General features: G+C 60.2%; 53 protein-coding genes (1 of these 53 running past the window's edge). 49 read left to right on the top strand and 4 right to left on the bottom strand.

All coding sequences use genetic code 11. The features are described 5' to 3' along the window. The 12 genes from recG to ffh form a co-directional block, all read left to right on the top strand. Positions 1–1,565: the 3' portion of an ATP-dependent DNA helicase RecG gene (gene recG / locus ACQRAQ_RS02765; RefSeq protein WP_427793800.1), read on the top strand. The gene continues 613 nt to the left of window position 1, outside the view; 1,565 of the gene's 2,178 nt are visible here — the last part of the coding sequence; the start codon falls outside the window, past its left edge; its stop codon occupies positions 1,563–1,565. Then, positions 1,562–2,206 carry a 16S rRNA (guanine(966)-N(2))-methyltransferase RsmD gene (rsmD, locus tag ACQRAQ_RS02760; RefSeq protein ID WP_427793799.1) on the top strand — a complete coding sequence of 215 codons (645 nt, stop codon included), beginning with the start codon at positions 1,562–1,564 and terminating at the stop codon, positions 2,204–2,206. Before recG ends, rsmD begins: the two co-directional genes overlap by 4 nt. Beyond that, entirely contained in the window at positions 2,199–2,696 is a 498-nt protein-coding gene (coaD, locus tag ACQRAQ_RS02755; protein ID WP_154515440.1) for a pantetheine-phosphate adenylyltransferase, read from the top strand. The genes rsmD and coaD overlap by 8 nt, the downstream gene beginning before the upstream one ends. Before the next feature lie 68 nt (positions 2,697–2,764). Continuing rightward, a complete protein-coding gene (locus ACQRAQ_RS02750) occupies positions 2,765–3,262 on the top strand; it encodes an ATPase (protein ID WP_154515443.1) in 498 nt (165 codons plus the stop codon). Beyond that, entirely contained in the window at positions 3,262–3,816 is a 555-nt protein-coding gene (locus tag ACQRAQ_RS02745) for a YceD family protein (protein WP_427793797.1), read from the top strand. Before ACQRAQ_RS02750 ends, ACQRAQ_RS02745 begins: the two co-directional genes overlap by 1 nt. Positions 3,817–3,880: 64 nt before the next feature. After that, the gene (rpmF, locus tag ACQRAQ_RS02740) at positions 3,881–4,060 is read left to right on the top strand and encodes a 50S ribosomal protein L32 (RefSeq protein ID WP_022094017.1); all 180 of its coding nucleotides are present in this window, start codon (positions 3,881–3,883) and stop codon (positions 4,058–4,060) included. A gap of 88 nt (positions 4,061–4,148) precedes the next feature. Beyond that, complete coding sequence (gene plsX, locus ACQRAQ_RS02735) at positions 4,149–5,165, top strand: phosphate acyltransferase PlsX (RefSeq protein ID WP_154515449.1); 1,017 nt, start codon at positions 4,149–4,151, stop codon at positions 5,163–5,165. A 117-nt stretch (positions 5,166–5,282) separates the two neighbouring features. Then, on the top strand, positions 5,283–5,525 hold the full coding sequence (locus tag ACQRAQ_RS02730; RefSeq protein WP_154515452.1) for an acyl carrier protein: 243 nt from the start codon (positions 5,283–5,285) through the stop codon (positions 5,523–5,525). Between the two features lie 3 nt (positions 5,526–5,528). Next, positions 5,529–6,254, top strand: coding sequence for a ribonuclease III (rnc, locus tag ACQRAQ_RS02725; protein WP_154515455.1), 726 nt, complete (start codon positions 5,529–5,531; stop codon positions 6,252–6,254). 10 nt (positions 6,255–6,264) lie between these two features. After that, positions 6,265–9,801 (top strand): chromosome segregation protein SMC, encoded by a 3,537-nt coding sequence (gene smc / locus ACQRAQ_RS02720; RefSeq protein ID WP_427793796.1) that lies wholly within the window; start codon positions 6,265–6,267, stop codon positions 9,799–9,801. Then, on the top strand, positions 9,801–10,718 hold the full coding sequence (gene ftsY, locus ACQRAQ_RS02715; protein WP_271807278.1) for a signal recognition particle-docking protein FtsY: 918 nt from the start codon (positions 9,801–9,803) through the stop codon (positions 10,716–10,718). The genes smc and ftsY overlap by 1 nt, the downstream gene beginning before the upstream one ends. 10 nt (positions 10,719–10,728) lie before the next feature. Further along, positions 10,729–12,213, top strand: a complete 1,485-nt coding sequence (ffh, locus tag ACQRAQ_RS02710) for a signal recognition particle protein (RefSeq protein WP_427793794.1) — start codon at positions 10,729–10,731, stop codon at positions 12,211–12,213. Positions 12,214–12,329: 116 nt separating this feature from the next. On the opposite strand, the gene ACQRAQ_RS02705 is transcribed toward ffh, so the two are convergent. Then, complete coding sequence (locus ACQRAQ_RS02705; protein WP_427793792.1) at positions 12,330–13,094, bottom strand: NifB/NifX family molybdenum-iron cluster-binding protein; 765 nt, start codon at positions 13,092–13,094, stop codon at positions 12,330–12,332. A gap of 216 nt (positions 13,095–13,310) precedes the next feature. On the opposite strand from ACQRAQ_RS02705, the gene thyA reads away from it, so the two are divergent. The 4 genes from thyA to ACQRAQ_RS02685 all read left to right on the top strand — a co-directional run bounded on the left by thyA (position 13,311) and on the right by ACQRAQ_RS02685 (position 17,187). Next, positions 13,311–14,159 carry a thymidylate synthase gene (thyA, locus tag ACQRAQ_RS02700; RefSeq protein WP_154515464.1) on the top strand — a complete coding sequence of 283 codons (849 nt, stop codon included), beginning with the start codon at positions 13,311–13,313 and terminating at the stop codon, positions 14,157–14,159. Between the two features lie 9 nt (positions 14,160–14,168). Beyond that, on the top strand, positions 14,169–14,687 hold the full coding sequence (locus tag ACQRAQ_RS02695) for a dihydrofolate reductase (protein ID WP_427793790.1): 519 nt from the start codon (positions 14,169–14,171) through the stop codon (positions 14,685–14,687). A 109-nt stretch (positions 14,688–14,796) separates the two neighbouring features. Continuing rightward, positions 14,797–15,711: a TrmH family RNA methyltransferase gene (locus ACQRAQ_RS02690; RefSeq protein WP_427793788.1), complete on the top strand. Its 915-nt coding sequence runs from the start codon at positions 14,797–14,799 to the stop codon at positions 15,709–15,711. A gap of 126 nt (positions 15,712–15,837) precedes the next feature. Beyond that, on the top strand, positions 15,838–17,187 hold the full coding sequence (locus tag ACQRAQ_RS02685) for an MATE family efflux transporter (RefSeq protein ID WP_370450570.1): 1,350 nt from the start codon (positions 15,838–15,840) through the stop codon (positions 17,185–17,187). An 85-nt stretch (positions 17,188–17,272) separates the two neighbouring features. On the opposite strand, the gene ACQRAQ_RS02680 is transcribed toward ACQRAQ_RS02685, so the two are convergent. Then, the gene (locus ACQRAQ_RS02680; protein WP_154515476.1) at positions 17,273–17,758 is read right to left on the bottom strand and encodes a cob(I)yrinic acid a,c-diamide adenosyltransferase; all 486 of its coding nucleotides are present in this window, start codon (positions 17,756–17,758) and stop codon (positions 17,273–17,275) included. A 92-nt stretch (positions 17,759–17,850) separates the two neighbouring features. On the opposite strand from ACQRAQ_RS02680, the gene ftsH reads away from it, so the two are divergent. Together ftsH and ACQRAQ_RS02670 are read left to right on the top strand one after the other, a co-directional pair. After that, complete coding sequence (gene ftsH, locus ACQRAQ_RS02675; RefSeq protein ID WP_195838531.1) at positions 17,851–19,743, top strand: ATP-dependent zinc metalloprotease FtsH; 1,893 nt, start codon at positions 17,851–17,853, stop codon at positions 19,741–19,743. A gap of 75 nt (positions 19,744–19,818) precedes the next feature. After that, positions 19,819–20,271, top strand: coding sequence for a DUF523 domain-containing protein (locus ACQRAQ_RS02670; RefSeq protein WP_427793786.1), 453 nt, complete (start codon positions 19,819–19,821; stop codon positions 20,269–20,271). 130 nt (positions 20,272–20,401) lie between these two features. On the opposite strand, the gene ACQRAQ_RS02665 is transcribed toward ACQRAQ_RS02670, so the two are convergent. Then, positions 20,402–21,490: an iron-containing alcohol dehydrogenase family protein gene (locus tag ACQRAQ_RS02665; RefSeq protein ID WP_427793784.1), complete on the bottom strand. Its 1,089-nt coding sequence runs from the start codon at positions 21,488–21,490 to the stop codon at positions 20,402–20,404. Positions 21,491–22,000: 510 nt separating this feature from the next. On the opposite strand from ACQRAQ_RS02665, the gene ileS reads away from it, so the two are divergent. The 25 genes from ileS (at position 22,001) to ACQRAQ_RS02540 (ending at position 47,947) form a co-directional block, all read left to right on the top strand. Next, the gene (gene ileS / locus ACQRAQ_RS02660; protein WP_427793840.1) at positions 22,001–24,778 is read left to right on the top strand and encodes an isoleucine--tRNA ligase; all 2,778 of its coding nucleotides are present in this window, start codon (positions 22,001–22,003) and stop codon (positions 24,776–24,778) included. Between the two features lie 445 nt (positions 24,779–25,223). After that, complete coding sequence (gene lspA / locus ACQRAQ_RS02655) at positions 25,224–25,763, top strand: signal peptidase II (protein ID WP_427747344.1); 540 nt, start codon at positions 25,224–25,226, stop codon at positions 25,761–25,763. After that, the gene (locus tag ACQRAQ_RS02650; RefSeq protein WP_427793782.1) at positions 25,763–26,776 is read left to right on the top strand and encodes an RluA family pseudouridine synthase; all 1,014 of its coding nucleotides are present in this window, start codon (positions 25,763–25,765) and stop codon (positions 26,774–26,776) included. The genes lspA and ACQRAQ_RS02650 overlap by 1 nt, the downstream gene beginning before the upstream one ends. Before the next feature lie 82 nt (positions 26,777–26,858). Beyond that, positions 26,859–28,154 (top strand): glycosyltransferase family 2 protein, encoded by a 1,296-nt coding sequence (locus tag ACQRAQ_RS02645; RefSeq protein ID WP_427793780.1) that lies wholly within the window; start codon positions 26,859–26,861, stop codon positions 28,152–28,154. A gap of 78 nt (positions 28,155–28,232) precedes the next feature. Next, positions 28,233–28,655, top strand: a complete 423-nt coding sequence (locus ACQRAQ_RS02640; RefSeq protein WP_427728148.1) for a prepilin peptidase — start codon at positions 28,233–28,235, stop codon at positions 28,653–28,655. 31 nt (positions 28,656–28,686) lie between these two features. Continuing rightward, complete coding sequence (locus tag ACQRAQ_RS02635; RefSeq protein ID WP_427728150.1) at positions 28,687–29,934, top strand: deoxyguanosinetriphosphate triphosphohydrolase family protein; 1,248 nt, start codon at positions 28,687–28,689, stop codon at positions 29,932–29,934. 60 nt (positions 29,935–29,994) lie between these two features. Beyond that, positions 29,995–31,344, top strand: a complete 1,350-nt coding sequence (locus ACQRAQ_RS02630; RefSeq protein ID WP_427728153.1) for a replication-associated recombination protein A — start codon at positions 29,995–29,997, stop codon at positions 31,342–31,344. 100 nt (positions 31,345–31,444) lie between these two features. Then, positions 31,445–32,035 carry a hypothetical protein gene (locus tag ACQRAQ_RS02625; protein ID WP_427728155.1) on the top strand — a complete coding sequence of 197 codons (591 nt, stop codon included), beginning with the start codon at positions 31,445–31,447 and terminating at the stop codon, positions 32,033–32,035. Continuing rightward, a complete protein-coding gene (locus ACQRAQ_RS02620) occupies positions 32,028–32,405 on the top strand; it encodes an ATP-binding protein (RefSeq protein ID WP_154515503.1) in 378 nt (125 codons plus the stop codon). Before ACQRAQ_RS02625 ends, ACQRAQ_RS02620 begins: the two co-directional genes overlap by 8 nt. A gap of 1 nt (position 32,406) precedes the next feature. Then, a complete protein-coding gene (locus ACQRAQ_RS02615; RefSeq protein ID WP_427717298.1) occupies positions 32,407–33,198 on the top strand; it encodes an RNA polymerase sigma factor SigF in 792 nt (263 codons plus the stop codon). After that, entirely contained in the window at positions 33,195–34,604 is a 1,410-nt protein-coding gene (locus ACQRAQ_RS02610) for an AI-2E family transporter (RefSeq protein ID WP_427728156.1), read from the top strand. The genes ACQRAQ_RS02615 and ACQRAQ_RS02610 overlap by 4 nt, the downstream gene beginning before the upstream one ends. Positions 34,605–34,752: 148 nt before the next feature. Next, positions 34,753–37,410: an alanine--tRNA ligase gene (gene alaS / locus ACQRAQ_RS02605; RefSeq protein ID WP_427793778.1), complete on the top strand. Its 2,658-nt coding sequence runs from the start codon at positions 34,753–34,755 to the stop codon at positions 37,408–37,410. A 17-nt stretch (positions 37,411–37,427) separates the two neighbouring features. Next, positions 37,428–37,856 (top strand): Holliday junction resolvase RuvX, encoded by a 429-nt coding sequence (gene ruvX / locus ACQRAQ_RS02600; RefSeq protein ID WP_427793776.1) that lies wholly within the window; start codon positions 37,428–37,430, stop codon positions 37,854–37,856. Further along, positions 37,849–39,282, top strand: a complete 1,434-nt coding sequence (gene mltG / locus ACQRAQ_RS02595; protein ID WP_427793774.1) for an endolytic transglycosylase MltG — start codon at positions 37,849–37,851, stop codon at positions 39,280–39,282. Before ruvX ends, mltG begins: the two co-directional genes overlap by 8 nt. 2 nt (positions 39,283–39,284) lie before the next feature. After that, positions 39,285–39,782, top strand: a complete 498-nt coding sequence (locus ACQRAQ_RS02590; RefSeq protein ID WP_117646451.1) for a YqeG family HAD IIIA-type phosphatase — start codon at positions 39,285–39,287, stop codon at positions 39,780–39,782. A gap of 8 nt (positions 39,783–39,790) precedes the next feature. Continuing rightward, positions 39,791–40,324, top strand: a complete 534-nt coding sequence (locus ACQRAQ_RS02585) for a shikimate kinase (RefSeq protein ID WP_154515515.1) — start codon at positions 39,791–39,793, stop codon at positions 40,322–40,324. After that, entirely contained in the window at positions 40,321–41,430 is a 1,110-nt protein-coding gene (locus ACQRAQ_RS02580) for a hypothetical protein (RefSeq protein WP_427793772.1), read from the top strand. The genes ACQRAQ_RS02585 and ACQRAQ_RS02580 overlap by 4 nt, the downstream gene beginning before the upstream one ends. A gap of 132 nt (positions 41,431–41,562) precedes the next feature. Further along, positions 41,563–42,693, top strand: coding sequence for a M24 family metallopeptidase (locus ACQRAQ_RS02575; RefSeq protein ID WP_427717316.1), 1,131 nt, complete (start codon positions 41,563–41,565; stop codon positions 42,691–42,693). Positions 42,694–42,852: 159 nt separating this feature from the next. Continuing rightward, a complete protein-coding gene (gene efp, locus ACQRAQ_RS02570) occupies positions 42,853–43,416 on the top strand; it encodes an elongation factor P (RefSeq protein WP_154515524.1) in 564 nt (187 codons plus the stop codon). 24 nt (positions 43,417–43,440) lie between these two features. Further along, positions 43,441–43,803 (top strand): Asp23/Gls24 family envelope stress response protein, encoded by a 363-nt coding sequence (locus tag ACQRAQ_RS02565; RefSeq protein ID WP_427793770.1) that lies wholly within the window; start codon positions 43,441–43,443, stop codon positions 43,801–43,803. Positions 43,804–43,806: 3 nt separating this feature from the next. Then, a complete protein-coding gene (nusB, locus tag ACQRAQ_RS02560; protein WP_427793768.1) occupies positions 43,807–44,391 on the top strand; it encodes a transcription antitermination factor NusB in 585 nt (194 codons plus the stop codon). 2 nt (positions 44,392–44,393) lie between these two features. Continuing rightward, positions 44,394–44,660, top strand: coding sequence for an exodeoxyribonuclease VII small subunit (locus ACQRAQ_RS02555; RefSeq protein ID WP_154515533.1), 267 nt, complete (start codon positions 44,394–44,396; stop codon positions 44,658–44,660). An 8-nt stretch (positions 44,661–44,668) separates the two neighbouring features. After that, positions 44,669–45,472 (top strand): TlyA family RNA methyltransferase, encoded by an 804-nt coding sequence (locus ACQRAQ_RS02550; RefSeq protein WP_427793838.1) that lies wholly within the window; start codon positions 44,669–44,671, stop codon positions 45,470–45,472. Then, entirely contained in the window at positions 45,469–46,329 is an 861-nt protein-coding gene (locus ACQRAQ_RS02545) for an NAD(+)/NADH kinase (RefSeq protein WP_427728169.1), read from the top strand. Before ACQRAQ_RS02550 ends, ACQRAQ_RS02545 begins: the two co-directional genes overlap by 4 nt. Next, complete coding sequence (locus tag ACQRAQ_RS02540) at positions 46,319–47,947, top strand: DNA repair protein RecN (RefSeq protein ID WP_427793766.1); 1,629 nt, start codon at positions 46,319–46,321, stop codon at positions 47,945–47,947. The genes ACQRAQ_RS02545 and ACQRAQ_RS02540 overlap by 11 nt, the downstream gene beginning before the upstream one ends. A gap of 220 nt (positions 47,948–48,167) precedes the next feature. Here the strand turns inward: ACQRAQ_RS02540 and ACQRAQ_RS02535 are convergent, their stop codons facing one another. Continuing rightward, positions 48,168–49,025, bottom strand: a complete 858-nt coding sequence (locus tag ACQRAQ_RS02535) for a MurR/RpiR family transcriptional regulator (protein ID WP_154515542.1) — start codon at positions 49,023–49,025, stop codon at positions 48,168–48,170. 271 nt (positions 49,026–49,296) lie between these two features. Between ACQRAQ_RS02535 and ACQRAQ_RS02530 the strand changes: the two genes are divergently transcribed. The 6 genes from ACQRAQ_RS02530 to ACQRAQ_RS02505 all read left to right on the top strand — a co-directional run bounded on the left by ACQRAQ_RS02530 (position 49,297) and on the right by ACQRAQ_RS02505 (position 57,666). Further along, positions 49,297–51,306 (top strand): fructose-specific PTS transporter subunit EIIC, encoded by a 2,010-nt coding sequence (locus tag ACQRAQ_RS02530; RefSeq protein WP_427728173.1) that lies wholly within the window; start codon positions 49,297–49,299, stop codon positions 51,304–51,306. Positions 51,307–51,811: 505 nt separating this feature from the next. Continuing rightward, positions 51,812–52,075, top strand: coding sequence for an HPr family phosphocarrier protein (locus ACQRAQ_RS02525; protein ID WP_022094575.1), 264 nt, complete (start codon positions 51,812–51,814; stop codon positions 52,073–52,075). Between the two features lie 133 nt (positions 52,076–52,208). After that, a complete protein-coding gene (gene ptsP / locus ACQRAQ_RS02520; protein WP_427793764.1) occupies positions 52,209–53,912 on the top strand; it encodes a phosphoenolpyruvate--protein phosphotransferase in 1,704 nt (567 codons plus the stop codon). 74 nt (positions 53,913–53,986) lie between these two features. Beyond that, on the top strand, positions 53,987–54,919 hold the full coding sequence (locus tag ACQRAQ_RS02515) for a 1-phosphofructokinase family hexose kinase (RefSeq protein ID WP_427793762.1): 933 nt from the start codon (positions 53,987–53,989) through the stop codon (positions 54,917–54,919). A 227-nt stretch (positions 54,920–55,146) separates the two neighbouring features. Next, positions 55,147–56,079, top strand: a complete 933-nt coding sequence (locus tag ACQRAQ_RS02510) for a 1-phosphofructokinase family hexose kinase (protein ID WP_427717343.1) — start codon at positions 55,147–55,149, stop codon at positions 56,077–56,079. A 192-nt stretch (positions 56,080–56,271) separates the two neighbouring features. Next, positions 56,272–57,666: a CCA tRNA nucleotidyltransferase gene (locus ACQRAQ_RS02505; protein WP_427793761.1), complete on the top strand. Its 1,395-nt coding sequence runs from the start codon at positions 56,272–56,274 to the stop codon at positions 57,664–57,666. Positions 57,667–57,671 lie beyond the last annotated feature (5 nt).

The following is a 57,671-nucleotide window of genomic DNA, read 5'->3' as shown; positions in this document are numbered from 1 at the left end:
GCGCCCGTGCGCTGCGTTCGATTCACTTTCCCTCAAGTATGGCCGAGCGCGATATCGCGCGCGCACGGCTTGCCTATGAGGAATGCCTCTATCTTCAGCTGGCGCTTCGTCTGCGCAACGACGGCGGTATGGTCGAGGTGGTTCCCTACACCCATACCGCGGGTGGTCATTTGGCGGCGCTTAGGCGGGCCCTGCCGTTTTCGCTGAGCGACGAGCAGGAGGCCGCGTTCCAAGACATCCTGCATGACATGTGCGATGGCGACCACGTGATGAACCGCTTGCTGCTGGGCGATGTCGGTACCGGCAAGACCGCCGTCGCCGCCTGCGCGCTGGCAGTCGCGGCCGATTCGGGTACCCAGTCCTGTGTCATGGCACCCACGGGCGTGCTGGCGCGTCAATATGCCGATAAGACCGGTCCTTTGCTCTCGCAGGCCGGTATGTCCTGGGCGCTCCTGACGGGTGCTACCCCGGCCGCCGAGCGCGAGCGCATCCATGCACAGCTGCAGTCTGGTGAGCTCGATGTGCTCTTTGGTACCCATGCGGTCCTTTCGGATAACGTAACGTTTAAACATCTTTCACTCGTCGTTATCGACGAGCAGCACCGGTTTGGCGTGGGGCAGCGCAATGCCCTGCGTGCCAAAGGCCCAGGTGCGGACTTACTCGTTATGACGGCCACGCCTATTCCGCGCACACTGGCGCTCTCGGTCTATGGCGACCTGGACACGTCCATCATTCGTCATCGCCCCGTTCCCGGGGCCGGCGTCTCGACGCGCGTGCTCACCGAGTCGAGCCGCGACCTGGCCTACGGTGCCATTCGCGAGGCGCATGCCCAAGGACAGCAGGCTTACGTTATCTGCCCGCTTGTGGAGCCGAGTGACTCCGCGGACGATTTGGAAGACGTTCCCGGCATTGCTCGCGACGATGAAGGTCGCGTGACGGTGCCCGTGCCGTTGCACGACACCGCGACCGAGCTCGACCGCCTGCGTCTGGCATTGCCGGGGCTTTCCGTCGAGCGTCTTCACGGCCGCATGCCGGCGGGGGAGAAGGACCGCGTGATCGACGCCTTTAAGCGCGGCGAGATCGACGTGCTCGTCTCGACTACGGTGGTCGAGGTGGGCGTCGACGTGCCCAACGCCACCGTCATGGTTATCGAGAACGGCGAGCGCTTTGGCTTGGCGGCCCTGCATCAGCTTAGAGGCCGCGTGGGCCGCGGCAGCGTGTCGGGCACGTGCCTGGTCATGACGCATTCCAAGGGCAATGGCGGTGTGTCTGCTGCGCAAGACCGCCTGCGGGCGCTCGAAAAGACCTCTGACGGTTTTGCGCTTGCGCAGATGGACCTGCGTTTGCGCCACGAGGGCGAAATCTTGGGTTATCGCCAACATGGCGGTGTGACCCTGCGTTTTGTGGACCTGGACGCCGACGAGGATCTTATCGAATGGGCCCATTTGGACGCGGTCGAGCTCTTGCGGTATGCTTGCAACCTTGACTCCGTGGCGACGCGTCCCTTGCGCGATGCGGTCGCCACGCGTTATCGACATATCTTCAAGGAGGTCAGCGGAGGATGAGAATCATCGGCGGTGAATGGCGCGGCCGCAAGATCGAAGAGCCGCGTGGGCGCGATGTCACCCGTCCCACGACCGACCGCGTGCGCGAGGCATGTGCGTCCATGGTCATGTCGGCATTCGATTTCGATCTGGACGAGGTCCGCGTGCTGGATGCCTTTGGCGGCTCCGGTGCCCTGGGAATCGAGATGCTCTCGCGCGGCGCTCGCTCGCTCATCACGTTCGAGATCGATCGCAATGCCGCCCGACTGATCACTAAGAATATCGAGTCGCTGTGTCGCGACCGCTCGCGTTGGCGCGTCGTTACCGGCGATGTGTTGGCGAGCGCCTCGCGCGGCCGTGTTCCGGGCGGCCCCTTTGATCTGGTCCTGCTCGATCCACCCTATGCCTTTGGCGCCGCGCCGGTCGAGGAGCTGCTGCGCAATCTTGCCCAGCAGGGCCTGCTGGCACCAGGGGCCTTTGCCCTGTTTGAGCATGCCGCAAGCGACGCGGGCGCTCATCCGGCTGGTTTTGAGACCGTGCGAGAGAAACGCTACGGCATTACCTCGGTTGACTTGCTGCGCTGGGTGGCCGCGGACGAGTGCGACCATGCTAATGACAGCGATATTGACGAGGACGTGCCTTTGGAGGATACCCATGAATGACACTATCAACCGCGTGATCGTTCCGGGTACGTTTGACCCCATCACGTTTGGTCACATCGATGTAATCCGCCGCGCCCGCCGCATTTTTCCCAGCGTGATTGTCGCTGTGGCGGAGTCGCAGGGCAAAAACGGCGTGGGCACCACCTTTATGCTCGATGAGCGCGTGGCGTTGGCCCGCGAGGCCCTGGGCGATATTGACGGTGTCGAGGTACTGCCCTTTACCGGCCTGTTGGTCGATTTTGCCCGTGAGCAGGGTGCGGGTGCTGTGGTCAAGGGCCTGCGCGCCATGACCGACTTTGAGTACGAGCTGCAGCAGGCGGACCTCAACTATCGCCTGGACAACGAGCTTGAGTCCATTTTTGTCATGAGTGCGCCGCAGTACGGCTATATCTCGAGCTCGGTGGTCCGTCAGATCGCATCGCTCGGAAGCGATGTGTCGACGTTTGTGCCGCCCAATGTGGTCGAAGCGCTTAAACATCGCTTTTCGTGACGTTTCATATTGCCTGATGGCATGTGGTAAACTAACACGATGACATGTTACCTATGAAAGGAGACCGGATGCCGGGCGAGAATTTTCCTGGCGACAGGATCGTGAGCCTTGTCGAGGAGCTCGAGGGGCTCATCGAAGAGGCTAAGACGCCGTTCGGCAAGAATGCCCAGATGAAGGTTATCGATGCCGACGTCTTCTTTAACATCCTTGACGAGATCCGTATGAGCTATCCCGAGGAGTGGCAGAAGTCCCGTCGCATCCTCAAGGAGCGCGACGAGCTTATGGCTTCCGCCGCCGCTCAGGCCGATTCCATCATTGCCGATGCTCAGCAGCAGGCACTCACCATTGCCGGTGAGCAGGAGATCGTCCGCTTGGCGCAGCAGCAGGCCGACGATATCCGTGATCGTGCCCAGCAGTACGAGCGCGAGACGCGCTATGCGGCCGAGGATTATGCCGAGCAGGTCTTTACGCACCTCGAGGAGAACCTCAAGAGCCTGACCGGCACCGTTACCCGTTGCCGTCAGCAGCTCAACGAGGGTGCCGCCCAGCAGAACGGTCAGTGGTAATGGCTGAGTTCCCGAGCGTTACCGTCGATCTTTCCGAGCAGCTCGAGTTCCCCGGAGACTCGTATCCGCTGACCGGCAAGGTCGATGTCGCCACCTACACGGTGGGCGAGAAGGAGTACCAGCTGCAGGACGGCATTACTTACGACGTGGTTTTTACCAATGCGGGCACCGGTGTTCTGCTCTCCGGCATGGTTCGAGCGCACGTCACCGGCGAATGCGACCGCTGCCTTGAGCTCGCCTCGTTTGATATCGCCGGCGAGATCGAGGAGTTCTACCTCTTTGAGGAGCCCGAGGATCCCGAGGCCTACGAGGACGGTTACGAGCTTTTGGGCGAGGACCGCATTGTCGATCTGGGGGAGCCCATTAACGACGCCGTTGTCATGGACACGCCGTTTGTGGTGCTCTGCAAGCCCGATTGCCGCGGCCTGTGCCCCACCTGCGGCATCAATCTCAACGTCGAGCAATGTGATTGCGCTGCCCAGGCCGAGGCCGAATGGGCCGCTGCCACGGAAAATCCATTTGCAGCATTGAAGAATCTCAATCTTGATGAGTAAAAATGTGGTAGTATCGCTACTTGCGCGTAATCGCCACACTGGATAGTTCATAAGGAAGGTCACTATGCCCGTACCTAAACAAAAGCAGGGTCGTATCCGTACCCATACCCGTCGTTCCGCCAACATGAAGATCTCGGCTGCGGCTCAGTCCACGTGCCCCCGTTGCGGCGCTGTCAAGCTCCCGCACCACGTGTGCCCCAGCTGCGGTTTCTACAAGGACCGCGAGGTTATCGTTACCGAGTAACTGTATACTCTGGATACGATGCCGTTCCAACTGGAACCACAATGGCCGGCTCAATGAGTCGGCCATTTTTGTATAAGGAGCACTTGAAATGAGTAACGTTCGCGTTTGTGTAGACGTTGTGGGCGGAGACGAGAAGCCCCAAGTTGTCCTCGACGGTATTGAGGCCGCACTTGCCGCCGATCCCGATATCGAGGTCATTGCTGTTGGCCCCGCCGATATCGTCAACCCCTTTGCCGCGGCGCACGCGCGCGTGGAGGCTCTGGAGGCCCCCGATGTCATCGCCATGGACGACGATCCCATCCGCGCCGTGATGACCAAGCGTAAGTCTTCGATCGTGCTTGCCTGCCGTGCTATTAAGAAGGGCAACGCGGACGCGTTTTTCTCCGCGGGGTCGACCGGCGCCATGACGGCTGCCGCCACCGCCTACGTGACGCCGTTTAGATATTTGGTAGAGGGTAAGAAGCAGCCGGTGCGCCCATGCCTCACCAATGCGCTGCCCAACCGCGCCGGTGGCCTTACGGTACTGTGTGACATGGGGGCCAACCCCGATGTCGAGGTCGACGACATGGTTCGCTTTGCCCAGATGGGTGCAGCCTATGCTCGCGTGGTCCTGGGCATCGAACATCCGCGTGTGGGCCTGCTTGGCAACGGCACCGAGGACGAGAAGGGTTCTAACTTTACCAAGGCGTGCTTCCCGGCTATGAAAGCCGCGGTCCCCGGTTTTGTGGGCAACTGCGAGGGCACCGATCTTACGTCGGGCAATTTTGACGTTGTGGTCGCCGACGGCATGTCGGGCAATATTGCGCTCAAGGCAACCGAGGGCGCTGCCAAGTTTTTGCTGCAAGAGCTCAAGGGCGCCTTTATGTCTTCGCTCGGTACCAAGATCGCCGCGCTGCTCATCAAAAAGCAGATGCGCCAGATGAAAGCCAAGCTCTCGGGCGATGCCAAGGGCGGCGCGATCCTGCTGGGCCTTCGCGGCGTCGTTTTGATTGGCCATGGCGCCACGTCGGCCGAAGCCGTTAAGAACGGTACGCTCGCCGCGGCTCAGGCCGTTCGAGCCGGGCTTATCGAAAGCATTGCCAATTCCATGGAAGGTATCGTTTAGCAAGAGCTCCGTTACGTGGCTCAAGCTATGCATCGTGGGGTAGAATCGGAGCCGTGCTGCAATGCGGCTTCCGCCCGCGCGACACATTGTATTCCACGACTTATGAGAGGATGCGCTATGGATCGCTCCGAAATCTTTGACAAGATCGCCGAGGTCGCTGCCGACGTGCTGGGCGTCGACGTTGCCGAGATCAGTGATGAGACAACTTTTGATGACCTCGATGCCAATTCGCTCGAGCGCCTGCAGCTGGTGACGGCCATCGAGGACGAGTTTGACCTCGAGATCGATGACGAGACCCTGTTGTCGCTCACCTCCGTTGCCGACGCCGTCGACGCTATCGAAAACGCCAGGGAGGCCTAGGTTTTGGCTTTATCTCAACGACTCACGCGCGCTCAGGAAATCCTGGGCCATGAGTTTAATAACAAGGTGCTGCTACGCGCGGCGCTCACCCACCCCTCGGCAGTAGAGGGGCAGCCGGTCTCTGCCAGCTATGAGCGGCTTGAGTTTTTGGGTGACTCCATTCTGGGCGCCGTGGTTGCCCGTTCGCTCTTTGAGTCTTATCCCGAGTTCGATGAAGGCAAGCTCACGCGTCTGAAGGTATCGCTTGTTTCGGGTGCCACGCTGTCCGAGGTTTCGCACGAGCTGGGCATCGACGACATCATCATCTTTGGCGCCTCCGAGACCGGTACCGGCGCGCGCGGCCTTAACTCGGCGCTCGAGAACGTCTATGAGTCGCTCGTGGGTGCGTTGTACCTCGATGCCGGCTGGGATGCGGCGGCGGAGTTCATCCACCGCACGCTTAAGCCCCATTTGGCCTCCGAGCGTGCCGAGCACCCCGCGAACCCCAAGTCGTTCTTGCAGGAGTGCGTGCAGGCAGACGGTCACGAGCCCCCGGCATACAAGCTGGTAGGCTCCGAGGGCCCGGCACATGCGCCCACCTTTACCGCCGTGGTGCTTGTCGACGGTATCCGTCAGGGCCGCGGCACCGGCGCCTCTAAGAAAGAGGCCGAGGGAGCCGCTGCACTCGAGGCGCTCGACCGCATGGGTTACACCACCAACGGTGTGATTCTCAACAAGAAGCCCGTTTAAGCGAGGAACCGTGTATCTCAAGTCCCTTACGCTCAAAGGGTTCAAGTCGTTTGCCGACCGCGCCCATATGACGTTTGAGCCGGGCCTGACCGTCATCGTCGGTCCTAACGGCTCGGGAAAATCGAATATCTCCGATTCGATTCTGTGGGTACTGGGTGAGCAGAGCGCCAAGCAGCTGCGCGGCCAGGCCATGGAGGACGTCATCTTCTCGGGCTCGTCGGCGCGCAAGCCGGTGGGCGTTGCCGAGGTCACGCTGGTGCTCGATAACTCGGACCATGTGCTGCCTGTCGATTTTGACGAGGTTGCCATCACCCGCCGCATGTATCGTTCGGGCGAGAGCGAATACCTCATCAACTCGAGTCCGTGCCGCCTGATGGATATCCAGGACATTTTGCACGATTCGGGCTTGGGTAAGGACACGCATTCCATTATCAGCCAGGGTAAGCTCGATGCCATTTTGCAGAGCCGTCCCGAGGAGCGCCGCGTCCTTATCGAGGAGGCTGCCGGCATTTCCAAGCACAAGCGCCGTAAGGAGCGTGCGCTCAAAAAGATTAAGTCGATGGACGAGCACCTTACTCGTGCCCGCGACATCAATAAGGAGATTGCCCGTCAGCTGCGACCGTTGGAGCGTCAGGTCGATCGCGCGCGCAAGTACAAAGAGCTGTCCTCGCGCGCGAACGAGCTTACGCAGATGCTGGCCGTTGACGAGCTTCGTTCGCTGCAGTCGCAGTGGAACGATTTGGAGAGCCGTTCCAAAGAGGGTGCCGCCGAGCTGGAGCTTGCGCAGTACCGCTTGGGCGAAAAGGAGCGCGAGCTCGAGAAGCTCCAGGTGATGCTCGAGGAAAAGGGCCTGTTTGTGGGTGACTTGGGCGAGCAGCGCCGTCATATGCAAGATGTGGTCGGCCGTATTAACTCCGATATGCGCCTGCTCGAGGAAAAGGGCCACAATATGGTGTCTCGCCTGTCCGATATGCGCGGCCAGATTTCGAGCTCCGAGCATCAGCGTCGTCGCGTGGTCGAGGAGCTCGAGGATGCACGTGCCCAGCTAGAGGAAGTGACCGGTGCGCACATGCAGGCCCAGGACGACGTTGACGCCGCCGGCCCTGCCGCCGCCGAGCTCCACGAGCGCCGTGTTGCGCTCGACAATCAGATTTCGCAGCTTACGCGCGAGCAACGCGATGTGCAGCGCGTGGCCGACAAGGCTGCGCTCGAGCTTGCCAAGGTGAAAGACTCGTTGAGTAATGCCGAGGTCGAGGACAACATGTATGCCTCGCGCCTGGAGCAGATTGACGAGCAGCTCGAGGAGGTCACGGCCTCGCTCGAGAGTCGTCGCAACCGTGCCGAGGAGCTCGACGGCGCGCTCGATCAGGCTCGCCAAGCCCAGGTCGATGCGCGCCAGGCCACCGAGGTCGCCCGTGCGGCGTTGAAGGACTTGCGCGCCCGTGAGAGCGAGTCGCGCAACAAGCTGTCCGAGGTGCGCTCTGAGCTTGCGAGCCAAAAGAAGCTCGATGCCCGTATGGCCGATAGCTCGCCGCTGGTGAGCCGTCTGGTAGGGGCATTGGGCGATGACGTAACGGGCCGTCTGGGCGACGTGCTCGAGGCGCCGCGTGAGCTTGAGGGCCTGGTCGAGCAGCTGCTTGCCGGCGATATCGATGCCCTGTTGTTTGATGACGCCGCCACGCTTGAGCGTGCCGGTCGTGCGGCTTTGGACCAAAAGAAGGCCTCGGGCGAGGCACTGCTGGTGGCGCGTGGTGTGAGCGGCTCTGCTGCTGCCGAGGGCGCTGCCGGTTCGCGTCTGGTTGATCGCCTGTCCGTGCGTGCCGGTTATGGCCCGATTGTCGAGGCGCTGCTCGGCGGCTATTACGTGGTCGATGACTTGCCTTGTGCGCTGGCGGCGCCAGTCGTTGACGGTGTGACCTATGTGACGCCCGATGGCGCTCGCGTGAGCTTTGGTGGCCTGGTGCGCGTGGGGCTCGATGCCGGCGAGGCCTCGGGTGCCCTGGAGCGGAAGCGCCGCATTCGCGAGCTCGAAGGCCTGGAGCCCGATTTGGCTGCCGTTTTTGAGCATGTGTCGAACCAGGTTATCGAGGCCAATGCGGCCGTCGAGGAGGCGCGTGCCGCCGAGGGTGATGCCGCCGGCGAGATCGCCCGTCTTGAGGGCGAGCGTCGCTCGCTGCTCTCCGAGATTGGCCGCCTGGAGCAAAGCGCCAACAACGCCGAGGTCGAGCGTGCGCGCATCTCCAGGCGCCGCGAGCAGGCGGCCGAGGCCGTTCGCGCCGCGCGCCCGCGCGTTGACGAGCTCACCCGTTCGCGCGACGAGGCCCGTGCGCAGGCAAGCGACCTGGGTCTCCAGATTGCCGAAGCCAACGACGAGCTCGATCGCGTGCGCCGTGACGATTCCGAGGCAGCCGGTAAGCTCGCCGATGCCAAGGTGCGCCTGGCCCAGACGAGTGAGCGCCTGCGTTCGCTGAAGGGCCGCGTGCCCGATCTGGAGCATCGCCTGGAGGGCATTGACCGCCGTATCCGCGGAACACGTCAGGCTTCGCGCTCGCTCGAGCTGCTGCGCCTGCGTGTCGATCCCATGCACGAGCGCTATTCGGCCCTGCTGGAGCGTGCATCTGATTGGGCCGCGCGCCTGCGTGACCAGGCCTCACTCGAGGAGGCAGACTCGGCTTCGCTCAAGAAAACCATCGAGGATGCCAAGGCCGAGGTCTCCCGCGCCAAGGAGCGGGTCGATGCCGCCACAGCGACACAAAACGAGTTCAAGGTCGCGCGCGGCAAGCTCGAAGTGCAGGTAGAGGCGGCCATCAAGGCCATTACCGCCGATGGCACCACCGTGCTTGAGGAAGCGCTCATGCTTCCTGCTCCCACCGACCGCGACGCCGCCGAGCGCGAGCTCAACCAGCTCGTGCGCCAGATCAACAACCTGGGCCCTGTGAACCAGGTTGCCATGGAGGAGTACGAGCAGCTCAAGCGCCGCGCCGATTACATCGAGGAGCAGCTGGCCGATCTGGAGAGCGCGCGCAAGGCGCTCACCAAGATTACCGTGGCCATCGACCGTAAGATGCGTAAAGCCTTCCTGGTGACCTTCGAGAAGGTCGATGCGAACTTCCGCGAGATCTTCGCCATGCTGTTCCCGGGTGGCCAGGCACATCTGGAGATGACCGACCCCGAGCACCCGGCCGAGACGGGCATCGAGGTCGTGGCGCAGCCGCGCGGCAAGCGCATCACCAAGATGATGCTCATGTCGGGCGGCGAGAAGAGCCTGACGGCGCTTGCCTTGCTCTTTGCCGTGTATCGCACGCGTACGGTGCCGTTCTATGTGCTGGACGAGGTCGAGGCGGCGCTCGATGACGCCAACCTGTCCAAGCTCATCGGCGCGCTTGACGTGCTGCGTTCCGATACGCAGCTCTTGGTTATCTCGCATCAGCGCCGTACTATGGAGGACGCTGACGTCCTCTACGGCGTCTCGATGCAAGCTGACGGCGTCAGTCGCGTCGTCTCGCAAAAACTCGATCGCGAAACCGGAAAGGTCGTGAATGCATAATGGGATTCTTCGATGCTCTCTCGCGCGGACTTGAGCGTAGCCGCGAGGCCCTCAACGAGGTCTTTTACTTTGGCGGCGAGGTCGACGAGGATTTTTGGGAGGACCTAGAGGACACCCTCGTCATGGGTGACATGGGTGCCGAGGTCGCCATCCAGGTCTCCGACGACCTGCGCGATGCCGCGGCCAAGAAGAACCTCAAGACCGCCCCGCAACTCCGTCGGGCCCTGGCCGAGCAGCTCGAGCAGCATTTTGTACCCGTCGAGCGCGATCCGTTCGCCGACACGCCGAGCTGCGTGCTGTTTGTGGGCATCAACGGTGCCGGCAAGACCACTACGGTCGGCAAGATCGCGAGCGCCATGGCTGCCCGTGGCAAGAACGTCGTGATCGGCTCGGCCGATACCTTCCGCGCTGCCGCCATCGAACAGCTCGATGTGTGGGGCCAGCGCGCCGGCGTCCCCGTCATAAAGCGCGACCGCGGCTCAGACCCGGCAAGCGTTTGCTACGACGTGCTCGACGAGGCCGATAAGCGCGGCAGCGACCTGGTGCTCATCGACACCGCCGGTCGTCTGCACACGAGCCCCGAGCTCATGCGCGAGCTTGCCAAGGTGGTCAACGTGACGCGTAAGCGCGCCGCCAATATGGCCGCCGGCCCCATGCCCGTCTCGGTCGTCCTCGTGATCGATGCCGCGACGGGCCAAAACGGCCTGAACCAGGCGCTCGAGTTTAATGAGGCGCTGGGTCTGGACGGTATTATCATGACTAAGCTCGACGGCACGGCAAAGGGCGGTATCGCCATGGCCGTGGCCGAGAAGCTCAAGCTCCCGATCCTGCGCGTGGGCGTGGGTGAGCAGGTCGATGACCTGCAGGAGTTTAATGCCAAAGATTTCTGCCGCGCCCTGGTGGGCGAGTCCAACTAAGGAGTGACCAGTGTTTGATTCTCTGAGCGATCGCCTCAACGACACATTTGACCGCCTGCGCGGCAAGGGCAAGCTGACCGAGGCCGATATCACCTCGGCCATGCGCGACATTCGCATGGCGCTGCTCGAGGCCGACGTCAACTTTAAGGTCGTCAAGGAGTTTGTCGCCAAGACCAAGGAGCGCTGCATGACCTCCGAGGTCATGGAATCGCTGACGCCGGCGCAAAACGTCGTCAAGATCGTGCTCGACGAGCTCACCGAGATGCTCGGCTCCACCGAGAGCAAGCTCGTCTTTAGCAACCGCATTCCCAACGTCATTATGCTCGTGGGCCTGCAGGGCTCCGGTAAGACCACGGCGGCTGTAAAGCTGGCATACCTGCTCAAGAAGCAGGGCCGCTCGCCGCTGCTCGCCGCGTGCGACGTCTACCGTCCCGCCGCTGCCGACCAGCTGGCTACGCTTGGTGGAGAGATCGGCGTGCCGGTCTTCCGCGGTGACGGCGAGCATCCGGTCGATATTGCCAAGGGCGCCATCCAGGAGGCCGTCGACCACCTGCGCGATGTGGTCATCGTCGATACCGCCGGTCGTCTGCAGATCGACGAGCAGATGATGCAGGAGGCCGTGGACATCAAGAAGGCCGTCAAGCCCGATCAGGTGCTGATGGTCGTCGATGCCATGACCGGCCAGGATATCGTCAACGTTGTCTCGACCTTCGCCGAGCGCACCGACTTTGACGGCGTGATCATCTCCAAGCTCGACGGCGATGCCCGTGGCGGCGGCGCGCTTTCGGTGCGCCAGGTGACCGGCAAGCCCATCAAGTTCGTGAGCATGGGCGAGAAGCCCGATTCGCTGGAGCCGTTCTATCCCGATCGCATGGCCAAGCGCATCTTGGGCATGGGTGACGTCGTCGGCATTATCGAGAAAGCCCAGGAGGCAGCCGATGCCGAGCAGCTCGAGGCTGCCGAGCGCATGCTGCGCGAGGGCTTTACCATGAACGACATGCTCGACCAGATGAAGGCCGTCAAGAAGATGGGCGGTATGAAGGGCATTCTGGGCATGCTTCCCGGCGGCCAGCGCGCGCTCAACCAGATGGGCGGCAACCTGGATGAGGGCATCTTCGACAAGAACGAGGCCATCATCATGTCGATGACCAAGGAGGAGCGCCTGCGTCCGTCCATCATCAACGGCCAGCGTCGCGCCCGCATCGCCAAGGGCGCCGGTGTGACCCCCACCGAGGTCAATAGCCTTATGAAGCAGTGGGGCGAGATGAACAAGATGATGGGCCGCATGCGCTCGATGGCCAACCAGGCGCAAGCCGGCGGCAAGAAGGGCAAGAAGGGTAAAAAAGGCAAAAAGATGCGCATGCCCAATATTCCCGGTCTGGATGCCATGGGCCTGGGCAGCATGGGCGGCCTGGGTGGCATGGGGACAGGTGGTCCCAAGTCCGATATGGACTTGCTGCGCCAGATGGAAGCGCAGATGCGTAATAAAAAGTAACGACTGGTTGAGTCGAGTATGGCGAAGGCCGCCTGGATGGTACTCCAGGCGGCCTTCGCCGTTCTTTCGCAGGTTTTCTCACGCGCGGAAGCGTGTTGGCGTTGAGGTGCTTGCCACTAGTGGCAGCCACAGCCCTCGTGCCCATCATGGTCGTGGTGGCCGTGGCAGCCGCAGGACTCGCCATGCTCGTGGGCGTGCTCGTGCTCGTGCCCATGGCAGTCGCAGGTGGCCTCGCCGGTCTGCGCGAGCGTGCCGGCAATGAGGGCCGCGACGCAGGCGTCGCAGCTGCCCTGGGCGCCCGCATAGACTGTGATGCCTGCCTGGGTGAGCGCGTTGATGGCGCCGCCGCCGATACCGCCGCATATGAGCGTATCGACGCCACCGTTGGCGAGCAGACCCGCTAGGGCGCCGTGACCAGTACCGCCGGTGCCTACGACCTGCTCGTTGAGCACCTTGCCATCCTGGATGTCATAGATTTTGAACTGCTCGCTGCGGCCAAAGTGCATAAAGATGTTGCCGTTGTCGTACGTCGTTGCCACCCTCATGGTGCCGACCTCCTTTGCTGGCCATATGGCCGTCGTCGTAGGTGTAGGGGAGTATGCGATATTGCCGCCCTCGATACTAAGTGCTCGCCCGTTGACCAGCGCGTTTACCACCTTGCGATGCGCGCGGCTGCAGATGGCCGCCACGGTGGCACGGGCGATGCCCATTTGCTGGGCGACGGCCTCCTGATTGAAGCCTTCCAGGTCGCAAAGCCGTAGGACTTCGAGCTCATCGACCGTCATGTCGATGGCGTCTCCGCTGGCAAGGCCGTCAGGGGTAAAGCCGCGATATTCGGGAATGATCCCAACGCGGCGCAATTTTTCGCGTCTTCCTGCCATACACTCTCCAAATCTGACATATGTCAACAATAGGATAGCGCGTATGCGGAGCCGCTCAAGCTATTTTTGGCATATGTCAAAAAAGCTAAAGGTGCAGCATTTGCGAATGCGGTGCCGTACTGCCGTGCATTGCGTGTGCCGCCCCAAGTGTGCAATTCGATGCTGTGCGCCTGGGCTACAATAAAAATCGCTTATAGGCGACTGACAGGAGGGTCAATGAGCAAAGCTGATCAACAGTTTGTAGCCATGTGCCGCGATATTCTGGACCATGGCACCACTACCGAGGGCCAAAAGGTTCGTCCGGTGTGGGAGGACGGCACCCCTGCCTATACCATTAAAAACTTTGGCGTTACGGCACGCTACGACCTGCGTGAGGAGTTTCCGGCGCTTACCCTGCGTCGTACGGCCCTCAAATCTGCCATGGACGAGATTCTATGGATCTATCAAAAGAAGTCCAATAACGTGCATGACCTCAACAGCCATATTTGGGATGAGTGGGCCGACGAGACCGGTTCCATCGGCAAGGCCTATGGGTATCAGATTGGGCAGAAGAGCCATTATGCCGAGGGTGACTTTGACCAGATGGACCGCGTGCTGTACGACCTTAAGCACACGCCGTACAGCCGCCGCATCATGACCAATACGTACGTGTTTAGCGACCTGTCCGAGATGCACCTGTATCCGTGCGCCTACAGCGTGACCTATAACGTCACGCAGCGCCCGCAGGATGACAAGCCAACACTCAACATGATTCTCAACCAGCGCAGCCAGGACATTTTGGCCGCGAACAACTGGAATGTGTGCCAGTATGCCATTTTGCTGATGATGGTCGCGCAGTCGGTCGATATGATCGCTGGCGAGTTGCTGCATGTGATCGCCGATGCCCATATTTACGACCGTCATGTCGATATCGTCCGCGAGCTTATCGAGCGTCCGCAGTTTGCGGCTCCTAAGGTAACGCTCAACCCCGATGTGCATGATTTCTACGCGTTTACGACTGATGATCTGATCGTTGAGGGCTATGAGCACGGCCCGCAGGTCAAGAACATCCCCATTGCGGTGTAGGTGACGCGCATGACGTGTAAGCTTTCTGCCATTGTCGCCGTGTGCGATGACTGGGGCATTGGGTGCGAGGGTGACATGGTCGTGTCCAACCGTGCCGACATGCGCCATTTTGTGGCGTGCACCAAGGGTTGTCCGGTCATTATGGGACGAAAGACCCTGCTGAGTTTTCCCGGCGGGCGTCCGCTCAAGAACCGTCGCAACATTGTGCTCACGCGCGACGAGGGCTTTGCCCCCGAGGGCGTCGACGTGGTGCATAGTATCGACGAGGCGCTCGCCGCGGTTGCCGATGAGCCCGTTGCCTGGGTGATCGGTGGCGGCGATGTCTATCGGCAGTTTCTGCCGTACTGCGTGGAGGCCGAGGTCACGCACAACCATTGCACCCATGCCGTGGACACGTACTTTCCCAATTTGGATGTCGATCCTGCGTGGGAAGTTGCGCGGCGCGACGGGGTTGCCACGATTGCCGCGGGCGAGGGTGACGAAGGCCTCGATTATGAGTTCGTGACGTATCGTCGTGTTGATGCTTAAATCGTCTGGCGTGAACGGTATCACCGGGTTGATTGAATGCATGGGGCGGCGCTTAGCGTCGCCTCGTTTGGTATAGATGTGCTGTAAAGAAGGGTACGGGCTGGCTGCTATGACTGATGCCGTTGAGGTGCTGCGAATCGATTCCCTTAATGATGAGCGGCTCGACGCCTACGTGCGACTGACCGAGCGCGAGCTGCGCTGCGTGCTGGAGCCGCAAAAGGGCATCTTTATCGCCGAGAGCGCCAAGGTCATCGAGCGCGCGGTGCGTGCCGGATACGAGCCGGTGAGCTTTCTTTTGGGTGAGCGCTGGCTCGATCAGATGATGCCGCTGTTCGAGCGTCTGGTTGTACGCGAGGGCGCAGGTCCGGTTCCTGTGTTCGTGGCCTCCATGGAGCTTATGGAGCAGTTGACGGGCTTTAACGTGACGCGCGGTGCGCTCGCGGCGTTCCGTCGCCCGCGTCAGATTCCGGTTGATGAGTTCTTGGACGGCGTCGTCGAGGTGGCGGTTGAGCGCCCGGTGCGCGTGTGCGTGCTCGAGGGTATTGTCGACCATACTAATGTGGGTGCGATTTTCCGCTCGGCGGCAGCGTTGAATGTCGATGGCATTTTGGTGAGCCCCACTTGCTGTGACCCGCTGTATCGCCGCTCAGCCCGCGTGAGCATGGGCACGGTGTTTCAGGTGCCCTGGACGCGCATTGGCAGCGAGGCGCGCGTATGGCCGCATGATGGGCTGGCGGCGCTGCACGATGCCGGCTTTTCGTGTGCCGCCATGGCATTGACGGATGATTCGGTGTCGTTGGACGATCCCGCGTTGCGGGAGATTGACCGGTTGGCGATCTTTATGGGCACCGAGGGCGCCGGCCTGGGCGCCAAGACCATCGCGGGCTGTGACCGGTCTGTGCGTATTCCGATGGCGCACGGGGTCGATTCGCTCAACGTGGCCGCGGCGAGCGCTGTCGCTTTTTGGCAATTGTGTCCGCACGTGAGCAACGAGTATCACTACCAGCCGGGACTGTATCACTAGACAGATATTTTGCACCGGGCTCTGATTCCGTGTGTTTCGGTTGACGCCGGTCGGTGCTAAGCTGGTGTCGGCTTTGGTCATAAAATTGACGTATTGTTGTTTGACGTGCGCTGGTGGGGAGGGCGTGTGGCTAAGAAATCTACGGCTATCGATGTAACACAGGGTGTTATTTGGCAGCAGTTGCTTTCGCTGTGCGTTCCCATCTTTTTTAGTTCGTTCTTTCAACAGGCCTACACACTTATCGGTACCTATATCGTCGGTCAGTTTGGCGGAAAGCTCGCGTTGGGCGGCATCCAGGCCACGATGGTGCTCACGGAGCTCTGCATCGGTTTTTGCGTCGGTGTTGGCGCCGGCTGTGCTGTTATTACGGGTCAGTATTTTGGCCAGCACGATGATGAGCGACTGAGTCGTTCGGTCCATACGGCCATGACGCTCGCTCTGGTGGGCGGTATCGTCGTCTCGATTCTGGGCATAGTGTTCGTTGAGCCCATGCTGGTTCTTATGAATACGCCGCATGAACTATTAGCCGAGGGTGTGGCCTATGCTCGTTGCTATTTTGCCGCCATGGTTGCGGCGCTGTTGCTCAATATGGGAACGGCACTGCTGCGCGCCGTGGGCGACACGCGTGGCCCTGCCGTGATCATCGCTTCCGGCTGCCTCGTTAATGTGGTGCTGGATGTCATCTTCGTTGCCGTGCTGCATATGGAGGCTCTGGGCTGCGGCATCGCGGTGGCGCTGACCATTTGCTCCAACGCCACGATGATCGTGATTCGCATGATGCACGCACCGGGTGCGTGGCGGCTTTCACTGTCCAAACTCGGCATTGATCCAGGTATTTGCAAGAGCATGATCTCGTGTGGTCTGCCGCTTGGCTTTCAGTCTGCTGCGTATTCGATTTCCAACGTCTTGATTCAGGTGTCGGTCAACTCGTTTGGTGCCGATGTCACCACGGCCTGGGGTCTTTCGGGCCGCTTAGATGGCATTGTCTGGATGGTTACCGAGGCGCTTGGCGTGTCGATCACCACGTTCTCGGCACAGAACTTTGGCGCGCGCAACTACGAGCGCATGCGCAAGGGCTACCATACGTCGCTCGTGCTGTCGTTTATGCTCATTGGTGGCCTGTCTGCCGTGCTGCTGGTGTTCTCGGGTCCTCTGTCGCGTCTGTTTGTCGACGATGCTTCGATCTCGGCGTACACCACGACCATCATCCATTTTATTGCGCCGTTCTATGCGATTTTCTCGATTATCGAAAACGCGTCGGGCTCCATTCGCGGTGCCGGCGTGAGCTTGCAGCCCATGATTCTCACGATTTTCGGCACCGTCGTGCTCAGGGTGATCTGGGTGTTTGCGATCATGCCTTTCGATCCGTCGCTTGAGCTCCTGCTGCTGGTTTACCCCGTAACCTGGCTCATCACGGCCACGATGTTCACCATCTACCACCACAGCGGCAACTGGCTAGGCCGCGCCACTGCCTAATGATCCGTATGAGACGGAGGAAAACGGATCATTGCTCTCCGTGGTGATGTCGATGATTCGTTTTCCTCCGTCCCCTTTGGATCAATTAGTATTCGATGCCTTGGCGGGCTAGGAGGCCTTCGTCGAAGTAGTGTTTGACGGGGCGCATTTCGGTTACGAGGTCGGCAAGGTCGGCGAGGGGCAGCAAGCCGCGGCCAGTGAGCACGAGCTCCGTGGTGGTTGGTTTCATAGCGATCAACGCTTCGACATCTTCGCGCGTCACAAAGCCCCGTCGCATGGCTTCTCCCAGCTCATCCAAGATCAGCACGTCAACTTGGCTAATCTGCTCGCGCGCCAGCTCCATGATCTGTGCGGCACAGGCTTCGGGCGTGTCGCGGTCGGCTTGTACGATGCAAAGCCCCAATCGAGGAGCTGCGTCATGTTCGGCGCAGTGAAGCTTCTTGGCAAACTGAAGCATGAGCACGTTAAGTCCATAGCCCGTGGCGCGCAGCGCGAGCCCCAGCGCAGCCGTCGTCTTGCCCTTGCCGTCGCCCGTATAGATTTGAACCTTGCCGACTTCCAGTGATGCCATCTCTGTCCTTTCGTGCCCGGTGTCGGTTTATCGCCGGCCGGGTGGGGTATTCTAGTTAGCATTATCAACCCCAGTAGATGGAGTTCAAGCAGATGGAGATGGATGACAACAAACGTAGACGGAATATGATCCTCTACGTGCTCATCGCCTTCGTCGTCTACCTCGTGCTCTCGACCGTTCTGTTCCCCAACATCGGTCACACGCAGCAGATTACGAAGACCGATTACTCGACGTTTGTCAAAGCGCTCGACAAGAAGAGCGTCGATAAGGTCGAGTACAACACGGACGATTACTCGATTTATTACACCAAGAAGGGCGAGGACGAGAACATCGCCTACAAGACGACCGGTGTGCCGAATGATGCGGGCTTTACCGATCGCGTGCTTGAATCTGGCGCCTCGCTTGAGTCGGTCGTTCCCGATAAGAACTCGGGTCTGATGACTTACTACCTGCTCACCCTCATTCTTCCCATGGCGATTTTCTTCCTGATCGGCTGGTGGCTCAACCGCCGCATGAAGAAGGCCATGGGTGATGACGGTCCGTCGATGAACTTTGGCGGCGGCGGTTTTGGCGGCGGTGGACTGGGAAAGTCCGGCGCGCGCGTGATTGCCTCCAAGGACGTGGGCGTGACCTTTAAGGATGTTGCTGGCCAGGAAGAGGCCAAGGAGTCCCTCAAGGAGGTCGTCGACTTTCTGGAGAAGCCGCAGCGCTACGAGGAGATTGGCGCCAAGCTGCCGCGCGGTGCCCTCCTTGTCGGCCCTCCGGGTACCGGTAAAACCCTGCTTGCCAAGGCTGTGGCCGGCGAGGCAGGTGTGCCGTTCTTTAGTATTTCGGGCTCTGAGTTTGTTGAGATGTTCGTCGGCCGCGGCGCCGCCAAGGTTCGCGATCTGTTTAAGCAGGCCAAGGAAAAGGCCCCGTGCATCGTCTTTATCGATGAGATCGATACCATTGGCAAGAAGCGCGACGGCGGCGGCTTTAGTGGCAACGACGAGCGCGAGCAGACGCTCAACCAGCTGCTGACCGAGATGGACGGCTTCGATAACCACAAGGGTATCGTCGTCCTCGCTGCAACCAACCGTCCCGACAGCCTTGACCCGGCCCTGTTGCGCCCCGGTCGTTTTGATCGCCGCATCCCCGTTGAGCTGCCCGACCTGACCGGCCGTAAGAACATTCTTGAGCTGCACGCCAAGAGCGTGAAGACGCAGCCGCCGATCGACCTAACCGCGATTGCCCGCGCCACGCCCGGTGCCTCGGGCGCCGACCTGGCCAACATTATCAACGAGGGCGCCCTGCGAGCCGTCCGCGAGGGTCGCAAGCGCGCCACGCAGGACGATTTTGAGGAGTCGGTGGAGGTCGTCATCGCCGGTCAGCAGCGCAAGTCCACGGTGCTGTCCGACCACGAGAAGCAGGTCGTTTCTTACCACGAGATCGGTCATGCCATCGTTGCCGCTCGCCAGAAGGGCTCTGCGCCGGTCACGAAGATCACCATCGTGCCGCGCACGAGCGGTGCTCTGGGCTACACCATGCAGGTCGAGGAGGACGAGCGCTTCCTGACCACGCGCCAGGAGATCCTGGATAAGCTCGCCGTCTATTGCGGTGGCCGTGCAGCCGAGGAGCTCATCTTTGGCGAGATGACGACCGGCGCCGCCAACGATATCGAGCAGGCCACCAAGCTCGCCCGTAACATGGTGACGCGCTTTGGTATGTCCGATGAGTTTGGCATGATGGCGCTCGGTACCGTGCAGAACGCGTACCTTAACCAGGATACGTCGCTCACCTGCGCCCCCGGTACGGCCGAGCGCGTGGACGCGATTGTCGCCAAGCTGATCGAGGATGCGCACGACCGCGCCCTGCAGATCTTGAAGGAGAACAAGTTTAAGCTCCACGAGCTGGCTCGTTATCTGTACAAGAAGGAGACGATCACGGGCGAGGAGTTTATGAATCTCCTCACGCGTGAGAATCCGCTGATGCCAAAGCAGCAGTAATACTAGTTGCGCAGTGCTTTCGCCCCATTTGAGTGTCCATCTCAAATGGGGCGTTTTGCTTGGGAAGAGTTGTATATGAAGATTGTGGTAAGTGCCTGCTTGATGGGCGAGAGCTGCAAGTATAACGGGCTCGATAATTACCATCGCGAGCTGGTCGAGGCTTGCGAGCGCACGGGAACCGAGGTGCTCCTCGTGTGCCCAGAGGTTTTTGGCGGTCTGCCCACACCGCGCAAGCCGTCCGAAATTGTGAACGGCGAAGTCCGTACCTGCGAGGGCGCCTCGGTCGATCGTGAGTTTCGCCTGGGTGCTGAGCGTGCACTCGACATGTGCGAGCAGGCGGGCGGGCCGGAAGAGATCGCCGCGTGCATCTTACAGGACCGTAGCCCCTCGTGCGGTGCAGGTCACGTCTACGATGGCACCTTTAGCGGCACGCTCACCGCGGGCAACGGTGTCTTCGTCGACCTGCTCCTGCGCCACGGGTACCGTGTGATTCCCGCAAGTGAATTTGACCCGAGCATGTTGGAATAGCAAATGAAAGGGGGCGGCCATCGAGTATATGGTCGCCCCCTTTACTGGCAAGCTAAACAATTTCAACAGATGTTCAATGGCGTTTGCCCAGATAAAACCTGCCAAAATAAACCTGTCCCTTTTTGGTAGGTTAGGCGAGGAGCGTGTGGCCGTAGGCGTTGGCTGCCTTGATGGCGGCGGCGAACTTCTCGTCGGTGAAGGGCTCGGGGTTACCCTGCTTCCACTCGTTGGTGGCGTGCGCGTACTCGCACAGGGCAGGGATATCGGCCTCGGAAAGCCCGACCTGCTCAAGCGTCACGGGCAGGCCCATCTGCTTGTTAAAGGCGGCATAGCGCTCAAGGTTCTCGGTGTCGCCCGTGTAGGCGAACAGCACCAGCACGCCCAGGCTTACGACCTCGCCGTGCAGGTAGGTGCCCTCACGTGGAATGCTGCAAGTGGCGTTGTAGAACGCGTGCGCCACGCTCGAGTTGTAGTAGTAATCGTTCTGGTTGGTCAGGTTCGAGACATATCCCGTGTTGACCACGATGTCGAGCGCGATCTGCTTGACGGCCTCGCTCGACAGGTCCTGGCGCACGTCCTCAAGACCCTGGACGCCATAGGTAAACAGCGGCTCGGAGCAGGTGTGGGCGAGTGCCAGGCCAAGACCGGCGGTGTGCTCCAAATTGCCGGCGCTCGTGGCGTACTCGACCTCGGGCTGCTTGGACAGGGCATCGCCTACGCCGGCCCAGAAGTACTCTGCCGGTGCCTCGGCGATGATCTTGGGGTTGATGAAGATGTGCGCCGGTCGGTTGGGGTACGAATAGCCCTCGAGCGAGCCGTCGTCGTTGTAGACAACGGCAATGGCGGTAGCGGCGGAGCAGTTGGAGCAGATCGTCGGCACCGTAAAGACGATCTTCTTGAGCTCGATAGCTGCGGTCTTCACGGTGTCGAGCGCCTTGCCGCCACCACAGGCTATGAGCACGTCTGCCTGCTGGCAGGCGGGGGAGTTTACGACCTTGGCGATATTGGCGCGTGTGCTGTTGGTGCCGTAGACGCGCGTCTCCAGAACCTCGACGCCGGTTCCTGCCAGCGCGGCTTCGATGCCGGGAAGTGCTGCAGCCAGTGCTCGCTTGCCACCGATGATTGCGACCTTGGTCGCTCCGTATTCGGCCAGCGCGCCGGGCAGCTCGTCGAAGCAGTCCTCGCCGACGGTATAGTCACTCATTCCGATCGTGCGCATAGCAACCTTCTTTCGTTCGATAAAGTGCTTTCAGGTATTTTGCTCCTAGAGAAGGTCCACAGCCGCGAGAAATTTCGAACGTATAAAACCAGTGTTGAGGGTTTTTCACCGGCGCGGAACGTGCTAGCATACTCCGCATAAGCGTTGATGGGGACGAGTAGTCGGCCGTTCGCATGCTACAGAGAGCGGGGGGCGCTGAGAACCCGTGCATGCGACCGATGAAAATCACCCCGGAGCTGCGGTCCCAACGGACGTGCCGCGCAGGCACGTCTTAGTAGATATCGCCGAGATGGTCGTCGATACAGGCCAGCCGAGTAACGGATGCGAGCGCGCGGCGACGCGGGCGAGGGCATCTAAGCTGGGTGGTTAAGCGAAGAGCTTTTACGGGCAGACTGCCTGTCTTGTGGCGCTTCGTCCCAGCTTGCAGGGACGGGCGCTTTTTTGGTGCCCAGAGGGCGTGCGCGCCCATGACAAGAAAGGGGTACCGTGGCAAACGAGTACAAGCAGACGATGAATCTGCCCAAGACCGGTTTTCCCATGCGTGCCGGTCTTTCCAAGTCCGAGCCCAAGCGACTCAAGGACTGGCAGGACAACAAGGTCTACGAGCAAGTTCTAAAGAAGAACAAGGGTCACAAGAAGTTCGTGCTGCACGACGGCCCTCCGTATGCCAACGGCCCGATCCACATCGGCCACGCCATGAACAAGATCTCTAAGGACATGATCAACCGTTACTGGATGATGCAGGGCTATGAGGTTCCCTATGTCCCCGGTTGGGACTGCCACGGTCAGCCGATTGAGCACAAGGTCGAGGAGAAGCTCGGCACCGAGAAGTTCAACCAGACCTCCACGGCTAAGATCCGCGAGCTTTGCAATAAGTTCGCTGTCGAGAACATCGAGCTGCAGAAGGCCGGCTTCCGTCGCCTGGGCGTGCTTGGCGACTGGGACAACCCGTATCTGACGCTCTATCACCAGCATGACGCCGCCGACATCGAGGTCTTCAAGGCCATGTTCGACAAGGGCATGATCTATCGCGGTCATAAGCCCGTCCACTGGTGCAAGCACTGCCACACCGCGCTGGCCGAGGCCGAGATCGAGTACTCCGACGAGACGAGCCCGTCCATCTTCGTGCGCTTTGAGATGACCACTAAGCCTGCCGGTCTCGAGAGCTTCGACGGCCCGGTTGACTTCATCATCTGGACGACCACGCCGTGGACCATCCCCTCCGACCAGGCCGTTTCCCTTAAGCCCGGCGCCGCCTATGTTGCCGTTGAGCACGATGGCCGTGCCGAGGTCATGCTCGAGGACCTGGCTCCCAAGTGCTGTGAGGAGTTTGGCTGGGAGTACACCCCGGTCATAGTCGACGGTAAGCCCTATGTGGTTCCCGCTGAGACCTTCCACCACATCCACTACAAGCAGCCGATCTTTGACGGTGTCGAGGGCGTGGCACTGCTGGCCGATTACGTCGGTGTCGATGACGGTACCGGTATCGTCCACAACTCGCCCGGCCATGGCGTCGACGACTACTTCGCCTGTCTCAAGGAGGGCATCACCGATATCTGCATGCCGGTTGATGACGACGGTAAGTTCTACACCGGCGAGGAGTTTGGTACCGGTGGCCCCTTCAGCGGTATGGATACCGACGAGGCCAATCCGCACATCATCGAGTTCCTGCGCGAGCGCGGCACCCTGGTCCTCGAGAAGAAGATCACGCACAGCTATCCGCACTGCTGGCGCTGCAAGCACCCGGTGCTCTTCCGTGCTACCGACCAGTGGTTTGTCTCGATGGACAAGACCGGTTTGCGCGAGCAGGCTGGCAAAGAGATCCGCGAGAACGTCAAGTGGTATCCGGCCCACGCGGCCAACCGCATCGGTGCCATGGTCGAGCAGCGTCCCGACTGGTGCATCAGCCGTCAGCGCAACTGGGGCGTGCCTATCCCCAGCTACACCTGCGCCGACTGCGGCGAGAAGGTCATGAACGACGCCACGCTCGACGCCGTCATCAAGCTCTTCCACGAGAAGGGCTCCGACGCCTGGTTCACCGACGCTCCCGAGAGCTACCTGGGCGAGGCCTGCGTCTGCCCCAAGTGCGGCGGCCATCACCTCAAGGCCGATAAGGACATCCTCGACGTGTGGTGGGACTCCGGCGTGTCCTGGAAGGCCGTCTGCGAGTATCGCCCCGAGCTTGAGTACCCGGCGGATGTGTACCTCGAGGGCTCCGACCAGCACCGCGGCTGGTTCCAGAGCTCGTTGCTCACCTCGGTGGGTGCCAACGGCCACGCCCCGTACAAGGCGGTCGTCTCGCAGGGCTTCACGCTCGATGGCCAGGGCCGCAAGATGTCCAAGTCGCTCGGCAACGTCATCGACCCCAACAAGGTCTGCGACGAGATGGGCGCCGATATCATCCGCCTGTGGGTCGCCTCGGTCGATACCAGCTCCGACGTCTCCATCGACCACGAGATCCTTGCTCGTACGTCCGATGCCTACCGTCGTTTCCGCAACACGCTGCGCTTCCTGCTCTCCGAGCTCGAGGGTCAGTTTGAGCCCGAGACCGACGGCGTCGCCTTTGCCGACCTGCTGCCGCTCGACAAGCTCATGGTTGCCCGTCTGACCCAGGTCCAGGCCGAGGTCGACGACGCCTACGCCAGCTACGAGTTCCCGCGCGCCTACCGTGCGCTCTACGACTTTGTGGTTACCGAGCTTTCCAACGTGTACCTCGACGCCCTGAAGGACCGTCTGTACTGCGACAAGCCCGGCTCGCTCGAGCGCCGCAGCGCCCAAACCGTGCTGGCCGAGCTCTTCTCGATGCTCATGCGCGACCTGCAGCCGATCCTGTCCTACACGGTCGACGAGGCCATGGCCTATGCGCCCGCCGGCTGCGTCGATCACCAGAAGTACGCCGCGCTGCTCGATTGGTACAAGTCGCCCATCACGGTCGACGAGGCCAATGAGTTCGAGGGCGTGCTCGAGGCCTCGCTCGAGCTCCGTAGCGCTGTGACCAAGGCCCTTGAGGATGCCCGCTCCGCCGGCACCTTCACCAAGAGCCAGCAGGTCCGCGTCAAGGCGGTCGTTCCCGCCGAGATGTATGCGCTGCTGACCGGCGACAAGGCCGTCGATCTGGCCGAGTTCTACATCGTCTCCGATGTTGAGCTAACCCAGGGCGAGGAGCTTTCCGTTGCTATTGAGGCCGCCGAGGGCGAGTGCTGCGACCGTTGCTGGAACTATCGCACCACCGTCGGCGAGTACAACGGTCACGCGCATATCTGCAAGCGCTGCGCGAATGCCTTGTAGTTACGCGGTTTTACCAAACCGCGTAACAGGTTGACGCTGCAAACCCGCCAGAGCGGCAATCTGCCTTTCAGCTTCGGCGGCATGACCAGAAGGTCTATGCCGCCTTGCTTCTAGGCACCTTGCTCGCTCTGGCGGGTTTTCGCTATCGGTAGTCTTTTTGGGACGGGGCTTTTTTAACTGCCCTACCTCAAATAAGGACTTAATCTTCGAAAGCGCTGGACTGGGTAGCTAAAAAAGCCCCGTCCCAAAAAGACTACCCGGTGAAGGGACAAGGGGACAGCCCCTTTGTCGCATTGGTGGATATGTCGTGCGTTCTGCGTATGGCAATATAAGATGGTTATTCGCGTTAAATGGAATTCGATTGTTTTGAGGGTAGGGGATTTCTTTGGGTCGTGGTGCGGATATGACGCCGCCTTTGCGTTGGCGGTTAGGTGTTGCTGGTGGGGTGGCCCTCTTTGTGTTGCTTGTTGACCAGCTGACCAAGCTTGCGGTTCGTGCCGTGGGCGATACCCTGCATATGACTGTTATCCCCGGCGTGATCGATTTTGTGTTTGTCCGCAATATCGGAGCTGCCTTTAGCATGGGCGAGGGCCATGGCATAGCGTTTGCCGTGCTGGCGCTTGCGGCCATTGCCGCCATTGCCGTGTACTTGCTCCGTGCTCCTCAGCTCGCTCGACTAGAGGTCGTGGGTATGGCCATGGTTGCGGGCGGCGCCATCGGCAACGCGATCGATCGCCTGGCCATGGGCTTTGTGACTGATTTTATTGCCACTACCTTCATTGATTTCCCCGTCTTTAACGTGGCCGATATCGGCATTACCGCCGGTGTCGTGCTGGCGCTCATCGGATACATGTTCTTGAGTCCCGCCGCTCGCGAGGTCGATGCGACCGCCGAGCTCAACGCCCGTGACGAGGCCCGCGCCAAACGTAAAGCTAAGCAGCGTGGGGAGCGTGCCCGCAAGATTCGCGAAAGGAATGAGCGCTAATGGCCGACATCCATATTCTCGTTGCCGACGATTGCGCCGGTCAACGTCTCGACGCCTATCTGGGCGCCAACGATGGCTGTCCCACGCGCTCTGCCTGCGCGCATCTGATCGAGGGAGGCGCCGTTGCCGTCAACGGCGAGACCTGCCTATCTAAAAAGTATGCCGTACGCTCCGGTGACCGCATCTCGGTCGACCTGCCCGAGCCGCATGACCCGACCGACGTGATCCCCGAGGCCATCCCGCTCGACATTCGCTATGAGGACGACTATCTCATGGTGCTCTCCAAGCAGCGCGGCCTGGTGTGCCATCCTGCGCATGGTCATGAGAGCGGCACCCTTGCGAATGCCTTGGTCTATCACTGCGGCATCGACCATCTGGGTACCGTGCAGGGCGAGGACCGCCCCGGCATCGTGCATCGTCTGGATCGCGATACCTCGGGTCTTATGCTCGCGGCTAAAGACGACGACACCCAGCGCGCGCTCCAAAATCTCATTCGTACGCGCACGCTCGACCGTCGCTACATTACGCTCGTTCATGGGCACATCGCCATGGACGAGGGCACTATCAACACCGGTATTGCCCGCTCGACGCGCGACCGCGTGAAGATGGCGGTTTCCGATGACCCCTTTGCGCGCCAGGCCATCACGACCTTTAAGGTCCTTGAGCGCTTTGATTCCACGCGTTTCGACGACGGCTACACGCTTGTCGAGTGTCACCTGTTTACCGGCCGCACGCATCAGATTCGCGTTCACATGCGCCATATCAACCACGCCTGCGTGGGCGATCCACTCTATGGCAAGTGCGATGCTCGTGCCGATCAGGGTTTGACCAGGCAGTTCCTGCATTCCTGGCGTGTGGCGTTCGGTCATCCCGTGACGGGGGAGCACATCGAGTGCCGTGACGAGCTGCCATGGGATCTTGCGGCGGTTCTGGATGATCTGGCCCCGCGTTCGCTTGGTCGCACTGCCGCTGGCAACGAAATCGTCCCTCAGCTCGGTCTGCTCGAGGCCTAGCCAGTATTAGGTGGTTTCTTGAACTCCGTAAGCCTGCGGTAAGATATACGGTTGTTTACGTCACGCGTTCCTGGGAGCCTGCATGCTCGCCTTTTTACAAACCAACACACCCATCGTGATCTTCAACCAGATTGTCGTCACGCTGCTTACGGTCTGCTTTCTGTACCAGGTGGTCTTCTTTGTCATCGGTGCTCTTCGTGGTGAGGTCGCGCCTCCCAAGGCCAAGAAGCTCCATCGTTATGCCTTCTTTATCGCGGCGCATAACGAGGAGGCCGTGATCGCCAACCTCGTGCGCTCCATTAAGGACCAAGATTATCCGTCCGAGCTTATCGAGGTCTTCGTGGTCGCCGATGCCTGCACCGACAACACGGCGCAGCTCGCGCGCGAGGCGGGCGCCGTCGTCTATGAGCGCAATGACTTGGCCCGTAAAGGCAAGAGCTGGGTCATGGACTATGGCTTCGACCGCATCCTTAACGAGTATCCCGATACGTTTGAAGGCTACTTTATCTTCGATGCCGATAACGTTATCGCCCGCGATTACGTGACCAAGATGAACGATGCTTTTGACCAGGGCTTCCATGTTGTTACGAGCTATCGCAATTCCAAGAACTTTGGCAGCTCGTGGATCTCGGCAGCTAATGCCACGTGGTACCTGCGCGAGGCGCGCTTTCTCAACAATGCGCGCAACATCTGTAAGACGTCTTGCGCCGTTTCGGGTTCGGGCTACCTCATCTCCGCCAGCGTTATCGAGGGTATGCACGGCTGGCAGTTCCACACGCTGACCGAGGATATTCAGTTCACCACGTTCTGTGCCATTCACGGCATTCGCATTGGCTATGCGCCGGCGGAGTTCTTTGACGAACAGCCCGTGACGTTTAAGGCATCCTGGAAACAGCGTATGCGTTGGACCAAGGGGTTCTACCAGGTGTTCTTTACGTACGGTAAGCACCTGGTCAAATCGACCTTCCGCTATCATCGCTTTGCCGCCTACGACATGTTTATGACGATCGCACCGGGCATGCTGCTCTCTCTGATCTCGATGCTCGCTAATGCGACGTTCCTCATCGTGGGCGGCCTTTCGCACGGTTTCTTGGCTACCGAAGTCGAGATGCAGGCGTGTGCCGCTTCGCTCATTATGACCTTCGCTATGATGTATCAGACTTTCTTTATCCTGGCGCTGCTCACGACTATCTTTGAATACAAGCATATTCACTGCGCGCAAAAGTGGCGTCTGGTAACCAACCTGTTTACCTTCCCGATCTTTATGTTCAGCTATATCCCCATTACGGTGGCAGCGCTGTTCTTGAAGGTCGACTGGGTGCCGACGCAGCACGCCGTAAGCGTTACCCTCGACGAGGTCATGCAGGGCGCCAAATAACCACCATCAAAACCGCCACAAAGGGGATAGAACCTTTGCGGTGGTTTTTACGTTTGAGCGCTCAGTTGAGGGGTTTCGATGTTCTATATCCCGTTTTGGATTTGCATCTTTGCCGGCGCGGCGATTGATGTCCGCGAGCGGCGGTTTCCCAATGAGCTTGCCGGCGCGTGTGCGGTGGCGGCGTTTGCAGGCGTCTGGCTCGACAAGGGCGTTAACATGGCGCTTGACCACGCCGGTCTTGCGGTCATCGTCTACCTTGCCCTTGTGCTTACTGAGTCACTCTGGCGTCGCCTTCGCCATGCCCCTGGCGTTGGCATGGGGGATGCCAAGGCGCTCTTTGCCCTTTGCACCTTCGATCCCCTGGGCGGCGTCGTCGCGTTTGCGGTTGCGCTCCTGACCCTTGCCGCCGCCTGTCTCATCGTAAAATCGCGCTCGCTGCCTTTGCTGCCGTTTTTGGTGCCAATATTTGCCATAATCGAGTTCGTGGGTAGTACGCTGTAACCGTTTGCGCGCCCTTTTTAAGGAGCATGCCATGGCAATCAATCAACAGACAGCCGCCATCAAGGCGCGCCTGGATCGCATTCCCGCGGCGTTGTCGCCCGAGCTGGTCGAGCGCATTGCCGCCGACCGCGCCTCGGGTGTCGTTAATCCCTATCGATGCGGTGACGACCAGGCCATCCGCCGTGTCGATCGGGCCGCAGACGAGGGCACGCTTATGCGTCCGGCCTTTATGCGCGATATCGAAAAGATTCTGCATCTGCCAGCATACACACGTTATGCAGGCAAAACGCAGGTCTTCAGTTTTCGCAGCAACGACGATCTGTCGCGCCGCGGCCTGCACGTGCAGCTTGTCTCGCGCATCGCTCGCGATATCGGGCGTGCTCTGGGCCTCAACTGCGATCTGATCGAGGCGATTGGCTTAGGCCACGACTTGGGCCACACGCCCTTTGGCCATGCCGGCGAGCGTTTCCTCAACGACATCTATCATGAGCGCACGGGGCGTTATTTTTTCCATAATGTGCAGTCGGTCCGCGTGCTCGACGCGCTGTACGGCCGCAACGTGTCGCTCCAGACGCTCGATGGCGTACTGTGCCACAACGGCGAGTACGAACAGCGTGTTTTTGAGCTTTCGGACATGGGTTCCTTTGACCAGTTCGACCGAACCGTCGAGGAATGCATTGCCACGGGTTATAGCGCAATTGAGCACCTGCGCCCCATGACGCTCGAGGGCTGCGTGGTTCGCATCTCGGATATCCTTGCCTACGTTGGGCGCGATCGCCAAGACGCCATTGCGGCGGGCCTGCTGTCACCCGACGCCTTTGATGATGACCTGGGCGGTGCATACAACAGCTGGATCCTTACGCATGCCTCTATCGATATCGTCGAGCACAGCTATGGCAAGCCGCGCATCGAGATGAGCGAGGACCTGTTTGAGGAGATCCGCCGGGCCAAGCGCGAGAACTACGAGAAGATCTATAGCAAGGGCGGCATAGAAGGCGACTCCGAAGCGGAGCTGCGCGAGGCCTTCGAAAAGCTCTATGACCGTTGCCTGCGGGATATAAACGAAGGCGACGAGTCCTCGTATATCTTTAAGCACCACATTTCTCGCATTGAGCAGCAGCTTTCCTACTACGATCGCACCTATGCATGGCAGGACGATAAGGACCAGACGGTCGTGGATTACATTGCGAGCATGACGGACGGTTATTTCTGCGAGCTCACGAGCAAGCTGTTCCCGGGATTGATGTTTCCGCACCGTACCTATATTAACGAACGGTAGTTCGTATATATTCGGTATACTGTTCATGGAAAACGTTTTTGATTGATGCACGGGATGGCTATGGACGACCTTTTTTCTGCTTCGACGCGTGAGCGTTCCTTTCAGAATGCGCCGCTTGCGGTGCGCATGCGGCCCAATTCGCTCGACGAGTACGTGGGCCAGCAAAAGGCCGTCGGTAAGGGCTCGTGGTTGCGTGCCGCGATTGAGCATGACGTGCTGTCGAGTGTGATTCTGTATGGGCCGGCCGGTACGGGCAAGACGACGCTGGCCCACATTATCGCCAACCATACCAAGAGCGAGTTTGTCGAGGTCAGCGCCGTGACGGGCACTGTGAAGGACCTGCGCCGCGTGATTGACGAGGCCAAGACGCGCCTGAATACGTACGACCGTCGCACCATTCTTTTCATCGACGAGATTCACCGCTTCTCCAAGTCGCAGCAGGATGCCCTGCTGCATGCGGTTGAGAACCGTACCGTCATTATGATTGGCGCCACGACGGAGAATCCGTACTTCGAGGTCAACTCGGCGTTGCTCTCGCGCGGTCGCGTGGTGGAACTTGAACATTTAAAGGACGAGGATATCGCCACGCTTATCGAGCGTGCGCTCGAGGCGCCGCAGGGTTTGAACGGCGAGTTCTCGGCCGATGAGGATACGGTTAAGACCATCTGCACGCTGGCTGCGGGTGACGCCCGCTCGGCACTCACGACGCTCGAGCTTGCGAGCGAGATTGCCGTCACGCGTCCCGATACGGAAGGGACGCCAGCGCCGGCGGCGGGGGAGCGTTATCCCATTACCGTGGATGACGTAAAGATTGCCAATCCGCGCCGTGGTTTTTCGTATGACAAAAACGGCGACATGCACTACGACATCATCAGCGCGTTTATTAAGTCTATGCGCGGCAGCGACCCCGATGCCACAATCTATTGGCTCGCGCGCATGATCGATGCGGGGGAGGATCCTAAGTTTATCGCTCGCCGTATTATGATTCAGGCTTCCGAGGATGTTGGCAACGCCGACCCGCAGGCGCTATTGGTGGCGCATGCCGCGTTTAAGTCTGCCGAGGTCATCGGTTATCCCGAGTGCCGCATTAATCTGGCTCAGGCTGCACTCTATGTGTGCTTGGCGCCAAAATCCAACGCGTGTGAGGCCTCGATTGATGCGGCGTTGGCCGATATTCATTCAAGTGGGCTGCGCGAGGTGCCGAGCTATCTACGCGATCGTCATCGCCCGGGCAGTGACGAATACGGTGTGTATAAGTATCCGCATGATTATCCCGAAGGCTGGGTCGATCAACGCTATTTGCCCGAGGGGCTGGAGCGCGGTGCGTTTTGGCAGCCTGCCGGCCGCGGCTGGGAAGAGTGGCGTGTAGAGCAAAGCGAGCGCGACCGTAGCGGGAATGCACCGAAGTAGCTGCTGGTAATTTTGTCTCACGTTGCTGCTCTTGGCATGTTCGGTCCCCTTTGGGGTACCATGAACAGCGTCTGTATTTCGATTCCTTCGGGAGGCTTGTATGAGTCCCATCCAAATCGCCCTGCTGCTGCTCGCCGTTGCCGGCGTGTGGGCTGTCATCGAGCTCGCGCTCACGCTGCGAAAGACCCGCACTGTCGTTGATTCGCTCGACAAGACGGTGAGCGACCTTAACAACACCATCGCCGAGGCTCAGCCCGTGGTAGCAAAGCTCGATGGCGCCGTCGATGAGCTCACCCCCGCGCTGGCGCAGGTTGAGCCGCTCCTCAAGTCGAGCAAGACCGCCGTCGACGCCCTTACCTCCAATCTCGTAGAGGTCGAAGCCGTGGTTCGTGACATTTCCGAGGTTACGGGCAGCATGGCCGAGGCCAGCAATGCCGTGTCGAGTGTGACCGACTCTGCGGCCGGTGCCGTTCAGAAACTCTTTAACAAGGTGAAGGCTCCCGCGGTCGGCGCCGAGCATAATCTTTCCGCTGCCGCCGAAGCCGAGCAGCCGACCGAGCGTGTCCTGATTGGCGAAGCCGGGGACGATGCCGCTGCTGGTGACGATGATGCACAGAAGCCTGCTGCTAAAGCGGCCCGGTATTACACCTACACGCCCGCCGAGACCTCCGAGGAGTCCTGCGATGAGTAGTGAAGCAACTTGCTCTATCACGCTGACTGTTGCCGGGGATCCGCGTCTGGCACGCCTGGTACGCATGACGGCGGCTAATGTCGGCGCGCTGTGTTCCATGTCCGTCGATCGCATCGAGGACATTCGTATGGCTGCCGAGGAGGCCTTCATCTTTGGCTGCACGGCCGTTGATTCTGACGTTATCTCGATCAAATTCGATGTCGACGAGTCTCACGTGGGCATGACCTTCACCTTTGGCGACCAGGCGACTGTCGATGAGGATGACCAGGCCGCCGTATATGCCGAGCTCATTCTGGCAAGCGTGTGCGATTCCTACGAAAAGACTGCGGCGCCCCTGACGCTTTCCCTCGATCTCAAGGCGGATATCTAATATGACCGAACGTTCCCGGAGCGGTAAGACCGCTTGGGACAAGGAGAAAACCCGCGAGCTGTTTCGTCGCTACAAAGAGACCGGTGATCCGGACGCCCGCGAGCAGCTCGTCATGTCCCATATGAACCTGGTAAGGTTTCTTGCCAATAAATTTAAGAATCGCGGCGAGCCGCTCGACGACCTCATGCAGGTCGGCTATCTGGGTTTGCTCAAGGCTATCGACCGCTTTGACCCCGAGCGCGGACTTGAGTTCACCACGTTTGCCACGCCCACCATCCTGGGTGAGATCAAGCGTCACTTCCGCGACAAGGGTTGGAGTGTGCGCGTTCCGCGTCGCCTACAGGAGCTCTCTGCCAAGGTTAACCAGGCCACCGACAAGCTCACTAACGAGCTGCAGCGCTCGCCTAAGGTGGAGGAAATCGCTGAGTACCTAGACGTGACCGTTGACGAGGTGCTGGAGGCCATGGAATCGTCCTCGGCCTATACCTCGGTGCCCATCGAGGCCCCCGGTGCGTCCGATTCTGACGACGCGCCTTCAATTCTCGACCGCTACGCCGACGACGACAACGAGCTCGACTTCACCGATGACCGCCTGGTGATTGAGGAGGCCATCCGCGATTTCTCGCCGCGCGAGCGCGAGGTTATCGAGCTGCGTTTCGTAAAGGGCATGACCCAGATCGAGATCGCCAAGAAGCTGGGCATCTCGCAGGTGCAGGTCTCGCGCCTGCTGCGCCGTACCCTTAAGAAGGTTCAGGACAAGATCGACCCCGACGGAGTGATGGTTCGTTCATGAGTGAACACCCCCAACAAACCGATCGCGCGCTGCGCGATACCCGTATACTGACGCTTCGCATTTGGGCCGTCGTCGGCTGCATTGTCATCGCCGCCGTCATCTTTAACCTTATGGGTATCTTGGCGCCGGTTATCGAGTTTCTAGCTGTCGGTTCCATCATCGCTTTTGTGATGTCGCCGATTACTAACTGGCTCGAGCATCACGGCGTCAACCGTGGCATTGGTTCGCTTATCGCGCTGATCGTGGTCGTTGCTGTGCTCGTCGGTGTCGTTTGCATCTTGTCGCCGATTCTCTTTGGCCAGATCATGGAAGTCTTGAGCCGCCTGCCTGAGCAGCTTCGTGTTGCGGGCGGTGATCTCAACGAGATGGTCTCGCATGCCAAGACGCTCAACAACACGCCGCTCAAAGAGTATCTGGACGATAATCTTTCTTCGCTGGTTACCGTGGCGTCCAAGTATGTATCTCAGATTGCCGCCGAGCTTGGTCGCGGTGTATTCCCGTTCATTACCAATACGGCCTCGCAGCTGTTCGTCATCTTCCTCGGTCTGGTGCTTGCCTATTGGTTGGCCTGCGACTATCCCCGTATGCACCACGAGGTCTGCACCATCATTGGTCAGGAAAAGGAGACCTCGTACCGCTTTATGGTCGCGATTCTTTCGCGCTCGGTCGGCGGTTATATGCGTGGCATGGTCGTGACGTCCATCTGCGGTGGCATCCTCGCCTTTATCGGCTTTACGCTCATTGGCCATCCCTACGCGGCGCTCATGGCCATCTTTACGGGCATTATGCACTTGGTTCCGGTTGTTGGCCCCTGGGTGAGCGCGGCGATCGCCACGGTGCTCGGCTTTATGTTCAGCCCGATGCTGGCTTTGTGGACCTTGGTCGTGACCATGGTGGCACAAAATGTCACCGACAACGTCATTTCGCCTAAGGTCATGCAGAGCTCGGTGCAGGTGCATCCCATCATGAGCCTGACGGCCCTCGTTATCGGTTCGGCGCTTATGGGCGCCATCGGCATGGTTATCGCCATTCCGCTGTGCGCGGCCCTCAAGGGCATTTTCGTCTACTACTTTGAGAACGAGACCGGCCGCCAGCTCGTGGCATACGACGGCGCCGTGTTTAAGGGCACGCCCTATCGCGATGCCGAGGGTAACCCGGTCGCCGCCTATGACGCGCTTGGAGACGATACGTTCATCTATGAGTCCGAGCTCATCGGTAACGAGACTGCGCCCGAGGCCCAGGCCATGCCCAGGCCCGAGCTCGATAACCCCTGGATCAAGCTCTCGGGCCTTCAGCCCGATGCTACGGGCTTTTTCAAGAATCCCTTCGCCAAAGACGACGATTCCAACTCGGACGACGACACCAATACCGGCATCGACGGTTCCATGGACGATGATGAGCAGTAAGTCATTTCAAGTTCAAGTTCATAGGCAATAACGTGCAAATTCGCTGGAGGGTCGCTGTTTGGCGACCCTCTTTTTTGCACTTGCGCGGTGGGATGGTAATATCGTTACGTTTGAACTGTTTCGATGTGAAACCGAGGAGATTCCCTCTATGAGTGCTGACTACCCGTCAATGACTACGGCTGAGATTCGCTCTAAGTTCCTCAACTTCTTTGAGGAGCGCGGTCTTAAGCTCTATCCTTCTTCGTCCCTCGTCCCCGACGATCCTTCGCTGCTGCTTGCCAACGCCGGCATGAACCAGTTTAAGGAGTATTACCAGGGCAAGAAGACCATGAAGGAGATCGGCGCTATCTCCTGCCAGAAGTGCGTCCGCACCAACGACATCGACTGCATCGGCGAGGATGGCCGTCACCTGTCCTTCTTTGAGATGCTCGGCGACTTCTCCTTTGGCGGCGTCTCCAAGCAGCAGGCCTGCGCTTGGGCCTTTGAGCTCATCACCAAGGAGTTCAAGCTACCGCTCGACCGCCTGTACTTCACCGTCTTTACCGAGGACGACGAGACCCATGACGTGTGGCGCTCTCTGGGCGTTGCCGAGGATCACATCTCGCGTCTGGGCGAGGACGACAACTTCTGGGCCGCCGGCCCCACCGGCCCCTGCGGTCCGTGCTCCGAGATCTACTTTGACATGGGCGAGGAGGTCGGCTGCGGCAGCCCCGACTGCAAGCCCGGCTGCGACTGCGACCGCTTCCTGGAGTTCTGGAACCTCGTCTTTACCCAGTACGACCGCCAGGAGGACGGCTCCATGCCGGAGCTGCCGCACCGCAACCTCGATACGGGCATGGGCCTGGAGCGCATGGCCGCTATCATGCAGCACAAGACCGCCAACTACGACGGCGATCTGATGCAGCACCTCATCAAGCTGGGCGAGGAGATCAGCGGCAAGACCTATGACGCCGACGATTACTCCGGTGCCAGCCGCTCGCTGCGTATCATCGCCGATCACTCCCGTGCCGTCGACTTCATGATCTCGGACGGCATCCTCCCCGGTAACGAGGGCCGCGAGTACGTCCTTCGCCGCCTGCTCCGCCGCGCCGTGTTCCACGGTCGCCTGCTGGGTATCGAGGGCGCCTTCCTGACCAAGTTCATCGACGAGGTCAACGCTCAGATGGGCGAGGCCTATCCCGAGCTGCTCAAGAACGTCGCGCTCGTCAAGGGCATCGTCGCCTCCGAGGAGGAGCGCTTCTCCACGACGCTCGACAACGGCCGCGTCTATCTGGACGAGGCCCTGGCAGCGCTTTCCGAGGGCGCTGTCCTTCCGGGCGATGTTGCCTTTAAGCTGCACGACACCTTTGGTTTCCCCATCGATCTGACCGTCGAGATCGCCGGCACCGCTGGCCACGACGTCGACATGGACGGCTTTACCGCCTGCATGGAGGACCAGAAGGCCCGCGCCCGCGCCAATGCCAAGGGCGACGCTTGGGGCAGCTTCAACGACGTGTGGGTCGAGCTTTCCGACAAAGTTGCCGCGACCGAGTTCGACGGCTATGACAACGACGTCATCGAGGGCGCCAAGGTTGTCGCCATCGTGCGCAACGGCGAGTCTGTCGAGTCCGCTGCCGCCGGCGAGGACGTCGAGGTTGTGCTCGACCGCACCCCGTTCTATGCCGAGATGGGCGGCCAGCAGGGCGACGCCGGTAAGCTATCCGCCGAGGGCGTTACGCTGACGGTTGCCGACACCAAGAACCACAACGGCCTGTATGCCCACGTCGCCCACGTTGCCGAGGGCACGCTGACCGTCGGCGCTACCGTGACCGCCGCGCTCGACGCCGAGCGCCGTGGCTTCCTGCGCCGCAACCACACCGCTACGCACCTGCTCGACGCCGCCCTTAAGCAGGTCCTGGGCGAGCATGTCTCCCAGGCCGGCTCGCTGGTGACGCCCGAGCACCTGCGCTTTGACTTCACGCACTTTGAGGCCCTGTCCTCCGAGCAGCTCAAGGCTGTCGAGGACCTGGTCAACCAGCAGATCTTCGCTTCCAAGCCGGTCGTGACCCGCGTTATGGGCATCGACGAGGCCAAGGCCGCCGGTGCTGTCGCCCTCTTTGGCGAGAAGTACGGCGACGTTGTCCGCGTTGTCTCCGTGGGCGCCGAGGACCAGCCGTTCTCCCGTGAGCTTTGCGGTGGCACCCATGCCGCCAACACCGCCGAGATCGGCCTGTTCAAGATCATTTCCGAGTCCTCTACGGGCTCCAACGTCCGCCGTATCGAGGCCGTGACCTCTAAGGGCGCTCTCGATTACATGGCCGACCGCCTGGCACTCGTTGACGCCGCTGCCGCTGCGCTCAAGTGCCGCGTCGACGAGGTTCCCGCCCGCGTTGAGAACCTGCAGGCCGAGCTGCGCGAGACGTCCAATAAGCTCAAGAAGGCCCTGACCGGTGGCTCCTCCGACGCTATCTCCGGCGCCATCGAGGGCGCCGTCGAGCTCGATGGCTACAAGCTTGTTTTCGCCGAGCTCCAGGGCCTTGAGGCTGCTGACCTGCGCAACGTCTGGGATACTGTGCACCAGAAGGTTTCCGGCCCCGTTGCCTGCGTCGTTGCCAGCGTGACCGAGAAGGGCACCCCGGCGCTGCTCGCTGCCGGCTCCGACGACGCCGTCAAGGCCGGTTTCCACGCCGGCAATGTGATCAAGCAGATCGCGGGCCTGGTCGATGGTCGCGGTGGCGGCCGTCCCAACATGGCCCAGGCCGGTGGCAAGAACGCCGCCGGTATCGCCGATGCCCTCGCGGCCGCTAAGACCGCGCTGGGCGCCTAAGAACCGAAGTAGTCGCTGTGGTCGCGCTCGCACTGGACATAGGGGAGACCAGGATTGGCATTGCCGTCTCGAGCCGTGATGGCAAGATGGCGATGCCTGTCAAGGTACTCCCGGCCGCTGAGGTCACCGGTATGGCCAAGACGTTCCGTTACCTGGTCGAGGACTATGAGCCCGACATGCTGGTAAGCGGACGTCCCTTGACCATGGCCGGCGAGCCCGGCCCCCAGGCTGAGCGCGTTGCCGCCGTGGCACAAAAGATCGCCGACGAGCTCGATCTTCCGTTGGAGTTTGAGGACGAGCGTCTGTCCTCGCAAGAGGCAAAGCGTATCTTGCGCGAGCAGGGCCTCAACGAAAAGCAGATGAGGGGCAAGATTGACATGATTGCCGCCAGCCTGTTTTTGCAGACGTGGCTCGATCGTAAAAACGAGGAGGTTTCGCATGCCTAGCGCTTCCGATCCGCGCCAGCCGAATCGTACACGTCAGCCCGAGTCGCGCCCTGCCCAGCCTGGCCAGCGTCCGGCACAGCCGACGCAGCGCGCAGCTCAGCCTGGCGCGCGCCCGGTGCAGTCCTTCGCTCGTTCGGCCCAACCTGCTCAAAGGACGGGTCAGCAGCCTTCTGCTCGTTCGGTTCAGCATCCGGCTTCTCGCGCGGCTCAGCAGCCCACTGCTCGTACGGCCCAGCCTGCAGGCGGTACCCGCTTTAAGCAGCAGGCACCTGTCCGGCGAACGCAGGCTACCCAATCGCATTCGCATCATGCTCGCGGTTTGCATGGCGTTGCTCCGGCGACCCGCTCGAGCTACGACACGCGTGCTCGACGCGGTGCTCAAAAGAAGAGTTCTCCGGTTCCCATGATCATCGGCGTTGTGGTGGCGGTGCTCGCGCTTGCTGTGATCGCTTTCTTTGTCGTGCCGGCCGTCAAGGGCTTCTTTGCCGGTGAGGATACGAAGGTTACGGCTGGTCAGCAGGTTACGGTGACCATTCCCGACGGTGCTTCGGGCGACACCATCGCCTCGATCCTCTCCGAGAACCATATCGTCGAAAATCCCAAGGATTACTATGCGGCGGTCAAAAAGCTTAATGCCGATATGTCGCTCAAGCCTGGTACCTATTCGTTCACCACATTCATGGATGCGACCAAGGTTGTTCAGCAGCTCATGGAAGGCCCCAATGCGGGCTCCAATGCGCTTACTATTCCCGAGGGTCTAACGGTCGATCAAGTCGCCGACCGTGTGGCCCAGGCCTACGACAGCATCTCTAAGGAGGACTTCCTCAACCAGGCCAAGGCCTCCAACTACGTGGACGACTATAGCTTCCTTAAGGGCGCCGCCAACGATTCGCTCGAGGGTTTTCTGTTCCCCAAGACCTATTCGCTGGGCAAGGACCCGAGCGCCGATGACGTTATCCGCGCCATGCTCGATCAGTTCAACACCGAGTACAAGTCTCTTGATTTTGCCGGGTGCGAGGCCAAGATCAAAGAGCGTTACGGCGTGGAGATGTCCGATTACGACATCATCAATCTCGCTTCCATCGTTGAGCGCGAGGGTCTCAACGCCGAGCAGCGCGCGCATGTCGCCTCGGTCTTCTACAACCGCCTTGCCGGCAAGCTCGACGGTCTGCGTTATCTCAACAGCGATGCGACCATGATGTATGTCACCGGTGGCGAGGTTTCCGCCGACGACCTGCAGAGCGATAGTCCGTACAACACCTATAAGCACGAGGGTCTGCCACCCACGCCCATCTGCTCCCCGTCGCTCGAGGCACTCAAGGCCACGCTTGAGCCGACCGACTCCGATGACCTGTATTTCTACATTACGCAGGACGAGGAGTACTTCTCGCAAACCTACGAAGAGCACCAACAGTCTTGGAATTAAACATGAGGATTTTCAGCCCCAAACGATATGTTGCATCCGTCGACCGCATCGACCTTGATACCCTGTGGGCCGACGGCAAACGCGCCATTCTGCTCGATCGCGATAACACCCTGGTACCGCGCGACACCGAGCAGGTTCCCGCCGCGGTTTCCGCTTGGCTCGACGCCGCCCGCGCCAAAGGCTTTAAGCTGTGCATGGTGTCTAACAACTGGCATCGCGACCAGGTCATGAGCTCGGCACGCGAGCTGGGACTCGAGGCCATTAGCCACGCCATGAAGCCGGCTCCGTTTGCCCTCAAGGCGGGTCTTAAGCGCCTCGGCGCCACGGCCGACGAGGCGGTGCTGATCGGTGATCAGCTCTACACGGACGTGTGGAGCGGCAATTTCGCCGGCGTCGATACCATCCTGGTAAAGCCGCAGGCCACTCAGGACCTGTGGTATACGCAGATCTTCCGTATCTTTGAGCGCCGGGCCCTGCGCGACCTTCCCTGCGAGGAATAGGTCTCGCTATGTCCCAGCACACCAAACACGGCTGCGACCATATCTTCTTTATCGGCTTTTTGGGCGCGGGCAAATCGACGCTTGCGCGCAACGTGGGCACTATGTTCAAACGTCGCTTTATCGATACCGACCGCCTTGTCGTGCGTCGTTGCGGTAAATCGGTGACCGAGATTTTTGAGACCGAGGGCGAGGAGCGTTTTCGCGAGCTCGAGACCTCGGCGCTCCGTTCGCTCCAAAGCGAGCGCAGCCTGCTGGTTTCCTGCGGCGGAGGTATCGTCGAGACTCCGGTGAATATTGAGCTTATGCACCAGATGGGTATCTGTGTGTATCTCGAAGGCGACTTTGAGGATTCGATTCGCCAGATTCGTCGGTCCGACACGCGTCCCGATTTCCGTTCGCCCGAGCATGCCGCGCGCCTGTTTGAGCATCGCCGTCCGCTATATCGCCAGGCCGCCGATATTACCCTTGATATTCGCAACAAGTCCTTCGAGGACGTTTCCTACCTTTGTGCCGAGATGCTTTTGGAGCGTGGGCTGTTATGATTCGCCGTCAACTGATCAATTTTCAAAACCGCAGTGTCGATGTCCGCGTCGGATTGGGCGCGTTCGAGGAGCTGTCGCGCATGTTTGCCTCGGCTGTGGGCAAGCCTAAGCGCGCGTTGGTGGTTTGGAACGACGCCACGTCAGAGCATTTTGGCGAGGTCGTCGAGCATGCGCTGGTTGATGCCGGTTTTGTCGTGTCGCAGCTCCCGCTTGAGGTTTCGCCTGCTGGTGCCACGCTGGCCGATGCCGATGCCATCTTTGGCGCCCTATCTGCCAACGGCATTACCTGCGACGATCTTGTTGTCGCCGTTGGCGATGCCGCAACCTGCTCGGTTGTTAGCTGGTGTGCTAATCAGTGGTGCGGTCGCACCGAGTGCGCCTTGCTGCCGACAACGTTCGACGCCATGCTCACGGTCGCGACGACCATGAAGCCGCTCGTCGCCTCTTCGTCGAATGCGCTTCCCGCTATCGCGTTCCGTCCCGAATCGGGCTTGGTCGTGTGTGACCTCGACCTTGTTCGCGAGGCGGACCCCGAGGATCTCAAGCTCGGCTATGTGGTGCTTGTTGGCACCATGCTTTCGAGCAGCAAGTCCCGCTGGAATCAGTTTACCGAGACTGTTCCCGAGATTCTTTCCGGCGAGGAGGTCGCGCTCGTCAATGCTGTGCAGTGGTCCCAGACCGCGCGCAAAGATGTGCTCATGGCCACGAACCCCAGTGCTCGCCATGCACTCGATTTTGGTAAGACAGGGGAGCGCACCCTTCGCGCCTGCCTGGGCGAGGCCGCGGCTAACGTTCCCGCATACCAGCTCCTTTCCGAGGGTATGCGTTTTGAGGCGCGCCTAGCACATGATGCCTGTGACTTCGATATCGACAATGTGTTTGAGGTCGACGATTGCCTGGAGGACTTTGGCATCGAAGAGCTTGCCTTCGACTTGGAGCCCACCGCGTTTATCGAGGAGTTCCGCAAGCAGCAGTTTGCCCGCTCAAACCGCAGCATGCTGCCGCTGCCCGCGGCGCTCGGCGCCATTCGCCTGACAAATGTCGAGGACGAGATTCTCGAACGCCATGCGCAGGCGTATCTGGCTTCTCGCAAGGAACTTTTTTAACTTTATTGACATCCATCGTCTTTCGTATCATTTTGAGGGACGGGTTTTCAATCGGTTGCGAATCGCTTGTGGTTCGCCTATTCGTTTGAAGCCCGTCCTGCTCTTTTTGAGGACAATAAGAAAGGAATCTGAATGTCTGAGTTTGCTGCCGGTCCTGCCGGTCGTATCGAGCGTGTCCGTGCCCTGATGGTCGAGCGCGGCTACGATGCTATCGTCGTGCGCGATGAGGCCAACCTCCGTTGGCTCACGGGTGTGAAGGGCGTCTTCGATTACACCTTCGAGTTTCCGCACGCCGCATTTATTACGGCCGATCAATGCCTGTTCCATACCGACTCGCGCTATCTCAACAGCTTTGAGGAGAACACGCCCGCCGGCAGCCCCTGGGTCTACGACATGGACGAGGGCACCATCCCCGGTTGGGTTGCCGACAAGATCGCGGCCAACAAGTGTCGTGTCTGCGCCGTCGAGGATGACATGCAGATTAACTTTTACCAGGGTATTCAGCGTGGTCTTGAGGATCGCTCCGTCGCCTGCATGCTGCCGCTGATGCATGACGACATTCGTAAGATGCGCGCCATCAAGGATGCCGAGGAAATCGAGCTCATGCGACACGCGCAGTCGATCACCGATGCCGCCTTCCAGCACATGCTCGGCTTTATTAAGCCCGGTATGACCGAGAAGCAGGTCCGCAACGAGCTCGAGAACTTTATGTTCGCCAACGGTGCCGACAGCTTGGCCTTTGGCTCCATCGTCGCGAGCGGTCCCAACACCGCCAACCCGCATGCCGTCCCGAGCGACCGTGTCATCGAGAAGGGCGATTTCGTCCTCATGGATTATGGCGCGGGCTACTGCGACTATCGCTCCGATATGACGCGTACCGTCGTGATGGGCGAGCCCACGCAGGAACAGCTCGACCTGTACGAGCTCGTGCGCCGCACCCACGAGGAGTGCGTCGCCGCTATCCATCCGGGCGTCGAGGGTAACGATATCTTCAAGCTTTCCAAGAAGATCATCGGCGATGCCGGTTATGGCGATTACTACAACCATGGCCTGGGCCATGGTGTCGGTATCGACATCCACGAGCTGCCCAACTTCAACCGCAGCAAGAACATCATCGAGGTCGGCTCGGTTGTCACCATGGAGCCCGGCGTCTACCTGCCCGGCGTGGGCGGCGTGCGCTTGGAGGATTACGGTGTTGTCACCGAGAACGGCTATGAGCCCTTCACCAAGACCCCGCACGACTTGCACGTCATCGACTGCTAAGCCATTCAGTTTGATTTTGGAAGCGGGGCGTCCGAAATGATTCGGGCGCCCCGCGTTCTCTTTTTATGCGCTCGCCGCAGGCGCCGCCTGCAAGTGTATAATTTCGCTCGTATGTAATTTGGACGCTTGTGCGTTCTACCCATAACAAGAAAGGTCGCTATGCCTACCATTTCTACCGCCGACTTCAAGAACGGCCTCGGTCTCCGCATTAAGGACAAGGTTTACACCATCGTCGAGTTCCAGCACGTCAAGCCGGGCAAGGGCGGTGCTTTTGTGCGCTACAAGACCCGCGATATCAAGAGCGGTCGTGTCGTCGAGAACACCTGCAACGCCGGTACCAAGTTCGAGAGCGTCATGCTCACCACCCGTGAGTTCCAGTACCTCTACAACGACGGTGCCGACTACATCTTCATGGACAATGAGTCCTACGAGCAGGTTCCCGTTCCCGAGGACATGGTGGGCGAGAACTCCAAGTGGCTGCGCGAGAACGACACCTGCCAGTTGCTCTTCGCCGACGACGAGCTCATGGGCGTGACCCCGCCGATGTTCATCGAGACCACCATCGTCCAGACCGACCCGGGCTTTAAGGGCGACACCGTTCAGGGTTCCACCAAGCCGGCCACCATCGACACCGGTGCTGTCATCCAGGTCCCGATGTACCTCAACGAGGGCGAGGTCATCAAGGTTGACACCCGCGACGGCAAGTTCGTCTCCCGCGTCTAGCAACCAACTCTTCTAGGAGGACTCATGCCCCAGGAAATCAAGATTGACGGCATCGGTATTTCGCCCGATGTTCTGACCGCCATCGTCTCGCGCGCCGTCACGGATGTCGAGGGCATCGCCTCCGTGGGCGTCAAGGACCTTGCCACCAACCTTGTCTCCATGATGTTTTCGTCCAAGGCCCCGGCTTCCGAGCCGCCGGTAGAGGCCGAGGTCATCGGCGACAAGCTCGCACTCACCGTGCGCGTCGTGGTGTTCTTTGGCTATCCGTTCAAGAAACTCGCCGAGGCCGTTCGCTCCGCCGTGGTCGCAGCTATCGATGCCCAGGTAGGCGTCGAGGTCGAGCGCGTTGACGTTTGCATCGACGGCCTCGTTTTCCCCAAGGAGTAACCTTTGAGCCTTAAGGTTTATCGCGGGCGTACGCTTGCCCGCAGTCAGGCGCTGCAGCTGCTGTTCCAGGCCGAGGCCACGGACAGCCCGCTCGAGCGCGTCCTCGAGGGCGATTTCCTGATCTCGAAGGGTCCCCTCGACCCCTACGCTCTGGAGCTGTGCCGCGGTGCCTACGAGTATATCGACCGCATCGACTGCGCCCTGCGCTCCATCGCCAAGAACTGGGATCTTATGCGCATGCCCGGCGCCGATCGCAATCTGCTGCGTATCGCCGTCTATGAGATGCGCTTCCTCACCGACGAGGAGGTCTCGGACGCCATCGTGATCAACGAGGCTGTAGAGCTTGCCAAGGCCTATGGCACCGACCAGTCCGCGTCGTTTGTCAATGGCGTGCTGGGCAAGATCGCGCGTAGCGAGGAGCTGCCGGGCGAGGACCTGTATCAGGAGCTGCTGGCCGAGGACCGCGCCCGCGAGGAGGCCCAGGCCGCCGAGGCTGCCGCCAAGGTTGCAGCCGCTCAGGCTGCGGCCGGCGTTCTCGACGAGGGTACCGAGGTCGCCGAGGTCGAGACCGGTACCGTCGAGGAGTAGCCATGCCAGAGGGTTCCGTCCGCAACTTCGATGAGATCTCGGACCGCTTGGACCAGATCATCGCTACCGTTCGCTCCAAGGATACGTCCTTGGAGCGTTCGCTCGATTTGTTTGACGAGGCGATCGAACTTGGCTCCCGTGCGGTCGATATGGTCGACAAGTTTGAGTTGACGCCTCGTGAGGCCGATAAGCTCGAGCAGGAATACGATGAGGATGCGGCAAACGAATCCCAGGATAGCCAGGCCGCGTCTCCGGATACGAATGGTTGATGGCATTCATGAAACGCGTGCGTCTCGATGACGAACTGATTTCACAGGGCATCTGCGCCGATCGCGCGGATGCCCTTCGCACTCTTATGGCCGGCTTAGTCTCGAGTGGCGGCGAGCGTTTGACCTCGCCGGGCCTTAAGGTGACGCCCGGTCTGCCCCTGCACGTGAAGGGCCGTATTCCCTACGTGGGGCGCGGCGGGCTCAAGCTCGAGGGCGCGCTCGATGCGTTTGGGATCGATCCCATGGGCCTTGCTTGCCTCGATGTGGGCTGCTCCACGGGCGGCTTTACCGATTGCCTGCTCAAGCGTGGCGCCGCAACGGTTGTTTCGGTCGATGTGGGTCGCGCTCAGTTTGATTGGTCGCTGCGCCAAGACGAGCGGGTGAGGCTTCATGAGCGCACCAACGTGACACAACTGCCCGAGCTTGGCTACGGCGGCGCTATCGACTTGGCTGTCTGCGATGTGTCGTTTACGAGTATCGCGAATATCATCGACGCCGTGTTGGCGTGCCTGAAGCCTTTGGGTTCGTTTTGCACGCTCGTAAAGCCGCAGTTTGAGGCGCCGGCTGCGCTGGTGGGCGAGGGCGGTATCGTGACCGACCCCTCCGTCCGCCGCGATACGCTTGTGGCGGCGATTGAGCTCTTTACCGCCAAGGGTCTGTTTCCGCTCGACGTGTGCGTGTCGCCCATCCATGGCGCCAAGGGCAACGTCGAGTTTTTCCTGTACGGCACGAGGTTTGCCTCTGGCGAGCGTGCCGACGATGAACTGCAATCACAGGTAACGGCTTTGAGCGAGAAAGCTGCAACGCTATGAAGGTCTTTCTGGTTCCCAATTACTACAAGCAAGAGGCGGTCGAGAGCGGCCTAATGCTCGAGCTTTGGCTTTCGCGCCAGGGCTACGAGGTCGCATGGGCTGCCGATCAGCGTTCCAAGATCCAGCGTGCGCCCGATGTTGACGATGCCGACCTGGTCATTACGCTCGGCGGCGACGGCACGCTGTTGCGTGCCGCCCGCATTCTCAACTACCGCGAGATCCCCATTCTGGGCCTTTCCTATGGTCATTTGGGTTTTTTGACGGCTGCGAGCCCCGAGGATCGCGATATTTTGCAGGTCGTGAGCGATGCCCTTTCCGGTGAGCTCCATGTGAGTCGCCGCGCCACCCTCGCTGCGGATATCGTTTCGGTGCGCGAAGATGGCACGAAGGATGTCGTGCGCACGTTTGCCCTTAACGATATGGCGCTTACGCGCGGGCCCCTGTCCGATATGGTTGAGTTCGACATCACGGTGTCTGGCCATCATATCGACCGCCTGCGCGGTGACGGCGTCGTCGTTTCGACAGCGACCGGTTCCACCGGCTACGCGCTTTCCGCCGGCGGCCCCATCGTCAGTCCCGATTACACGGGCATGGTTTGCGTGCCCATCGCCCCACATACCATTCAGGCTCGCGCCTTTTTGACCTCGCCAAGCGATGTCGTTGAGATCTTTATGTCCGATGACCGCCCGAGCGTGCCTGCGATCGCCATCGATGGACAGTTTATTACCTGCGATGGCACGGTCGAGAGCGTGGCTGTGCGTCGCGGTCCCGGCGATGTTCTGCTGCTGGATTACGGCCCCGAGAGCTTCTATAACTCGGTGAGTCGCGTGTTCTACGGAGTGCGTCATGATCGATGAGCTGCAGGTTTCCAACATTGCCCTCATTCGCGAGGCGACGTTGGTTCCGAGCGCGGGCTTAACGGTTCTGACCGGCGAGACCGGCGCCGGTAAGACCGCGTTGCTCTCGGCGCTTAAGCTCATTCTGGGCGAGCGCGCGGATTCGTCGACGGTGCGCGAGGGCGAGACGCTCGCCAACGTCGAGGCGCGCCTGTTTGACGGCCCGCACGACACGGAGGGCTTCACCGTGCAGCGCAGCCTTTCTGCCGAGGGCCGTAGCCGCGTAAAAATTGACGGCCGCATCGCCAGCGTGCGTGAGCTTTCGGAGCGCGTCGGTGTGATGATGGATCTTTGCGGCCAACACGAGCACCAGCGCCTGCTCGACCCGGCGCATCATGTTGCCATGGTCGATGCATGGGCGGGGCGCCCGGCGCTCGAGGCGCTCGATCGCTATCGTGCTTGCCTTAAGGCATCGCGCGCGGCTGCCAAAGAGGTCCGTCGCGTCGAAGAGGCCTCACGCGCGCAGGGGAGTCGTGTCGAGGAGGCGCGCTTCGCTCTGGAGCGCATCGCCGAGGTCGACCCCAAGCCGGGTGAGTATGAGGAGCTCGAGGAGCTGCTGCCGCGCTCCGAGCATGCCGAGGTGCTGGTGGCAACGGCCAACGATGCCCATGCGTCGCTTGCTGCCGAAGGGGGAGCACTCGATGCCGTGAACAGCGCCGTGGCGGAGCTTTCGCGCATGGCTACTGTCGATCGCAAGTTGGGTGATATCGCCGATGCGCTTTCGGATGCCTGCATCTCGCTCGAGGATTGTGCCAACGAGCTGCGCGCCTATCGCGATGGGGTCGCCTTCGACCCGCGCGAGCTGGCTCGTATGCGCGAGCGGTATTCCGACCTTAAGGGACTTTTGCGTCAGTGGGGTCCCACCATGGACGACGTGTTTGCCATGCGCGATAGCTCCCGAGAGCTGTTGTCGCTGGTAGACGATGGTGATGAGCAGATCAAGAATGCGCGCGAAGCGCTTGGCGCGGCGGAGCGCGAACTGTTCGCCGCCGCCAAGGCACTTAAGCGTGCACGCAATACGGCAGCCCCGCGCTTTTGTCACGAGGTTGGCCGTCAGATGGCGCGCCTGGAGATGGGCGGCGCCGAGCTCGTTTGGGACTCGCGCGATCTTCCGCGCGCCGAGTGGACGCCGGCGGGCCCGTCGAGCTACGAGCTTTTGTATCGTAGCGGTGCCGGATTGACGCCGCGCCCCCTGCGCCGCATTGCGTCTGGCGGCGAGCTGAGCCGTGTCATGTTGGCGAGCAAGGTTGTTTTGGGTAACGCGGACGGCGTGGATACGTTGGTGTTCGACGAGGTCGATGCCGGTGTTGGCGGCTCTACTGCACGCGCCCTTGCGAGCGTTCTGGCAGATCTTGCCGCAACGCATCAGGTGATTGTCGTAACGCACCTGGCGCAGGTCGCCGTCATGGCCGACAAACATTACGTGGTGAGCAAAGAGCCCGGCGACGTTCCCCAAACCCATCTGGATGAGGTGACCGGGGACGCCCGTACCGCAGAGATCGCCCGTATGCTGAGCGGCGATCAATCGGAGGCGAGCTTGGCCCACGCAAAGCAGATGCTCGAGGAAGCGCGTGCTTAGGCCGAGCCGTTACATGTATGTTCGACCCGGCCGCCACGAAACCGGACCATCTACTACGTTTAATAGGCTATCGGCAACCAGGCCTTGAATTGCAAAAAGAAAACCGCAGGTAGAACGCCTGCGGTTTTTCTATTTTCGGTATGTGGTTGGGCCATACTGATAAAACGTAGTAGATGGGCCGGTTTCGTGGCGAGTGGCGTTTGTCGGCTCGCCAAAATTTCTATTCCACGACCTTATCCGGCTGGATAAGCTCCTCGTAGTAGCTGATGTGCTCTCGGGCGTCCTCGATTTCGGGCAGCAGGAAGTTGTAGATAACCTCGATGATCATCGTGGCGCTGATCTTGGAGAACGCAAAGTCGCCCGTGGTGAGCAGCGCCTCGTGGTTCACGGTATTAAAGGTGTAGTCGGCTAGGCGAGCAAGCGGAGACTTGCTGTCGCTGCTGATGACGACTACGGTGGCACCACAGCCTCGAGCCGCTTTTGCCATGCGATTCAGTCGACGCGACTTGCCAGAGTTCGAGATCAGCACGATAACGTCGCCGGGGCGCAACGTGAGCGCAAAACCAATCGAGGTTTCACTGATGGTGCTTGACATACAGCGAAGGCCCAGTTGCGAAAACTTAAACGTCGCGTCGAGCGCAACGGCGTTGGTATTACCTACGGCTGCAAACTCGATAGCCCCTGCGTTCTTAAACGCGTGCACGACGGCTGCCAGTGTATCGTGATCAATGCCATCGATGGTCGCATTGAGTTCACTGACCTTTGCGGCGAGGATGTTTTTGAGGCTCTGCTCCATATTATCGAGCGAGACCTCGTCTGTGAGGCCTTCATTGCGCTGGCTCTCCAGATCGCGCGCCAGCGAAAACTGAAAGCTGCGAAAGCTTCCAAAGCCCAGCTTGCGGCAGAAGCGCGAGACGGTGGCCTCGGAGGTTGCGGCGGCGCGCGAGAGTTGCGCGGCTGTTAGGAGCGGTGCCTCGGACTGGTGCTCTAGGATATAGTCGACAATGCGCTGCTCGGACTCGCTGTATCCCTTGTGCGTGCTAATAAGGGAGAGTGCGCTCTTGCTGCTATCGGACATGGATGACTCCTGGTTGGCATTAAAAGCTGTCTTGTTGTGTGCCGCTCTAGTATACGGGGATTTCAATTACAAGATACACCTTGCTGTTTCAAAAGTTGATGGTAAACTTTCATCGACCGTTTACGGTTGTGAAAGAACCTTTCACCGGAGAAATAGGCTGGATTGCTTCTCATATAAGCGGTGGCTTGGTATCTTTCAGGAGTGGAAAAACGCGCACCGTAGCGCGTGTAGGGGAGCGCCCGCGGGCGCAGTACTCAAGAAGGAGGGACACATGGCTAAGTTTGACATCATCGCCGCCACCGGTTGCCCGACCGGCATCGCGCACACCTTCATGGCGAAGGAGGCGCTGGAGAAGGCAGCTGCCGAGCGCGGTCTGACCATTAAGGTCGAGACCCATGGCCAGGTCGGTGTCGAGAACGAACTCACGAAGGGTGAGATCGCCGGTGCTAAGGCCGTCGTCGTCGCAGCCGATAAGGATGTCCAGGCGGAGCGTTTCGCCGGTAAGCCCATGGTTTCCGTCGGTGTTTCCAAGGCCCTGTCCGTCGAGGCTGCCGGTAAGCTGATCGACCGCGCTCTCGCCGCCAAGGGCGACGACACGGTTGCGGCTGCTGCCGATGTCGAGGATGAGGTCGAGGAGAAGGAGTCCATCGGTCACATCATCTATAAGCACCTCATGAACGGCGTCAGCCACATGCTGGTCTTCGTCGTTGCCGGTGGTGTTCTGACCGCCGTTTCGTTCCTGTGGGGCATCACGTCCTTCGATTCGACGGCTGCCGACTACAACAGCTTTGCCGCTATGCTCAAGATCATCGGCGGCATCGCCATGAACCTCATGGTTCCCGTGCTTTCCGCCTATATCGCCGAGTCCATCGGCAAGCGCCCGGCGCTCGTTCCCGGCTTTGTCGCCGGTATGATCGCCATCCAGGGCCTGCCCGTTAATGCCGAGACCGGCATGATCGATGCCGGCGGTGCCGGCGTGGGCTTTGGCTTCCTGGGCGGCATCGTCGGCGGCTTCCTCTCTGGCTATGTCATCCTGCTGCTCGAGAAGGTTTTTGCCAAGCTGCCCAAGAACCTGGACGGCCTCAAGGCTATCTTCCTGTACCCGCTGTTCTCGACCGCCATCGTCGGTCTGGTCATGCTTGGCATCTCCGGCCCCATGGCTGCCATTAACACCGCCATGATGGACTTCCTCAAGGGTCTGTCTGCCTCTGGCGCTGTTGTCCTGGGTCTTGCCATTGGCTGCATGTGCGCCTTTGATATGGGCGGCCCGGTCAACAAGGCTGCTTACGTCACCGGTACCGCTATGCTCACCGAGGCCCTGGCTGCCGGTGTCGGCACCGACACCTATAACTTCGGCACCAACTTCATGGCTGCCGTCTCCGCCGCCTGCATCGTTCCGCCGCTGATCACCACCTTCGCCGTCATCGTCGGCAAGAAGTACTTCAGCCAGGAGGATCATGACGCCGGTATCGTCAACCTCATCCTTGGTTGCACCCACATCACCGAGGGCGCCATTCCGTTCATGACCAAGAACATCTGGCCCGTCATGCCCATCATGATGCTCGGTTCCTCCATCGCCTCGATCCTGACCATTATGTTCAACGTCCACGATCCGGCGCCTCACGGTGGTTTCCTGGTCCTGCCCGTTGTCGAGAACGGTCCGTTGTGGGTCCTCGCGATCCTCATCGGCGCCGTGGTCGGTGGCATCCTGTTCGTTGCTTTCAAGAAGTATGACTTCGAGAAGAAACAGAAGGCCGCTCCCGCCGCTGCCGCTAAGCCGGTCGAGGCTCCCAAGGCCGCTGCCGTCGAGGCCCCCAAGGCTGAGGCTTCCGACTTCGTGAAGGTCGAGAACGTTTTTGTCGCCGAGGATTTTGCTTCTCGTGACGAGGCCCTGAGCTTTGTCTCCAACCAGGCTGTCAAGGCCGGTATCGCTGACGACGCCGACGCCGTAATGAACGCCTTCCTGGCCCGCGAGGCCGAGGGCACCACGGGCATGATGGAGGGCTTCGCTATTCCGCATGCCAAGTCTGATGCCATTACCGAGGCCGCCGTCATCGTCGTCAAGGACGACTCTGGCGTGACCGGTTGGGACACCATGGACGGCGCTCCCGTCAACGTGGCTATTGCCCTGCTCATCCCCGGTGCCCAGGCCGGCACCACGCACCTCAAGATCCTGTCCAAGGTCGCCGAGGCGCTCATGGACGAGGGCTTCCGTGCCACCGTTAAGGGTTCCACCGACGCTGCCGAGATCGCTAAGACGATCAACGCCCGTCTGGTCTAATCCCGCAGCTTGCGAATAACATCGCCCCCTGTATATAAGGCGGAGACTCCATCAGGGGTCCCCGCCTTTTTCAAGTAACCCGGTACTGAGGGTCATTTCCTTCCTGCCGACAGTTAGGAATACTCCTCAGTTCACAAGAGGGCATAGATAGCCCCATCAACCAGATCAACCAGGCGAACAAAAACTCAGCCAAAATTTCTTTCGCACGATATTGCTCTGGACCGACTGAGTTTCCGCAGCTCGCCTGCCGGGCGGGGCGGTTAAGTTTGTCGCGAGTTCCGCACGCAAAGGAAAGCACTTAATGTGCTTTCCGTCTTGCGCAGGACTGTAGAGCAGCAAACTTAACCGCCCCGCCCGGCAGGCGAGCGTGCAGGAACGACATCTGTCCAACAATTCGTACGAAACATAATGAAAAACCGTTTGATGTGAGTTAATATAATCAACGTCGTGAATATGGCTCCTGTCGCATTGCTGATAGGGGTTAAACACAAAAAAGGAGTCAATTATGGTTTCTGAGAAGGCTACCCTCGTTAATCCTCAGGGTCTTCACATGCGTCCGGCTGGCCTCTTCGCCTCCACCATGGGCAAGTACGCCTGCGACGTGACGGTCGTCACCCCCGAGAAGGAGGTCAACGGCAAGTCCCCGATGGCCCTCATGGCTGCCGGCATCCCCTGCGGTACCGAGGTCGAGGTCAAGTGCGACGGCGCTGACGAGGCCGAGGCTCTGGCTGCTGCCATCGAGCTCATCAAGAGCGGTCTTGGCGAGTAGAACTCAAACGGGTCGCATGTTGAACAACTAAGTTCATATTTGGGGGCGCAGTGACCTGTTTAAAGGGAACTGCGCTCTTTTGTCATGGATATGGCAAAACGCTTTATCACATGACACGGAGAGAGGAATAGGAATGTATCAGGGAGTCAACGCTTCCGAGGGCATCGGTATCGGCACCGTCATGGTTGCCGTCGAACCCGACTTGACGTTTGAGCCGCACGAGGTTGCTGATTCGGCAGCAGAGAAGGAGCGCTATCAGACCGCCCTTTCGGTCTTCTGCGAGAAGACCCAGGCTCAGGCTGACCACATGAAGGAGACGGTGGGCGAGGCCGAGGCCGAAATCATGAGCGGACACATTGTCCTGGCTCAGGACCCGGGCATGACCGACGCCATCAACGCCGCCATTGACGGCGGCACCTGCGCCGAGCAGGCGCTCATGGACACCTCGACCATGTTTGAGAACATGTTCCTGTCCATGGACGATGAGATGTTCCGCCTGCGCGCGGCAGACATCGCCGACATCCGCACCGGTATTCTGGCCGAGCTTTTGGGCAAGGAGGTCGTCGATCTCTCCGTCCTGCCCGAAAACACTGTCGTTGTCGTGCACGACCTTACGCCGTCCATGACCGCCACGATCGATAAGGCTCACGTTGCCGGTATCGTCACCGAGACCGGTGGCCGCACGTCGCACTCCGCGATCATCGCCCGCGCCCTCGAGATTCCGGCTGTCCTTTCGGTTGCCAACAGCTGCACCGCGCTGCGCAACGGCATGACCGTTGTCGTCGACGGTGGCAAGGGTATCGTCGAGGCCGATCCCGACGAGGAGACGCTCGCCGCCTACACCGCCAAGGCCGAGGCTTTCGCTGCCGAGAAGGCAGCCCTCGAGGCTTTCCGTGGCAAGCCGTCCGTGACTGCCGATGGCATCAAGAAGATCATTGCCTGCAACATCGGTAACCCCGATGACGTGCCCAACGCGCTCGATCACGACGCCGAGGCCATTGGCCTGTTCCGCTCCGAGTTCCTGTTCATGGATTCCGCCGAGCTTCCTTCCGAGGAGGAGCAGTTCAACGCCTATCGCAAGGTTGCCAGCGCGCTCAATGGCGCTCCGGTCATCATCCGCACGCTCGACGTGGGTGGCGACAAAGAGATCCCGTACCTGCACATGGTCAAGGAAGAGAACCCCTTCATGGGCTTCCGTGCCGTGCGTTACTGCCTGGCCAACCCCGACCAGTACAAGGTACAGCTCCGCGCTCTGCTGCGCGCCAGCGCCTTCGGTGATGTCAAGATCATGATCCCGCTCGTCACTTGCGTCGAGGAGGTCTTGGCCGTTAAGGAGCTCGTCGAGGAGTGCAAGTCCGAGCTGACCGAAGAGGGCCGCAAGTTCAACGAGAACATCGAGGTCGGCATTATGGTCGAGACGCCTGCCGCATCGCTGATCGCTGACCGCCTGGCCGAGGTCGCCGACTTCTTCTCGATCGGCACCAACGACCTGATCGGCTACACCATGTGTGCCGACCGTGGTAACGACACCATTTCTAACCTGTACCAGGTGTACTATCCCGCCGTGCTTCGCTCGCTCAAGAACATCATCGAGAGCGGCGTCAAGGCTGGCATCATGGTCGGTATGTGCGGCGAGGCTGCTGCCGATCCGCTGCTTGAGCCGCTGCTGATCAGCTGGGGCCTCGAGGAGTTCTCGATGAGCGCTCCGTCTATCCTTCGCGCCCGCAAGACCATCAGCCAGTGGACCAAGGCCGAGTGCGACGATCTCGCCGAGAAGGCGCTCGCCTGCACCACTGCCGAAGAGGTCAAGGCGCTGCTTGAGGCTGCCGCTCGCTAATTTGGTATCAGAGGTAACCGCGTGGTTGGAATGGGCTGGCCGCGCGGCCCTCAAATATACAGGGGGTACTGTAAATGTTCTACACGCTAACCGCTAACCCGGCTGTCGACATGACGGTTTCGAGCTCTCCGCTCGAGCCCGACGAGAACGTCCGCACCGGCTCGGCCAGCTACACGGCTAACGGCAAGGGCCTCGACGTGTCCTTCGCCTTTAAGAAGATGGGCGTCGACACCGTCGCGCTCGGCTTCTTCGCCGGCTTCACGGGCAAGTTCATCGTCGAGGAGGTCATGAACCTGGGTTGCCTGTGCCGCCCGGTTTGGACCGACGGCATCACGCGTATCAACACCTATGTCAACGATGGCCAGCACGAGTACGGCATCCTTAACCCCGGCGCCCCGATTACGCCGGAGCACCAGAAGGAGCTCTACAACATCCTGGACACCGCGGGCGATCTTGAGTGCCTGATCGTCTCTGGTTCCGTGCCTCCCAAAGCTACGCCCGACTTCCTGGCTCAGGTCATGGATCACGCTCAGGCTCGTGGCGCCGACGTCGTCCTGGACCTGTCTTCCGACAAGCTCAAGGAGCTCGCTCACAAGAAGCCGCTGCTCATCAAGCCGAACCATCACGAGATGAAGGCCATCTTTGGCGTGCCGGTCGACACCGACGACGAGGTCCGCGTTGCTATGAAGATGGCTCACGATGCCGGCGTCCAGAACGTGCTGCTCACCCGTGGTAGCCGCGGCGACGCTTACTTCTCCAACGGCGAGGACATCTGGTACGCTAAGCGTGAGTTCAACATCAAGCTGGTCTCTTCCGTCTGCGCCGGCGACTGCACTCTCGCTGCGTTCCTGTACAAGTGGTACAGGGATCGCGACAACGTCGAGGAGGCCATGAAGCTCGCTATGGCCACCGGCGCCAACGTTGCCGAGTCCGTGGGCATCGGCGACTTCGGTCACGTCGATGAGTATAGTAAGCGCGTTGCTGTCCGCAAGCTCGATCGCAAGTAAGCGAAACGCTACATATTCGTGGCTATATGGCGCCCCGGTTTAAGCCGGGGCGCTTATTTGTAAATTGCAAATGAGCTTCAGGGCAAGCACTCCTGATTTTTTTGCCCCGCCTTGCTGCTTTTCTGGCGACCTGCACGCGTTCTACACCGTTCGCCGAGTTGCTATGGTCTTTTCACAAGGTGTGGAATATACTTTCATTATCACGTTGCTTTGTGAAAGGAACATTCATGATTTACACGCTCACTGCAAATCCCGCCATTGATTACAACATTTCCTGCGACGGACTTTCCGCCAACACCGTCACCCGCACGCGCAACGCGGTCTATACGCCCAATGGCAAGGGTCTCAACGTCTCGTTCACCCTCGATCACTACGGTGTCGACACCACGATCCTGGGCTTTTTTGCCGGCTTCTCAGGCGAGTATATCGTCAAGGGCGCCGAGGCCCTGGGTGTGCCCGTCAAGCCCGTGTGGACTGACGGCATCACGCGCGTCAACGTTTTCCTCAACGCCGGTCCCGATACCGAGTACAACATGGTCAATGCAGGCGCTGCCATCAATGCTGCCAACGAGCAGGAGATGTTTGAGCTCATCGACTCGCTCGACGACATGACCTGCCTGGTCATTAGCGGCTCGCTGCCCCCCAACACCTCCGAGGGTTTCCTGGCCGAGGTTCTTCGCCGTGTTAAGGCAAAGGGTGCCGAGTTCGTGCTCGATATTTCGAGCCATCAGCTGGCCGATCTCATTGCCATGGAGCCGTTGCTCATTAAGCCCAACGATGACGAGCTGCTCGACATCTTTGGCATTAAGGTGAGCGGTGGCGACGACGAGTCCGTTAAGTGCGCTATGGCTGAGCTGCACGCCAAGGGCGCTAAGAATGTGCTGCTGACCCTTGGTGGCGACGGCGCGTACTTCTCCAACGGCGAGCACATTTGGTTTGCCAAACGCACCTTTGAGGTCAAGCTGCTCTCGACGGTCTGCGCCGGCGATTCCTCGCTTGCCGCCTTCCTGTCCGTGTGGCATGATGCCCCCGAGTGCGTCGAGGACGCCCTGCGCCTCTCGATGGCAACCGGTGCCAACGTGGTCGAGTGCCCTGGTTTGGGCGATTTTGCCAAGGTGGACGAATATAAGAAGCACATCGACGTTCGCCAGGTCTGCTAACCGTTTAGACATATCGTTGCCGAACACCCGCTTTGGATCTCCGAGGCGGGTGTTTTTATCTGTTGGCCGCATGGGCTCTGCTGTCTCGTTCGCACGAATCGACGATGTGATTTCATGTGCGCTCACGCTTGTTTCTTGCTAGACTGCTTGAGAACCATCGTTTAACGCTTGCAAGCGTAGGAGGCCATAGGTATGTGTAATGTTTCGCTCAACGGTACGCAGCCCACAGATGCCTCCCTGCGTGTGCTACGTGCGCTTGAGGACGCTGGTCTCGAGGCCTGGTTCGTAGGCGGTTGGGTGCGTGACGCCCTGATGGGACGTCCCAGCCACGATGTTGACATGTGCTGTAGCGGCCTGTGGCAAGAGTCCAAGGCGGCGCTCGAGGCAGCCGGCATTGCGGTAGTTGAGTCGGGCATAAAATTTGGCGGCATTACCGCCCTTTGTGATGATGAGCGTATTGAGGTCACGACGTATCGCCTGGACGGTTTTTACACCGATGGTCGCCATCCCCAGAGTGTGGAGCGTGCGGCGTCGCTTGAGGACGATCTGGCACGTCGTGACTTTACCGTTAACGCCATGGCTTGGCATCCCCAGCGCGGTCTTGTCGACCGTTATGATGGCCAGGGCGACCTGCAGCGTAAGCTGATTCGTTCCGTCGGAGATCCCAAGCGTCGCTTTAACGAGGATGCGCTTCGCATGCTGCGCGCCGTGCGTTTTGCCTGCCGTCTGGATTTTATGATCGAGCCTAAGACCAAACTGGCGCTTGCCGAGTGCTCGCCGCTGCTCGATGCCGTGGCACGTGAACGCGTGGGCATTGAGCTCGAGGGGATTCTATCGACCGGTCACGGGGGAGACGCGATGCTACGCTACCCCGAGCTTGTTTGCGCCGCCGTGCCCGAGCTTGCGCCGGCTCGTGGGTTTGACCAGCGCAGCGTCTACCACGCCTTTAATGTTTACGAGCATATCGCTCGCGTTTTGACGGTAGCGGGGGAGCTGGCACTGTGTGACGGCGTGGCGCCTTCGTCGAGCTTAATGTGGGCAGCGTTTTTGCACGATGTCTCCAAGCCCGATTGCTTTACGGTCGATCATGCGGGCAGCGGCCACTTTTACGGTCATCCTGAGCTTGGTGCCAAGAAAGCGCGCGCTATTATGGATCGCTTGGCGCTTTCGCACGATTTGGTTCGCGACGTGTGTCTGCTTATCAGGTATCACGATAAGCCGTTGCGCCCCGAGCGCTCCTGTTTGCTCAATATGATGCGCTCGCTTTCGGGTGAGGGCGTCGACACACCGCGTTTGATTGACGAGCTTATGGACCTTAAGCGTGCCGATACGCTGGGTAAGGCACCGTCGTGCTTCTATTACGTCGAGACGATCGAGGAGATGCGTTCGCTCGCCCACGAACTGTTGGAAGCGGGGGAGCCCTATACGCTTAAGATGCTTGGCATCAACGGAGGGGACCTGATTCGCGCCGACGTCAAACCGGGGCCTGAGCTGGGACAGCTTCTCAACGTTGCCCTCGACGCCGTGATCGAAGACAACGTCCCCAACACCCGCGAGGCCCTTCTGGCCCACCTCAACCTGGGGTAGCTCTT

It is taken from the genome of Collinsella sp. SGI.178, assembly GCF_050313495.1.
GTDB lineage: Bacteria > Actinomycetota > Coriobacteriia > Coriobacteriales > Coriobacteriaceae > Collinsella.
This window is presented reverse-complemented; position numbering and strand designations above follow the sequence as displayed.

Coding starts and splice junctions, on each gene's coding strand:
- rsmD (WP_427793799.1), top strand. CDS start 1,562: ATGAGAATCATCGGCGGTGAATGGCGCGGCCGCAAGATCGAAGAGCCG.
- coaD (WP_154515440.1), top strand. CDS start 2,199: ATGAATGACACTATCAACCGCGTGATCGTTCCGGGTACGTTTGACCCC.
- ACQRAQ_RS02750 (WP_154515443.1), top strand. CDS start 2,765: ATGCCGGGCGAGAATTTTCCTGGCGACAGGATCGTGAGCCTTGTCGAG.
- ACQRAQ_RS02745 (WP_427793797.1), top strand. CDS start 3,262: ATGGCTGAGTTCCCGAGCGTTACCGTCGATCTTTCCGAGCAGCTCGAG.
- rpmF (WP_022094017.1), top strand. CDS start 3,881: ATGCCCGTACCTAAACAAAAGCAGGGTCGTATCCGTACCCATACCCGT.
- plsX (WP_154515449.1), top strand. CDS start 4,149: ATGAGTAACGTTCGCGTTTGTGTAGACGTTGTGGGCGGAGACGAGAAG.
- ACQRAQ_RS02730 (WP_154515452.1), top strand. CDS start 5,283: ATGGATCGCTCCGAAATCTTTGACAAGATCGCCGAGGTCGCTGCCGAC.
- ftsY (WP_271807278.1), top strand. CDS start 9,801: ATGGGATTCTTCGATGCTCTCTCGCGCGGACTTGAGCGTAGCCGCGAG.
- ACQRAQ_RS02705 (WP_427793792.1), bottom strand. CDS start 13,094: ATGGCAGGAAGACGCGAAAAATTGCGCCGCGTTGGGATCATTCCCGAA.
- thyA (WP_154515464.1), top strand. CDS start 13,311: ATGAGCAAAGCTGATCAACAGTTTGTAGCCATGTGCCGCGATATTCTG.
- ACQRAQ_RS02695 (WP_427793790.1), top strand. CDS start 14,169: ATGACGTGTAAGCTTTCTGCCATTGTCGCCGTGTGCGATGACTGGGGC.
- ACQRAQ_RS02690 (WP_427793788.1), top strand. CDS start 14,797: ATGACTGATGCCGTTGAGGTGCTGCGAATCGATTCCCTTAATGATGAG.
- ACQRAQ_RS02680 (WP_154515476.1), bottom strand. CDS start 17,758: ATGGCATCACTGGAAGTCGGCAAGGTTCAAATCTATACGGGCGACGGC.
- ftsH (WP_195838531.1), top strand. CDS start 17,851: ATGGAGATGGATGACAACAAACGTAGACGGAATATGATCCTCTACGTG.
- ACQRAQ_RS02670 (WP_427793786.1), top strand. CDS start 19,819: ATGAAGATTGTGGTAAGTGCCTGCTTGATGGGCGAGAGCTGCAAGTAT.
- ACQRAQ_RS02665 (WP_427793784.1), bottom strand. CDS start 21,490: ATGCGCACGATCGGAATGAGTGACTATACCGTCGGCGAGGACTGCTTC.
- ileS (WP_427793840.1), top strand. CDS start 22,001: ATGAATCTGCCCAAGACCGGTTTTCCCATGCGTGCCGGTCTTTCCAAG.
- ACQRAQ_RS02650 (WP_427793782.1), top strand. CDS start 25,763: ATGGCCGACATCCATATTCTCGTTGCCGACGATTGCGCCGGTCAACGT.
- ACQRAQ_RS02645 (WP_427793780.1), top strand. CDS start 26,859: ATGCTCGCCTTTTTACAAACCAACACACCCATCGTGATCTTCAACCAG.
- ACQRAQ_RS02640 (WP_427728148.1), top strand. CDS start 28,233: ATGTTCTATATCCCGTTTTGGATTTGCATCTTTGCCGGCGCGGCGATT.
- ACQRAQ_RS02635 (WP_427728150.1), top strand. CDS start 28,687: ATGGCAATCAATCAACAGACAGCCGCCATCAAGGCGCGCCTGGATCGC.
- ACQRAQ_RS02630 (WP_427728153.1), top strand. CDS start 29,995: ATGGACGACCTTTTTTCTGCTTCGACGCGTGAGCGTTCCTTTCAGAAT.
- ACQRAQ_RS02625 (WP_427728155.1), top strand. CDS start 31,445: ATGAGTCCCATCCAAATCGCCCTGCTGCTGCTCGCCGTTGCCGGCGTG.
- ACQRAQ_RS02620 (WP_154515503.1), top strand. CDS start 32,028: ATGAGTAGTGAAGCAACTTGCTCTATCACGCTGACTGTTGCCGGGGAT.
- ACQRAQ_RS02615 (WP_427717298.1), top strand. CDS start 32,407: ATGACCGAACGTTCCCGGAGCGGTAAGACCGCTTGGGACAAGGAGAAA.
- ACQRAQ_RS02610 (WP_427728156.1), top strand. CDS start 33,195: ATGAGTGAACACCCCCAACAAACCGATCGCGCGCTGCGCGATACCCGT.
- alaS (WP_427793778.1), top strand. CDS start 34,753: ATGAGTGCTGACTACCCGTCAATGACTACGGCTGAGATTCGCTCTAAG.
- mltG (WP_427793774.1), top strand. CDS start 37,849: ATGCCTAGCGCTTCCGATCCGCGCCAGCCGAATCGTACACGTCAGCCC.
- ACQRAQ_RS02590 (WP_117646451.1), top strand. CDS start 39,285: ATGAGGATTTTCAGCCCCAAACGATATGTTGCATCCGTCGACCGCATC.
- ACQRAQ_RS02585 (WP_154515515.1), top strand. CDS start 39,791: ATGTCCCAGCACACCAAACACGGCTGCGACCATATCTTCTTTATCGGC.
- ACQRAQ_RS02580 (WP_427793772.1), top strand. CDS start 40,321: ATGATTCGCCGTCAACTGATCAATTTTCAAAACCGCAGTGTCGATGTC.
- ACQRAQ_RS02575 (WP_427717316.1), top strand. CDS start 41,563: ATGTCTGAGTTTGCTGCCGGTCCTGCCGGTCGTATCGAGCGTGTCCGT.
- efp (WP_154515524.1), top strand. CDS start 42,853: ATGCCTACCATTTCTACCGCCGACTTCAAGAACGGCCTCGGTCTCCGC.
- ACQRAQ_RS02565 (WP_427793770.1), top strand. CDS start 43,441: ATGCCCCAGGAAATCAAGATTGACGGCATCGGTATTTCGCCCGATGTT.
- ACQRAQ_RS02555 (WP_154515533.1), top strand. CDS start 44,394: ATGCCAGAGGGTTCCGTCCGCAACTTCGATGAGATCTCGGACCGCTTG.
- ACQRAQ_RS02550 (WP_427793838.1), top strand. CDS start 44,669: ATGAAACGCGTGCGTCTCGATGACGAACTGATTTCACAGGGCATCTGC.
- ACQRAQ_RS02545 (WP_427728169.1), top strand. CDS start 45,469: ATGAAGGTCTTTCTGGTTCCCAATTACTACAAGCAAGAGGCGGTCGAG.
- ACQRAQ_RS02540 (WP_427793766.1), top strand. CDS start 46,319: ATGATCGATGAGCTGCAGGTTTCCAACATTGCCCTCATTCGCGAGGCG.
- ACQRAQ_RS02535 (WP_154515542.1), bottom strand. CDS start 49,025: ATGTCCGATAGCAGCAAGAGCGCACTCTCCCTTATTAGCACGCACAAG.
- ACQRAQ_RS02530 (WP_427728173.1), top strand. CDS start 49,297: ATGGCTAAGTTTGACATCATCGCCGCCACCGGTTGCCCGACCGGCATC.
- ACQRAQ_RS02525 (WP_022094575.1), top strand. CDS start 51,812: ATGGTTTCTGAGAAGGCTACCCTCGTTAATCCTCAGGGTCTTCACATG.
- ptsP (WP_427793764.1), top strand. CDS start 52,209: ATGTATCAGGGAGTCAACGCTTCCGAGGGCATCGGTATCGGCACCGTC.
- ACQRAQ_RS02515 (WP_427793762.1), top strand. CDS start 53,987: ATGTTCTACACGCTAACCGCTAACCCGGCTGTCGACATGACGGTTTCG.
- ACQRAQ_RS02510 (WP_427717343.1), top strand. CDS start 55,147: ATGATTTACACGCTCACTGCAAATCCCGCCATTGATTACAACATTTCC.
- ACQRAQ_RS02505 (WP_427793761.1), top strand. CDS start 56,272: ATGTGTAATGTTTCGCTCAACGGTACGCAGCCCACAGATGCCTCCCTG.